Annotated in this window: 49 protein-coding genes (2 of these 49 only partly in view); 20 read left to right on the top strand and 29 right to left on the bottom strand. The window is 19.1% G+C overall.

Annotated features, from left to right (window positions below; all coding sequences use genetic code 11):
* A protein-coding gene (gene trxB, locus GJT80_RS02415; RefSeq protein ID WP_168867784.1) for a thioredoxin-disulfide reductase crosses the window boundary here: on the top strand, nt 1–582 show its 3' portion. The gene continues 384 nt to the left of window position 1, outside the view; the window shows 582 of its 966 coding nt (coding positions 385–966); the start codon falls outside the window, past its left edge; it ends in the stop codon at nt 580–582.
* A gap of 53 nt (nt 583–635) precedes the next feature.
* Here the strand turns inward: trxB and infA are convergent, their stop codons facing one another.
* The 6 genes from infA to ppa form a co-directional block, all read right to left on the bottom strand.
* On the bottom strand, nt 636–854 hold the full coding sequence (infA, locus tag GJT80_RS02410) for a translation initiation factor IF-1 (RefSeq protein ID WP_168867783.1): 219 nt from the start codon (nt 852–854) through the stop codon (nt 636–638).
* A gap of 31 nt (nt 855–885) precedes the next feature.
* Nucleotides 886–2,655, bottom strand: a complete 1,770-nt coding sequence (locus GJT80_RS02405) for an ATP-binding cassette domain-containing protein (RefSeq protein ID WP_168867782.1) — start codon at nt 2,653–2,655, stop codon at nt 886–888.
* A 52-nt stretch (nt 2,656–2,707) separates the two neighbouring features.
* The gene (locus GJT80_RS02400) at nt 2,708–4,423 is read right to left on the bottom strand and encodes an ATP-binding cassette domain-containing protein (protein ID WP_168867781.1); all 1,716 of its coding nucleotides are present in this window, start codon (nt 4,421–4,423) and stop codon (nt 2,708–2,710) included.
* Nucleotides 4,424–4,509: 86 nt separating this feature from the next.
* A complete protein-coding gene (eno, locus tag GJT80_RS02395) occupies nt 4,510–5,796 on the bottom strand; it encodes a phosphopyruvate hydratase (RefSeq protein WP_168867780.1) in 1,287 nt (428 codons plus the stop codon).
* A 24-nt stretch (nt 5,797–5,820) separates the two neighbouring features.
* Entirely contained in the window at nt 5,821–7,452 is a 1,632-nt protein-coding gene (pyrG, locus tag GJT80_RS02390) for a CTP synthase (protein ID WP_168867779.1), read from the bottom strand.
* A gap of 413 nt (nt 7,453–7,865) precedes the next feature.
* Entirely contained in the window at nt 7,866–8,399 is a 534-nt protein-coding gene (gene ppa / locus GJT80_RS02385) for an inorganic diphosphatase (RefSeq protein WP_168867778.1), read from the bottom strand.
* Between the two features lie 116 nt (nt 8,400–8,515).
* Here ppa and GJT80_RS02380 point away from each other — a divergent pair, with 116 nt between their 5' ends.
* From GJT80_RS02380 to rpoZ, 4 genes are all read left to right on the top strand, one after another.
* Complete coding sequence (locus tag GJT80_RS02380) at nt 8,516–9,283, top strand: metalloprotease PmbA/TldD family protein (RefSeq protein WP_168867777.1); 768 nt, start codon at nt 8,516–8,518, stop codon at nt 9,281–9,283.
* A gap of 89 nt (nt 9,284–9,372) precedes the next feature.
* Nucleotides 9,373–9,858 (top strand): metallopeptidase TldD-related protein, encoded by a 486-nt coding sequence (locus GJT80_RS02375; protein WP_168867821.1) that lies wholly within the window; start codon nt 9,373–9,375, stop codon nt 9,856–9,858.
* Nucleotides 9,859–9,942: 84 nt separating this feature from the next.
* The gene (gene gmk, locus GJT80_RS02370) at nt 9,943–10,569 is read left to right on the top strand and encodes a guanylate kinase (protein WP_168867776.1); all 627 of its coding nucleotides are present in this window, start codon (nt 9,943–9,945) and stop codon (nt 10,567–10,569) included.
* 44 nt (nt 10,570–10,613) lie between these two features.
* A complete protein-coding gene (gene rpoZ, locus GJT80_RS02365) occupies nt 10,614–10,874 on the top strand; it encodes a DNA-directed RNA polymerase subunit omega (RefSeq protein WP_168867775.1) in 261 nt (86 codons plus the stop codon).
* Between the two features lie 127 nt (nt 10,875–11,001).
* On the opposite strand, the gene gyrB is transcribed toward rpoZ, so the two are convergent.
* Nucleotides 11,002–13,407, bottom strand: a complete 2,406-nt coding sequence (gyrB, locus tag GJT80_RS02360; RefSeq protein ID WP_168867820.1) for a DNA topoisomerase (ATP-hydrolyzing) subunit B — start codon at nt 13,405–13,407, stop codon at nt 11,002–11,004.
* Between the two features lie 79 nt (nt 13,408–13,486).
* Nucleotides 13,487–14,605 (bottom strand): DNA polymerase III subunit beta, encoded by a 1,119-nt coding sequence (gene dnaN, locus GJT80_RS02355; protein WP_168867774.1) that lies wholly within the window; start codon nt 14,603–14,605, stop codon nt 13,487–13,489.
* 223 nt (nt 14,606–14,828) lie between these two features.
* Here dnaN and rpmH point away from each other — a divergent pair, with 223 nt between their 5' ends.
* From rpmH to mutM, 5 genes are all read left to right on the top strand, one after another.
* On the top strand, nt 14,829–14,975 hold the full coding sequence (rpmH, locus tag GJT80_RS02350) for a 50S ribosomal protein L34 (RefSeq protein WP_168867773.1): 147 nt from the start codon (nt 14,829–14,831) through the stop codon (nt 14,973–14,975).
* Nucleotides 14,976–14,989: 14 nt separating this feature from the next.
* Nucleotides 14,990–15,328, top strand: a complete 339-nt coding sequence (gene rnpA, locus GJT80_RS02345) for a ribonuclease P protein component (RefSeq protein ID WP_168867772.1) — start codon at nt 14,990–14,992, stop codon at nt 15,326–15,328.
* A 152-nt stretch (nt 15,329–15,480) separates the two neighbouring features.
* On the top strand, nt 15,481–17,076 hold the full coding sequence (gene yidC / locus GJT80_RS02340; RefSeq protein WP_168867771.1) for a membrane protein insertase YidC: 1,596 nt from the start codon (nt 15,481–15,483) through the stop codon (nt 17,074–17,076).
* 22 nt (nt 17,077–17,098) lie between these two features.
* Nucleotides 17,099–18,463: a tRNA uridine-5-carboxymethylaminomethyl(34) synthesis GTPase MnmE gene (mnmE, locus tag GJT80_RS02335; RefSeq protein ID WP_168867770.1), complete on the top strand. Its 1,365-nt coding sequence runs from the start codon at nt 17,099–17,101 to the stop codon at nt 18,461–18,463.
* An 11-nt stretch (nt 18,464–18,474) separates the two neighbouring features.
* Complete coding sequence (gene mutM / locus GJT80_RS02330; protein ID WP_168867769.1) at nt 18,475–19,287, top strand: bifunctional DNA-formamidopyrimidine glycosylase/DNA-(apurinic or apyrimidinic site) lyase; 813 nt, start codon at nt 18,475–18,477, stop codon at nt 19,285–19,287.
* A 60-nt stretch (nt 19,288–19,347) separates the two neighbouring features.
* Here mutM and potC read toward each other — a convergent pair whose 3' ends face one another.
* The 6 genes from potC to GJT80_RS02300 form a co-directional block, all read right to left on the bottom strand.
* A complete protein-coding gene (gene potC / locus GJT80_RS02325) occupies nt 19,348–20,157 on the bottom strand; it encodes a spermidine/putrescine ABC transporter permease PotC (RefSeq protein ID WP_168867768.1) in 810 nt (269 codons plus the stop codon).
* On the bottom strand, nt 20,157–21,011 hold the full coding sequence (potB, locus tag GJT80_RS02320) for a spermidine/putrescine ABC transporter permease PotB (RefSeq protein WP_168867767.1): 855 nt from the start codon (nt 21,009–21,011) through the stop codon (nt 20,157–20,159). Before potB ends, potC begins: the two co-directional genes overlap by 1 nt.
* Nucleotides 20,986–22,113 (bottom strand): spermidine/putrescine ABC transporter ATP-binding protein PotA, encoded by a 1,128-nt coding sequence (gene potA, locus GJT80_RS02315; RefSeq protein ID WP_168867766.1) that lies wholly within the window; start codon nt 22,111–22,113, stop codon nt 20,986–20,988. Before potA ends, potB begins: the two co-directional genes overlap by 26 nt.
* An 848-nt stretch (nt 22,114–22,961) precedes the next feature.
* Nucleotides 22,962–24,053: a tRNA 2-thiouridine(34) synthase MnmA gene (mnmA, locus tag GJT80_RS02310; RefSeq protein ID WP_168867765.1), complete on the bottom strand. Its 1,092-nt coding sequence runs from the start codon at nt 24,051–24,053 to the stop codon at nt 22,962–22,964.
* 60 nt (nt 24,054–24,113) lie between these two features.
* Nucleotides 24,114–25,847 (bottom strand): arginine--tRNA ligase, encoded by a 1,734-nt coding sequence (gene argS, locus GJT80_RS02305; protein ID WP_168867764.1) that lies wholly within the window; start codon nt 25,845–25,847, stop codon nt 24,114–24,116.
* A gap of 44 nt (nt 25,848–25,891) precedes the next feature.
* Entirely contained in the window at nt 25,892–27,040 is a 1,149-nt protein-coding gene (locus GJT80_RS02300; RefSeq protein ID WP_168867763.1) for a MalY/PatB family protein, read from the bottom strand.
* A gap of 313 nt (nt 27,041–27,353) precedes the next feature.
* Between GJT80_RS02300 and aspS the strand changes: the two genes are divergently transcribed.
* Both aspS and GJT80_RS02290 read left to right on the top strand, forming a co-directional pair.
* The gene (aspS, locus tag GJT80_RS02295) at nt 27,354–29,105 is read left to right on the top strand and encodes an aspartate--tRNA ligase (protein ID WP_168867762.1); all 1,752 of its coding nucleotides are present in this window, start codon (nt 27,354–27,356) and stop codon (nt 29,103–29,105) included.
* Nucleotides 29,106–29,132: 27 nt separating this feature from the next.
* Nucleotides 29,133–29,861 (top strand): YebC/PmpR family DNA-binding transcriptional regulator, encoded by a 729-nt coding sequence (locus tag GJT80_RS02290; protein ID WP_168867761.1) that lies wholly within the window; start codon nt 29,133–29,135, stop codon nt 29,859–29,861.
* Between the two features lie 423 nt (nt 29,862–30,284).
* Here GJT80_RS02290 and crr read toward each other — a convergent pair whose 3' ends face one another.
* From crr to GJT80_RS02270, 4 genes are all read right to left on the bottom strand, one after another.
* The gene (gene crr / locus GJT80_RS02285) at nt 30,285–30,803 is read right to left on the bottom strand and encodes a PTS glucose transporter subunit IIA (RefSeq protein WP_168867760.1); all 519 of its coding nucleotides are present in this window, start codon (nt 30,801–30,803) and stop codon (nt 30,285–30,287) included.
* 34 nt (nt 30,804–30,837) lie between these two features.
* Nucleotides 30,838–32,556: a phosphoenolpyruvate-protein phosphotransferase PtsI gene (ptsI, locus tag GJT80_RS02280; protein WP_168867759.1), complete on the bottom strand. Its 1,719-nt coding sequence runs from the start codon at nt 32,554–32,556 to the stop codon at nt 30,838–30,840.
* A 176-nt stretch (nt 32,557–32,732) separates the two neighbouring features.
* Nucleotides 32,733–32,987, bottom strand: coding sequence for an HPr family phosphocarrier protein (locus GJT80_RS02275; protein WP_168867758.1), 255 nt, complete (start codon nt 32,985–32,987; stop codon nt 32,733–32,735).
* Between the two features lie 256 nt (nt 32,988–33,243).
* Complete coding sequence (locus GJT80_RS02270) at nt 33,244–33,822, bottom strand: 5-formyltetrahydrofolate cyclo-ligase (protein WP_168867757.1); 579 nt, start codon at nt 33,820–33,822, stop codon at nt 33,244–33,246.
* A 224-nt stretch (nt 33,823–34,046) separates the two neighbouring features.
* On the opposite strand from GJT80_RS02270, the gene lysA reads away from it, so the two are divergent.
* Nucleotides 34,047–35,315: a diaminopimelate decarboxylase gene (lysA, locus tag GJT80_RS02265; protein ID WP_168867756.1), complete on the top strand. Its 1,269-nt coding sequence runs from the start codon at nt 34,047–34,049 to the stop codon at nt 35,313–35,315.
* A gap of 169 nt (nt 35,316–35,484) precedes the next feature.
* On the opposite strand, the gene GJT80_RS02260 is transcribed toward lysA, so the two are convergent.
* On the bottom strand, nt 35,485–36,165 hold the full coding sequence (locus GJT80_RS02260) for a MutH/Sau3AI family endonuclease (RefSeq protein WP_168867755.1): 681 nt from the start codon (nt 36,163–36,165) through the stop codon (nt 35,485–35,487).
* Nucleotides 36,166–36,221: 56 nt separating this feature from the next.
* On the opposite strand from GJT80_RS02260, the gene lgt reads away from it, so the two are divergent.
* The 5 genes from lgt to recD all read left to right on the top strand — a co-directional run bounded on the left by lgt (nt 36,222) and on the right by recD (nt 45,765).
* A complete protein-coding gene (lgt, locus tag GJT80_RS02255; RefSeq protein ID WP_168867754.1) occupies nt 36,222–37,079 on the top strand; it encodes a prolipoprotein diacylglyceryl transferase in 858 nt (285 codons plus the stop codon).
* An 80-nt stretch (nt 37,080–37,159) separates the two neighbouring features.
* On the top strand, nt 37,160–38,386 hold the full coding sequence (locus GJT80_RS02540; protein ID WP_168867753.1) for an exodeoxyribonuclease V subunit gamma: 1,227 nt from the start codon (nt 37,160–37,162) through the stop codon (nt 38,384–38,386).
* Nucleotides 38,380–40,338: an exodeoxyribonuclease V subunit gamma gene (locus tag GJT80_RS02535; RefSeq protein ID WP_168867752.1), complete on the top strand. Its 1,959-nt coding sequence runs from the start codon at nt 38,380–38,382 to the stop codon at nt 40,336–40,338. Before GJT80_RS02540 ends, GJT80_RS02535 begins: the two co-directional genes overlap by 7 nt.
* Nucleotides 40,339–40,358: 20 nt before the next feature.
* The gene (recB, locus tag GJT80_RS02240; RefSeq protein ID WP_168867751.1) at nt 40,359–43,886 is read left to right on the top strand and encodes an exodeoxyribonuclease V subunit beta; all 3,528 of its coding nucleotides are present in this window, start codon (nt 40,359–40,361) and stop codon (nt 43,884–43,886) included.
* Nucleotides 43,887–43,917: 31 nt separating this feature from the next.
* A complete protein-coding gene (gene recD / locus GJT80_RS02235; protein ID WP_168867750.1) occupies nt 43,918–45,765 on the top strand; it encodes an exodeoxyribonuclease V subunit alpha in 1,848 nt (615 codons plus the stop codon).
* A gap of 112 nt (nt 45,766–45,877) precedes the next feature.
* On the opposite strand, the gene rplS is transcribed toward recD, so the two are convergent.
* From rplS to GJT80_RS02210, 5 genes are read right to left on the bottom strand one after another with little or no spacing between them, the layout of a single operon-like run.
* Nucleotides 45,878–46,231 (bottom strand): 50S ribosomal protein L19, encoded by a 354-nt coding sequence (rplS, locus tag GJT80_RS02230; protein ID WP_281349007.1) that lies wholly within the window; start codon nt 46,229–46,231, stop codon nt 45,878–45,880.
* Nucleotides 46,232–46,253: 22 nt separating this feature from the next.
* Complete coding sequence (gene trmD / locus GJT80_RS02225; RefSeq protein ID WP_168867748.1) at nt 46,254–47,009, bottom strand: tRNA (guanosine(37)-N1)-methyltransferase TrmD; 756 nt, start codon at nt 47,007–47,009, stop codon at nt 46,254–46,256.
* 13 nt (nt 47,010–47,022) lie between these two features.
* Nucleotides 47,023–47,556 (bottom strand): ribosome maturation factor RimM, encoded by a 534-nt coding sequence (gene rimM, locus GJT80_RS02220; RefSeq protein WP_168867747.1) that lies wholly within the window; start codon nt 47,554–47,556, stop codon nt 47,023–47,025.
* Nucleotides 47,557–47,571: 15 nt separating this feature from the next.
* Nucleotides 47,572–47,811: a 30S ribosomal protein S16 gene (gene rpsP, locus GJT80_RS02215; protein WP_168867746.1), complete on the bottom strand. Its 240-nt coding sequence runs from the start codon at nt 47,809–47,811 to the stop codon at nt 47,572–47,574.
* 25 nt (nt 47,812–47,836) lie between these two features.
* The gene (locus GJT80_RS02210) at nt 47,837–49,213 is read right to left on the bottom strand and encodes a signal recognition particle protein (protein ID WP_168867745.1); all 1,377 of its coding nucleotides are present in this window, start codon (nt 49,211–49,213) and stop codon (nt 47,837–47,839) included.
* 185 nt (nt 49,214–49,398) lie between these two features.
* On the opposite strand from GJT80_RS02210, the gene GJT80_RS02205 reads away from it, so the two are divergent.
* Both GJT80_RS02205 and GJT80_RS02200 read left to right on the top strand, forming a co-directional pair.
* Nucleotides 49,399–50,142: a Nif3-like dinuclear metal center hexameric protein gene (locus tag GJT80_RS02205; RefSeq protein ID WP_168867819.1), complete on the top strand. Its 744-nt coding sequence runs from the start codon at nt 49,399–49,401 to the stop codon at nt 50,140–50,142.
* A gap of 119 nt (nt 50,143–50,261) precedes the next feature.
* On the top strand, nt 50,262–51,653 hold the full coding sequence (locus GJT80_RS02200) for a basic amino acid/polyamine antiporter (RefSeq protein ID WP_168867744.1): 1,392 nt from the start codon (nt 50,262–50,264) through the stop codon (nt 51,651–51,653).
* Between the two features lie 92 nt (nt 51,654–51,745).
* Here GJT80_RS02200 and nrdB read toward each other — a convergent pair whose 3' ends face one another.
* The 5 genes from nrdB to atpG form a co-directional block, all read right to left on the bottom strand.
* Nucleotides 51,746–52,876 (bottom strand): class Ia ribonucleoside-diphosphate reductase subunit beta, encoded by a 1,131-nt coding sequence (gene nrdB / locus GJT80_RS02195; protein WP_168867743.1) that lies wholly within the window; start codon nt 52,874–52,876, stop codon nt 51,746–51,748.
* Between the two features lie 36 nt (nt 52,877–52,912).
* Entirely contained in the window at nt 52,913–55,195 is a 2,283-nt protein-coding gene (gene nrdA / locus GJT80_RS02190; protein ID WP_168867742.1) for a class 1a ribonucleoside-diphosphate reductase subunit alpha, read from the bottom strand.
* 350 nt (nt 55,196–55,545) lie between these two features.
* The gene (gene atpC, locus GJT80_RS02185; RefSeq protein ID WP_168867741.1) at nt 55,546–55,965 is read right to left on the bottom strand and encodes an ATP synthase F1 subunit epsilon; all 420 of its coding nucleotides are present in this window, start codon (nt 55,963–55,965) and stop codon (nt 55,546–55,548) included.
* Nucleotides 55,966–55,997: 32 nt separating this feature from the next.
* Nucleotides 55,998–57,374, bottom strand: coding sequence for a F0F1 ATP synthase subunit beta (gene atpD, locus GJT80_RS02180; RefSeq protein WP_168867740.1), 1,377 nt, complete (start codon nt 57,372–57,374; stop codon nt 55,998–56,000).
* A 36-nt stretch (nt 57,375–57,410) separates the two neighbouring features.
* Nucleotides 57,411–57,671: the 3' portion of an ATP synthase F1 subunit gamma gene (gene atpG, locus GJT80_RS02175; RefSeq protein ID WP_168867739.1), read on the bottom strand. It continues 621 nt past the right edge of the window; the window shows 261 of its 882 coding nt (coding positions 622–882); its start codon lies beyond the right edge, outside the window; the stop codon is at nt 57,411–57,413.

Raw genomic sequence — 57,671 nt, 5'->3', positions numbered from 1 at the left:
ATAGGTAAAGGAATTTCCTCTTGTGCTATTTGTGATGGATCTTTTTATTATAATAAAAAAATTGCTGTAGTAGGTGGTGGTAATACTGCTATAGAAGAAGCTTTATATTTATCTAACATAGCTTCAGAAGTTCATGTAATACATAGAAAATCTTTTTTTAGTGCTGAAAAAATATTAATTAATAAATTACTTGAAAAAGTAAAAAATAATAATATTAAATTACATTATCCTTATATAGTAAAAGAAATATTAGGTAATAAATCAGGAGTAACAGGAATAAAAATTTTTTCTTTAAAAAATACAGAAAATTATAAAATAATAAATTTATATGGTATTTTTATTTCTATAGGAACTATACCAAATACTAATTTATTTAAAAATTCGTTAAAATTAGATAATGATGGATATATTATTACTAATAATATATCAAAAAATAATTTTAATTCTACACAAACTAATATTAAAGGTATTTTTGCTGCTGGTGATGTAATGGATAATGTATATAGACAAGCCATCACATCAGCTGCTACTGGTTGTATGGCTGCTTTAGATGCTCAAAATTATTTAAGGAAAAATTTTTAAATGTTTTATACACTATTTATTAAATTTAATTTAAATTTTAAATATATGTTATTTTAGCGACTGCGAAAAATAATTCTTCCTTTACTTAAATCATAAGGTGTTAATTCTACAGTAACTTTATCTCCTGTAAGAATTCTAATATAATTTTTTCTCATTTTACCTGAAATATGAGCAATTACTGTATGTCCATTTTCTAGCTTTACATGAAAAACAGTGTTAGGTAATGTATTTAAAACTATTCCTTGCATTTCTATATTATCTAATTTAGACATTAATTTATTTCCTTAATTATTTATTTAATATTTAAATATTTTTTTTATCATTCATTGTATTATTATTTATATATTTCCAATATTTTCCTTTTTTATTAACTAAATCATTGTAATGTCCTTTTTCAATAAAACAACCATTATCCATAAAATATATAAAATCCATTTTTTTCATAATATTAATATTATGAGTAATAATGACTATTGTTTTTTTTTTAAATATAGAAAATATTAATTTTAAAATATTATAAGATGTAATATTATCTAAACCTTCTGTTGGTTCATCTAATAATATTAAGTTTCCATTATGTAATATTGCTCTTGCAATAGCTAATCTTTTTAACTCTCCACCTGATAAACTTCTACCTCCTTCTCCCATCCATAATTCTAAACCTTTATTATTATCAATTAATTTATTTAATCCTACAAGATGTATAATTTTTATTAAATATTCATAATTGATATTATAATTATTTTGATTATTTAATAATAAGTTATTTTTTAATGTATCACTAAAAAGATATATACGTTGATTTATTACACTGATATTTTTTCTTAAAATAGATAGATCCCATAATTTTAAATTAATATTATTTAAGTATATAATACCTTTAATAGGATCCCAAGCTCTAGTTAATAACATTAATAATGTTGATTTTCCACAACCATTATGTCCTGTAATAGCTATTTTTTCATTAGCTTTTATAAACAAAGATAAATTTTTTAATATTAGTAAAGGTTGTTGAGGATAACTAAAAGAAATATTATCAATATTAATAATAATATTATGTTTTCTTTCTGTAAAATTTTTTTTTTGTTTAGCAAAATTTATAATTGGTTTTTGATATATAATCATAAAAATTTGTTTAGCTGATAATAATACTTCACTAATATTATGGAAAATATTACCTATAGGTAATAATAAATGAGATAGTGTAATTAAACAAAGTAAAAAAGATATAATATAAAATTTAGAATTTAGATTATGAGATAAATATAAATTACTATATATTAATAAAGTTATTATGTTAATTCCATTAATAATAATTATTATTGATTGTGATTGTGCATTATAATTATTTTTTTTATATTGTATATTTTTCCATTGTGTTTCTAAAAAATAAATTTTTTTTCTAATTATATTAATACCTTCAAATATTCTATATTCTATTTGATAATATAGATAATTACTTATATACAAATAATATTTATTTCTATAATAAATATTATTTTTACCAATAGATTTACTTAAATTATAAAAATATATTGAATGTAATAATAATGAAAAAAATAAAATTGAACAAAGTATAATAGACAGTGTTAAACTAAAAAAACTTAAATTAATTAATATGATTATAATAGTTACAAATAAACTAATAATAGGTGATAAAATTTGTATATATAAATGATCTAAAGTTTCAATATCTGAAATTAACGTATTTAATATGTCACTATTATTTAAATATTGTAAATTAGAAGGATATAAAGGAAAAATTTTACAAAATATCATAATTCTTAAATTTTTTAATACTTGTAAAGTACTATCATGTTTAATAATTTTTTCAAAATATTTAGTTACGGTTTTTATTAGTGAGATAATTCTAATTAAAGCAGAAGGAACTATATAATTATAATTAATACTATTACTTATTAATTTAAATAAAAAAGTAGAAGTTAATAACCAACCAGATATCACTGATAAAGAAATGCTCATTAAATTAGTAATTATTGTTATTAATATACCAAAACAAAGAATTTTTACATATTTTTTATAATTTTGTAAAAAATATAATAAATAAAACATTTGTTTTAACTCCTAATTTTTATGTTTAAAACTCTATATTATTTTTATCAATTTATTTAATAATTTTATTATTTATTATTTTTTTTACAATTTTTCCATTATCCATTTCCCAAACTTGATTACAAAATTTAACTTGATATAATTTATGTGTTATTATTAAAATTGTTTTCATATATTGATAATTATATAAAGAATTTATAATATCTCTTTCACTATTCATATCAATATTTGCAGTAGGCTCATCTAATAATAATAAATTATGATTTTTGATTAAAGCTCTTGCTATGATTATTCTTTGTATTTGTCCTACTGATAATCTTATATTTTGTTCTCCAATAATTGTATCTAGTCCATCAGGAAAATTTTTTAAAAAATTCTTAATTTTTGTAATTTTAATAATATTTTGTATTTTATTTATATCAATATTTTTGTCAAAAAATAAATTTTTTCTTATTGTTTTTCCAGGAAGGCTAGCATTTTGTCCTACCCAAGATATTTTTTTATACCAATCATTTAAATTTATATTTTTTAATTCAATATTATTAATTTTTAATGATCCATTGTATGGTAAAAATCCTAAAAAAACATTAAATAATGTAGTTTTTCCACAACCACTAGAACCTATTATTCCTATATGTTCACCTTGAGAAATTTTAAATGAAATAGGACCTATTAATATATTTCCTTCTATACTTTTTACTATTAATTTTCTAGCTTGAATAAAAATATTGTTTTCATTAAAAGGTAAATTATTTGTTTTCGTAAAAGATTTTGTAGGATTATTTTTTAAAAATTGTAAGATTAAATCTGCTGCACCTATAGATTTAGATTTTATATGATAAAGCAAACCTAAATTAATAAAATATTGAAAATATTCAGAAGTTAAAATTAATATAAAAAAGCTATTAAATATAGTAATACTTTTTCCATAAAAACCTAATTTGAATATATTTAAATATGAAAAACTAAAATAAATAGCAATAGAAGCTAATGCAATAGAAGAAAAAAATTCTAAAACTGCAGATGTTAAAAAAGCAATTTTTAATATTTCCATACTTTTTTTTCTAAATTTCTCAATAAAAATTGCTATTTTATTAATTTCTATTTTACTCATATCAAATAAACGTATTGTTTCTATACCTAATAATCTATCTAAAAATAAACCATTTAAAATAGATAATATTTTAAAATTTTTTTTATTTTTTTGAGCAGTTTGACTACCAATTAAAATGATAAAACATATAGTAAATATACTAATTATTATTAATAATAAACTTGCAAGCCAACTAATAGTTAATATTGTAATTAATATTATTATAGGAGATATAATAGATACTAATAATTGAGGAATATATTTATTATAAAAATCTTGTATATTTTCTGTTTGGTCTATTATTAATGATAATATACTACCTAAAGTTTTTTTTTTTATATTAATGAGATAAATTTGTTCAAATTTATCTAGAATTTTATTTCTAATAGCAATTTTTATTAATTGACTATAATTATAATTAACTCTATTTATAATAAGATTTAATAATGCTTTACATATAAAACACAAAACTAACATTATATAATAATAAAATAATTTATTTATTTTAACTTCAAAAAATAAATATTGTACTTGAATAGCTAAAATCCAATTTTGAAAAATTATTATACTTATATTTAAAATATTTAATAAAAAAGATAATTTTAATAATTTACTTGCAAAAGAACTCTGTTTATTTAACCATTTTATTAATTTTTTTTCTTGAAATTTTTTCATAGCAACAATTATTTATTATTATATTTTGTATACTATATTTGTATTATAAATATAATATAATTTATAAAATTTAAATTTTAAATTTTTTATTTAATAAAATTATGTATATTTAAAGGAGCTAAACCGTTTAATTGTTCTTCTATTCTTATTAATTGATTGTATTTAGCTGTTCGTTCTGAACGACTCATTGATCCTGTTTTAATTTGTCCAGCATTTATACCTACAGATAAATCTGCAATAAAAGTATCTTCAGTTTCTCCAGAACGATGAGATATAATCACTTTATATCCATTTTTTTTTGCCATTTTAATAGTAGATAATGTTTCAGTTAAAGAACCAATTTGATTAAGTTTTATTAAAATAGCATTAGCTATTCCAAGATTTATACCTTTTTTTAAAAGTTTTGTATTAGTAACAAATAAATCATCACCAACTAATTGAATATGATTTCCTAATATTTTTGTTTGGTAAGCAAATCCTTCCCAATCAGATTCATCTAATCCATCTTCTATAGAAACTATAGGATATTTTTTTATTAAATTACAAAAAAAATAAGTTAATTCTTTATAATTTAAACTTAATCCTTCACCTTTTAAATGATATTTATTTTTATAAAATAGTTCAGAAGCTGCACAATCAATAGCAAAAGTAATATCTTTACCTAAAGTAAATCCAGCATTTTTTATAGCCTCTGAAATAATCTCAAATGCATCACTATTTTTATTTAGATTAGGTGCAAAACCTCCTTCATCTCCTACAGAAGTAATTAATTTATAAGATTTTAATACTTTATATAAATGATGAAAAATTTCTGATCCAATTTTAACTGCTTCTTTTATATTTTTTGCACAAATAGGTTGTATCATAAATTCTTGAATATCAAGATTATTATCTGCATGTTTTCCTCCATTAATAATATTGATCATTGGTAATGGCATTGTAAACTCATTAGATGTTCCATTAATATCAGCAATATGTTGATATAATGGAATATTTTTAAATAGAGCAGCAGCTCTAGCATTTGCTAATGATACAGCTAAAATAGCATTTGCTCCAAGAATATATTTTTTTTCAGTACCATCTAAACTAATCATAAGATTATCAATATTAGACTGATCTAATGAATCTTGATTTATCAAAATTTGATTTATATTTTTGTTAATTGAATTAATAGCTTTGAGTACTCCTTTTCCTAAAAAACGATTTTTGTCATTATCACGTAACTCTATAGCTTCTTTGGAACCAGTTGAAGCTCCAGATGGTACAGAAGCTCTACCAATAGATCCATTATTTAATTGTACTTCTGCTTCAACTGTTGGATTTCCTCTAGAGTCTATTATTTCTCTACCAATAATTTTTTTTATTTTAAACATTATTTTATCCTATTTAAATTTAATTTAAGTTAATTTTTTTTTCATAGAAGCCTCAATAAAACCTATAAATAATGGATGTCCCTCATGAGGATTAGAAATAAATTCTGGATGAAATTGGCAACTAATAAACCATGGATGATTAGAAATTTCAATAATTTCAATAAACGATTGATTTTTTGATTTTCCTGCTATTAATAAACCATGCTGAATCAGTTTATTAATAAAAAAATTATTTACTTCATATCTATGACGATGTCTTTCAATAATATAATTAGTTTTATAAAGTTGATATGATAAACTTAATTTATTTAGTTTGCATATTTGATTTCCTAATCTCATTTTTCCTTGTAAGCTTTTCTTAACATTAAAATTAATATTTATATTATTTTGATTATTATTTTTATCAATTAATTTTATGATAGGATTTTTACAATTTAAATTAAATTCAGTTGAGTCTGCATCAACTATTCCAACCACATTTCGTGAAAACTCAATTAAAGCTATATGCATTCCTAAACATATTCCAAAATAAGGAATATTATTTTTTCTTGCATATTCTACCGTTTTTAATTTTCCTTTGATACCTTTAGAACCGAAACCACCAGGAATTAAAATTCCATCAAATTTATTTAAAAGATCTGTTCCTTGATCATTTACTAATTTAGAACTAATTAGTTTGATATAAACATGAACTTGATTTTTTAATCCTCCATGTTTTAAGGCTTCTATTACTGATTTATATGCATTAGGTAATTTAGTATAATTTCCTATTATACCAATAGTAACATAACCTTTAGGATTAAATTCCCTATTAAGAATTTTTTTCCATTTAATAAGTTTAGTATCTGGTAAATTAAATTTAAATTTATTACATATATAATTATCTAAACCCTGTTTTTTTAATAAAAAAGGTATTTTATATATAGAATTAACATCTTTTAAAGAAATAATAACTTTTTTTGATAAATTTAAAAATGAAGCAATTTTAATTTTTTCAAAACTAGACATTGTATAATTAGATCGACAGATTAATACATCTGGTTGAACAGTTATTGATAATAATTCTTTTATAGAATATTTTATAGGTCTAATTTTTATTTTTTTAATAGTTTTTATATATGATAATAAAGTTAAATGAATATAAATTGTTTTATCTTTTCCTACATCTATTGATATTTGGCGCATAGCTTCAAGGAAAGGTAAAGATTCTATATCTCCAACTGCACCACCTATCTCTACTAATATTATATCATATCCTTTATTTCCTAAATTAGTTATGTGTTTTTTTATACTATCAGTAATATGAGGAATAACCTGAATTTTAACTCCAAAATATTTTTTTTGTTTTTCTTTTTTTAGTATTTCAGAATATATATGACCAATAGTAAAATTATTATAACGAGACATTTTTGTATTTATAAATCTTTCATAATGTCCAAGATTTAAATTAGTTTCTGCACCATCACCAGTAACAAATATTTCTCCATGTTGATTAGGGCTCATAGTTCCTGCATTTATATTAATATATGGATCTAATTTTATTATAGTTACTTTTAAACCTCTATTTTCAAGAATTGAGGCTAATGAAGCTGTAGTTATTCCTTTACCTAAAGAAGAAGTTACACCTCCAGTAATAAAAATATAATTTACATTCATTTTTATTCCAAAAAATTTAATAATTATAAATTAATTGATATATTTATAATGTTTTACCATTAAATAAATAATAAAATATTTATTAATATATATTTATAAGAATTAATTATAATTAATATTTTTTTTATAATATTGTTTTAGATAAAATCTTATTTGTTTTTTTTTATAAAAATAAATATATTAAATACTTATCAATATTATTACATTTAATATTTATAAAATCATTTAATTTTTTATATAAAAATATATTTAAAATGTTTAAATAAACTATTTTCATTTTTATAGAATCATAAAAAATTTTACTAAAAAAACAAAAATAATATATTAAATATCTTGTATATTTAATTATTAAATTTTCTTAAAAAAAATTAATAATACGTTCCATTATATATCAAAGAATATTTTTAATAGAATTAATATTCTTTATTCATTCTACTAATAGATAATAAAATCTCTTTCTTAGCAATATCTACATTTTCCCATTTATTAATTTTAACCCATTTACCATGCTCTAAATCTTTATAATGTTTAAAAAAATGAACTATTTTATTTTTTAATAAAACAGATAAATCATCAATATTATTAATATTATTATAATCTTGAGAAATCTTCTTATGTGGAACAGCTATTATTTTAATATCTTTTCCAGATTCATCTGTCATATTTAATAGTCCAATAGGACGACATCGAATAACAGAACCTGGCAAGATAGGATATTGAGTATATACTAATACATCTAAAGGATCACCATCCAAAGATAATGTATTATTTATATAACCATAATTACAAGGATAAAACATTGTTGTAGAAATAAAACGATCAACAAATAATACTCCTAACTGTTTATTTACTTCATATTTTATTGGTGCTGAATTAGAAGATATTTCAATAATTACATTAATATCATTTGGTATTTGATTTCCAGCTGATACTTTATTTAAATTCATAATATATTATTTAAATTCTATATAATAAATATATAAAATGATATCAAATATATATTAATTATGTCAAAGAGTAATATACAATTAATTGATATAAAATAAAATAAAAAATAAAAAAAATGAAAATTTTTTCACAAATTATAGAACAACGTTCTAAATTGGAATCTAAAATATTAAATTCTGTAGTATTAGCTAAAAAAGAAACTAAAAATTTTGAAATAACAATTAAAAAAATAATTGGATTTAATATCCATATTCGTTATGGAATAACAGAGATATCAGAATTTTATAATAATGAATTATTTTCTATTAATATTTATAAAAATCATAAAAAAGGATATTCTGAAACAAATAATTTATCTATAAATAATATAAAAAATACCATATATAATGCAATTAATTTAAGTAATTATACAGTTTATGATAAATATTTAGGATTACTTAAATATAAATTATTTATTTTTAATAATATTAATTTAGATCTTTTTCATATACCTAATATAAATAAAATGAAATATATTCTTCTTCTTAAAGAAAGTGAAGAAATTGCATTAAATACAGATAAACGTATTATAAATAGTAATGGAGGAGATTTTAATAGTTTTGCAATGATTCATATATTTGCAAATAGTCTAGGAGTATTACAAAGTTATATTTCAACATATTATTCATTATATCTTTCTGTTATAGCTCAAGAAAATAACAAAATGGAATATAGTTGTTCATATTCTATATCCAGATCTCCTTCTAATTTATATTCTTCTAAAATATTAGGTGAAGATAGTGCACAAAAATCATTAAACAAATTAGGGGCACGTAAAATAAAAACTCAAAAATCTCCAATAATTTTTTATAATGAAATATCTTTTCTTTATTTAAACATTTAGCAGAGTTAATTAATGGATACTATGTTTATCAAAAATTAACATTTTTATTTAATTCATTAAATAAAATGATTTTTCCAGAATAGTTAAGTATTATAGAAAATCCTCATGTTTTACAAGGTTTAGGATCTAAACCATTTGATAATGAAGGAGTGCATATAAAAAAAATAACAATAGTAAAAAATGGAATATTACAAACATGGTTATTAAATAATTATACTTCAAAACAATTAAATATGGAAAATAATGGACATTCAGGAGGAATATATAATTGGTATATTAATAATAAAAATAATATAGATTATAATACTTTAATAAAAAAAATGAATAATAGTTTAATTATAACAGAATTAATGTCTGATGGAATTAATAATATTACAGGAGATTATTCTCGTGGTGCATCTGGTTTTTGGGTTGAGAATGGAAAAATTAAATTTCCAGTTAATGAAATAATAATATCTTCAAATTTAAAAAAAATATGGTTATCTATTTTAGATATTAGTAATGATATTGAAAAAAGAAATTCTATTCAATGCGGATCAATTCTTATATCTGAAATGATAATTTCAGGAATTTAAATATTATATAATTAATATTATTTATAATATAATATTTTATGGATAATTATAATTATTATATACTGATATTTATTTTATAAAATTATGACTACAGGACATTTATTTATTATTTCTGCTCCTAGTGGAACTGGAAAATCTTTACTTTTAAAATTATTATTAAAAAATAATAAATTTAAATTTAATATAAAATTATCAATTTCTTATACAACTAGAATCAAACGTACAGGTGAAGTAGATAATGAAGATTATTTTTTTATATCAAAAAAAAAATTTCAAACAATGATAAAAAATAACGAATTTTTAGAATATGCAAAAGTTTTTGGAAATTATTACGGCACTTCTAAAAAAAATATTAATAATATGCTACAAAATAATACAGATATTTTTTTAAATATTGATTGGCAAGGTGCAAAACAAGTTAGGAAAAAAATTCCTCAAGTTTGTAGTATATTTATATTACCTCCATCAATAGAAGAATTATACAAAAGATTAAATCTTAGAGGTAAAGATCATATAGACATAATTAATAAACGTATATTACAATCAAAAAAAGAAATATATCATTTTTATGAATATGATTATCTAATTATTAATAATAATATTAATGATGCAAAATTTGATTTACAAAATATTATTTATGCAGAACATTTAAAAATAAAAACACAATTTAATATATATAATAATTTTATTAATAAATTATTAAATGAGTAGTTTAAATTTATTTTTTTATTATAGATTTCATATATAGGTTTAATATGGCCAGATTAACTGTAGAAGATGCAATAAAAAAAATTGGGAATCGTTTTGATTTAATTCTTATAGCTGCAAAAAGAGCAAGACAAATACAAATAAGAGGTAAAAGTCCTTTATTATCTAAAAAAAATGATAAAACAACAGTTTTAGCATTAAGAGAAATTGAACAAGGATTAATAAACAAAAAAATTTTAAATGATCATGAAAACTTTGAAGATCAAGAATCTAATTCTATTAAAATTAAATCTATGAATTATTATTAACGAAAGATATTTCTTTATTAAGATAAAAAATATTATCTAAATAAATAATAATTACAAAATTTTTATATAAAAACTACTATATGGTATTAGTATATAAATAAATAATTTTAAATTATATAATTATATTTTATATATCAATATTTATTGCTTTTAAAGCATTATTTTTAATAAATAATCTTCTTGGTTCTACTTCATCTCCCATTAATGTAGAAAATAATTTATCTGCATTAATTGCATCTTGTATGGTAACTTTTAACATATTTCTGGTTAAAGGATTCATTGTTGTTTCCCATAATTGATTTGGATTCATTTCTCCTAATCCTTTATATCTTTGTATAGTAAAACTTTTTTTAGATTCTTGAAATAACCATTTCAATCCTTCTTCAAAAGAAGTTATATATTTATATTTTTCGTTACTTTTTATCAAATAAATTTTATTTATTTTTAATAAATATAATTTTTTACCTAAAAAACAAATTTTTTGATATTCATTACTATTAATAAAATTTTTATTTAAAAAATATTCACTTTTATTTCCATATTTATTTTCATAAATTATTGGTTCAAAAATATTTAATTCTGAATTTTTTATTATATAACCAGAATATGTAATATTAGTAAATTTACTATTCAAATAAAAAATAAAATTATTTAACCATAAATTAACATATTCATAAGAATCTAAATTTTGTAAAGGAGAATTATATAGTAACGAATGTAATATTTTAAATGTAAAACGATATTTTAAGTATTTTGTTAATTTTTTAAAATTATTGTATTCTTGTACTAAACTAAATAATTTATTTCCAGATAATTTTTCTTGTATTTTTTTAAAATAAAACACTGCTTTTTTTAAAGCTATATTTAATTTAAAAATTTCCATATCTTCATTATTTTTAATATAAGATTCTTTATTACCTATTTTAATTTTATATAAAGGTGGTTGTGCTATATAAATATAACCTTTTTTAATGATTTCTGGCATCTGGCGATAAAAAAAAGTTAGAAGTAAAGTTCTAATATGTGCACCATCGACGTCGGCATCTGTCATAATAATTATATTGTGATAACGTAGTTTTTCTAAATTGTAATTTTCAGAATTAATATTACATCCTAAAGCTGTAATTAAAGTAATAATTTCTTGAGAAGATATAATTTTACTAAATTTAGCTTTTTCTACATTTAAAATTTTTCCTTTTAAAGGTAAAATAGCTTGATTTTTCCTATTTCTGCCTTGTTTAGCCGATCCTCCCGCAGAATCTCCTTCAACCAAATAAATTTCAGATAATTTTGGATTATTTTCTTGACAATCTGATAATTTTCCTGGTAGCCTAGATATTTCTGTAAAATTTTGTTTACGAGTTATTTCTCTTGTTTTTCTAGCAGCATCTCTAACTTTTGCTGCATAAAGAATTTTTTCTACTATATTTTTTGCATCTGATGGATTTTCTAATAAAAAAAACATTAATTGTTCATTTATACAAGATTCTACAGCAGATTTTACTTCAGAAGAAACAAGTTTATCTTTTGTTTGAGAAGAAAATTTAGGTTCTGAAATTTTAATAGATATAATAGCTATTAATCCTTCTCTTGTATCTTCACCTATTGTATTAATTTGATTTTTTTTAATATATCTTTCTTTATCTATATATGATTTTAAAGTTCTTGTTATAGATGTTTTTAATCCTACTAAATGAGATCCACCCTCAAATTGAGGAATATTATTTGTAAAACAATATATACGTTCTTTAAAAGAACTATTCCATAACATAGCAACTTCAATATTAATATTATTTTTTTTTACATTAAAATAAAAAATTTTTTTATGAATAGCTTTTTTATTATTTAAATATTTAATAAAAGCTTTAATTCCACCTTTATAACAAAAATTATCTTGTTTATTATTATTTTCATCTTTAATAGTAATAGAAATTCCTGAATTTAAAAATGATAATTCTCTTAATCTATTAGATAAAATTATATAATCAAAATGTTTAATTTTAGTAAAAATTTTATGACTAGGCCAAAAACGAATATGAGTTCCAGTTTCTGTGCTTGTTCCTATAACATGTATTTTGGTTTGAGGTATTCCATTACAATATAATTGTTTATATAGTTTACCATTTCTTTTAATAATTAATTCTAATTTTTCAGATAATGCATTTACTACAGAAATTCCAACTCCATGTAAACCACCAGATATCTTATATGATATATTATCAAACTTCCCTCCAGAATGTAATACTGTCATAATTACTTCTGCTGCTGATGTATTCGTTTCTTTATGTATTCCAGTAGGAATACCTCTACCATCATCTTTAATAGAAATAGAATTATCATTATGTATGATAACATTAATATGTTTACAATAACCAGATAGAGATTCATCAATAGCATTATCTACTACTTCAAATACCATATGATGTAATCCAGTACCATCATCTATATCTCCAATATACATTCCAGGTCTTTTTTTTACTGCATCAAGTCCTTTTAATATTTTTATACTAGATGAATCATAATAATTATTTATCAAATTTAACTCTCATTATGTTTTGAATAATTTTATTATATTAATTATAGAATTAATAATAAAAATCATTAAGCAAGTTTTAAATTCTCATTGGCATGATCAAATAAACTTTATTATTTTCAATAATATCTTCTATTTTTATACTAGAGATAGAATCTATTAATGAAATTTTTATATATTTGTTTTTTAACGTATTTAATACATCTATTAAATATTCAATATTTAAAGATATTTCTATATTAGATTTTATATCATTAAATTCTTCTTCTATACTTAATAAATCTTCTGCTTGTTCATTATCAATATTACTTCCTAATATTTTTAAATATTTTTTATTGAATAATAATGTTACACCTTTTGTTTTTTTATTAACTAAAATAGAAATACGAATTAAGGAATTTTTAAAAAGTATTCTATTTATTTTAATAATTTTATAAAAATTTTGAGGTATAATTTTTGTATATTCTGGAAAAGAATTTTCAATAAGTTTAGATGTAAATTTTAAATTTTTTAAATTAAAACTAATATTATTATTATTTATTTTAATTTTTACTATATCATTATTATTATTTAATAAACGTAATAATTCTATTATACTTTTTTTAGGAATTATAACTGAATAATTTATTATTGCTTCATTTATTACAATACTACAAATTGATAATCTATGACCGTCAGTAGAAACCATATTTAATATATTATTTTTAATTTGAAATAAAGCTCCATTTAAATATTGTCTTATATCTTGATTTGCTATTGAAAAATAAGTGGCATCTATTAATACTTTTAATATTTTATTTGTTAAAAAAAATTCTAATTGACTTTCCCAGTATGCAATTACTGGGAAATTTATAGAAGGTAAAGTAGACATAATAAATTTACATTTTTCTGATGAAATTATTACTTGATTATTATCATTAATTGATATATTTATATTAGAATTTATAGGGAAACTTTTACATATATCATAAAATTTTTTACCGGCTATAGTAATAGAAAAATCATATTTATTTTGTAAATTTTTTAAAAAAGTGATTATTTCTATCTCTAAATTAGTACTTTTAAAGCAAATATTATTATATTTAACTTCTATTAAAATATTATTTATAATAGGTATTATTGGTCTATTATGAATAATACTTACTATTTTTTTTAATGGAATAATTAATTGTTCTCTGTTAATAATAACATATTTCATATTTATATAAATAAATAATATTTAAAATTTTAAATATTATTATATAGTTTAAAACTATTAAAATGATTTATTCTTAAATAACGTGAAACTATTATACATTAATTTAATTATATTAATCAATAATATTCATTATTAATTAAAATAATTAATTTTATTAAAATTGTATAAATATATTTTTATTTATGTAATAATAAACAATATAACTGTAATTAGGTAATATACAATGAAACGTACTTTTCAACCGTCTATAATAAAAAAAAAACGAATTCATGGATTCAGAGTTAGAATGTCAACAAAAAATGGAAGACAAATTTTAAATAGACGTCGTGCTAAAGGTCGAATGCGTTTAAGCATATCTGATAAAAAATAAATTGCAAAATTTAAATGAATAATTTAGATTTTTCTAAAAAAAAACGTTTATTATCATGTAATTTTAATTTTATTTTTAACAAACCATATAAAAAAAGTAATGAATATTACACTATTTTAAGCAAAAAAAATATATTTCAATATTCAAGATTAGGTATAATAATACCTAAAAAAATTATTAATAAATCACATATTAGAAATAAAATAAAAAGAATCATTCGTGAATATTTTCGTTTAAATCAATATAAATTACCTATTAGAGATTTTATTGTTATATTAACAAATAAAAAATTAATTAGTATTAATTATATTAATTTTAAAAAATATTTAAAAAAATTATGGAATATATATTAATATGTGATTTAGTTAATATTATTAATATTAAAAAATAAATTTATAGTTGTAAATATGTAAAATTTTTAATAAAAAATAAATTATTATGAAGATAAATTTATATAGAAATTTAATAATTACTATATTGAAAAAATAATAGAGAAAAATAAATAATGGATTCGCAACGAAATATAATTATTATTACTTTTATTTTAATTAGTTTTTTTATTTGGTATAATTGGCAAAAAATAAATAATTATATAAGTTATAATAAATATATAAAACATCAAAACACTACAAAAACTAATTTTAAACAAATTAATTTATATAACAATAGAAAAATTATAGTTAAAACTGATACATTTCTATTATCTATTGATCCTAATGGAGGTAATATTGATACAGTACAATTAATAAATTATTCAGAACAATTACATTCTAAAAAATTATTTACTTTTTTAAGTAAAAATTTAGGTTATACTTATCAAGTAAGTAGCGGTGTTTTTCAAAAAAATAAAAATAATTTTGAAAATAGTTTTGAAAATCCTTTTTTTTGGTCGAATCAAAAATTTTTTCAATTAGAAAAAAATAAAAATGTATTAAAAGTTCCTTTATTTTATTTTAAAAATAATATTTTATATGTCAAAACTTTTATTTTTAAAAGAAAAAATTATTCTATAAATATAGAACAACAATTTTTTAATAAAAGCAATAAAACTATAGAAATAGGAATATTTGGTCAAATTAAACAAACTGTTAATATACCACAAAAATATTTAAATAAAAAAAATAATATATCTGTTAAAGCCTTTAGAGGAATAGCTTATTCAACTGAAAAATATAAGTATAAAAAACATACATTTAATGATGTTTTAGAAAATAAAAATATTAATTTTAACTCTAATCAGGGATGGATTGCTATGTTACAACAATATTTTGCCACTGCTTTAATTTTACCTCAAAATAAAAATAATATAGTATATACAAAAAAAATTGATAATAATACTATAGGCATAAATTTTAAATCATCTACAACTATTATTTTGCCTAAACATAAAAAAATTTTATTATCGACTCTTTGGATTGGTCCTGAAATTCAAGCACAAATGGCAAAAGTTGCTCCTTTTTTAGATTTTACTGTTGATTATGGTATGTTATGGTTTTTATCTAAACCATTATTTAAACTACTTAATTTATTGTATAAATTAATAGGTAATTGGGGTATAGCTATAATTGCTATTACTTTAATAGTAAGAATTGTAATGTATCCTTTGTCTAGAACACAATATATTACTATTGCTAAAATGCGTATTTTACAACCAAAAATAAAAAAAATTAAAGCAAAATATTCAAATGATAAACATCTATTAAGTCAAGAAATCATAAAATTATACAAAAAAGAAAAATTAAATCCTTTAGGAGGATGTTTACCTTTTGTAATACAAATGCCAATATTTTTAGCATTATATTATATGTTAATAAATTCTGTAGAATTACGTCATGCTCCGTTTATTTTTTGGATTAAAGATTTATCATCACAAGATCCTTATTATGTATTACCTGTAATAATGAGTATTACTATGTATTTTATTCAAAAAACATCAAAAAATACATATGATGACCCTATACAAAAAAAAATTATGAATATAATACCAATTTTTTTTAGTTTGTTTTTTTTATGGTTTCCTTCTGGTCTAGTTTTATATTATATAATAAGTAATATATTAACAATAATACAACAAAAACTTATTTATTCTAAATATAAATAATTACATTTTAATTTATGATATAATGCAAAAACATATACATACAATAGTTGCTAGAGCAACTCCTTTAGGTAAGGGTAGCATAGGAATTATACGGATATCAGGAAATTGTTCTATTAATGTAATAAAAAAAATACTACATAGATCATATATGAAACCTAGATATGCATATTATTTACCCTTTTACTATAAAAATAAAATTATAGATAAAGGAATAGCATTATGGTTTCCAAAACCTAATTCTTTTACAGGAGAAGACATATTTGAATTACAATGTCATGGTGGACCTATAATATTAGATTTATTAATTAGATATATTATGACTTTCCCAGATATTAGAATAGCAAAACCTGGAGAATTTACAGAAAGAGCTTTTTTAAATAAAAAAATAGATTTGACTCAGGCAGAAGCAATTAGTGATTTAATTTTAGCTAATTCTAAAACAGCCGTTTTTTCTGCTATGAATTTATTAAATGGAAAATTTTCATTTTTATTAAATATTTTTACAAAAAATATTATTAATCTTAGAACTGATATTGAATCTTTTATTGAATTTGAAGAAAATGATATAAAATTATTTAAAATAGATGTTTCAATTAAGTTAAAAAAAATATTAAATGATTTATCAAAAATAATAAATCATGTTGATAATGGAATAAATATTAGAGAAGGAATAAAAATTATTTTTATAGGTCCACCTAATTCCGGTAAATCTAGTTTAATGAATTTACTTTCTGACAGAGATGTATCTATTATTACTGATATTCCAGGTACTACTAGAGATATCTTATATGAAAAAATTTATATTAATTCTGTTCCAATACAAATTATTGATACAGCTGGTATTAGAAATACTAAAAATAAAATTGAAAATATTGGAATCAAAAAAACTATAAATGAAATTAATAGAACGAATTATATTTTTCTAATAGTAAATGATAATATATCTAATAATAATTTATCAAAAATTATAAGTAAATATTTAAGCAATTTTAAAAAAAAAATACCAATAATTATTATTAGGAATAAAATAGATTTAACACATAATAATTCTGAAATTATAACAAATAATGAATTTATTACTATAAAGTTATCAGTTAAAACTAAAAAAGGTATATCTTTATTAATAAATTATATTAAAAAAAATATTACTAGTATCCATAATACTGAAGATATGTTTACTTCAAGAACTAGACATATTGATATATTAAAATCAGTATTTAAATATATTAAAAAAGGACAGTTAATATTTTCATCTATTGATTCTCCAATTGAATTGTTATCAGAAAATTTAAAATTAGCTCAAATAGAACTTGATAATATAACAGGAAAATTTACATCTAAAAATTTATTAGAAAATATTTTTTCTAAATTTTGTATTGGTAAATAAACTTATTTAAAATGCCTGAATTACCAGAAATAGAAGTTATTAAAAATCTTATTTATCCTTTTTTAAAAGGATATAATATTACTTATTCTATTGTACGAAATAAAAAATTAAAATATTTAATACCAAAAGAAATCATTTTTATTAATAATCAAAAAATTATAAATGTAAAGCGTCGAGGACGATATATAATATTGATATTACAAAATAATTCAATTATTATTCATTTAGGAATGACAGGAAATTTATTAATTATTAAAGATAATAAAAAAATAAATAAAAATGATCATATAGATTTGATTATTGATAATCATATTATATTACGTTATTCAGATATTAGAAAATTTGGTTTTTGGATATGGTATAATAAAAATTATAAAAATAATGTTTTTATAAAAAAATTAGGCCCTGAACCTCTTACAAAATCATTTAATAATTTATATTTATATAAAATTACTCAGAAAAAAAAAATACCTATAAAAGTTTTATTAATGATGAATGAAATAGTTGTAGGCATTGGAAATATATATTCTAATGAATCATTATTTATATCAAAAATATTACCTTACAGGAAAGCTAATACTTTAACTTTTACAGAAATAAATATTTTAGTTAAAAAAATTAAATATATTTTATATAAATCTATAAAAAACGGTGGTACTTCAATATGTAATTATATTGATCCTTATGGTAAAAAAGGAAATTTTAGCAAATTTTTATTTGTATACAAAAGAAATAACAAATTATGTAAAATATGTCAAACAAAAATTTTTAAAATGATTCATAGAAATAGAAGCACTTTTTTTTGTTCTGTATGTCAAATATAATTTTATATGTAAGTATTAAATTATTTAATTTTTTAATAGTTAATAAATTAAATAATAATTTTATTTGAAGTTTTTAATATAATTAATTTGATAATAGTTTTTATAAAATTTTTTTAAAATAATTCTACTAATTAAAAATAGTAATAAAGAAATTATAATTAATATAGTAGCTAAAGCATTTATTTCAGGAGAAACACCTATTTTAACCATAGAATAAATTTTCAAAGGTAATATTTCATAAGTTGGTCCAGTTACAAATGTTGAAATTGTTATATCATCCATAGATAAAGTAAAACTTAATAACCAGCTAGATAATATTGCAGGTAACATTAATGGTAATATAATTTTTGTTATGATAATATTATCACTAGCTCCTAAATCTTTAGCTGCTTCTATAATACGATTATCAAAATTTTTTAATCTAGAATAGATTGTGATAACAACATATGGAATACAAAAAGTAATATGAGAAAATAATAATGTCCAAAAACCTAATGTAAAATTTAGTAATATAAATAATAATAATAAAGATATAGCCATGATGATATCAGGTGATACAATAACTATAAATAATAAAATACTAATAAATGATTTGATATATAAATTACAATAATATAAAGTAATAGCAGTTAAAAAACCCATGATTGTGGCAAATGTTGCAGAAATTATAGCAATTGTTAATGAATGATATGTTGCTTCTATTAAAAAACTATTATTTATTATGTAATAATACCATTTAAAACTAAATCCTTGCCATTGATTTCCAAAATTAGACAAATTAAATGAATTTATTATAAGAATAATTATAGGAATATAAAACCAACTATATATTAAAAATATAAAAGAGTTACGTAAAAAGTATTTAAACATTAAAATTCCTTTTTATGAAAAATTTTTATTAATTTATAATATAATATTAAAAATATTCCTGTAACTAATATTACTACATTGCTTAACGCAGCTCCTAATGGCCAATCTCTTATATTAAGAAATTGATTTTTTATAATGTTTCCTATTAATAAATTTTTAGCTCCTCCCATTAAATCTGAAATATAAAACATTCCTATAGCAGGTAAAAATACTAATAAACATCCTGAAATAATTCCTGGTAATGTTAATGGTAATACTATATAAATAAAAATTTTCCATGATTTTGCTCCTAGATCTTTAGCTGCTTCTATACAAAACATATCTAGTTTTTCTAAACTAGAATATATTGGTATAATCATAAAAGGTAATAGAATATATACTAATCCTAAAATAACAGCAAAAGATGTATACATAATATGTATGGGATGATTAATTAATTTTAAATGTATAAGAATACTATTAAAATAACCATGAATACTAAAAAAATTTTTTAAAGAAAAAATTCTAATTAATGAGTTAACCCAAAAAGGTAAAAAAAAAAAAAATAACATTATAGATCTATAATAATAAGATATTTTAATTAAACACCATGAAAATAAATATCCGATTATAAAACAAATAAATGTTGTTATTAATGATATATATAAAGAATATATAAATATATTTATATATAATTTATCTAAAATTAATTTATAATTATATAAAGTTATATTAAATTTAATAAAGTTAATATCATCTTTTGTCATAAAACTAACAATTACTATTATTAAATTTGGGAGGAAAATAAATAATAATAACCAACTTATTACTATAAAAATTATTATTTTTCTAGAATGTTTTGTTATTTTTTTCATAAGGTAATACTACCTCCCATGTTTCAACCCAATTAATTACCATTTTTTGATTTATAGAATGATCAAAATTAGGATCATCTTCATTAAAAAATTCACTTACAGTAATTATTTTACCATTTTCAAGTTGTAAAGTAGATTCTAATGTCATTCCTTTATAACTTTGATTTTTAACATATCCAATTAAACCATTTATATTTTTATCATTTTTAGTATCTATTTCTTTAATTCTTAAATCTTCTGGCCTTAATAAAACATGTATTTTTTCTCCTGTAATAACAGGAAAAAGAACTCTTATATTACATAAATATCCTTCTAAGTTAGCTATTACTTGTGTATTATTTAATCTTTTTATAATAGTAGCATTAAATATATTTATATCTCCTATAAATTTAGCAATAAATAAATTTTTTGGTTCTTCATATATTTCTCTAGGAGTACCATCTTGTTCTATTTTTCCATTACGTAATACAACAATACGATCTGACATAGTTAATGCTTCTTCTTGATTATGAGTAACAAATATAAAAGTAATACCTAGTTTTCTTTGTAACATTTTTAGTTCATTTTGCATTTTTTTTCTTAGTCTATAATCTAAAGCTGATAATGATTCATCTAATAGTAAAATTTTAGGTTTATTAATTACAGCTCTAGCAATAGCTACTCTTTGTTGTTGTCCTCCAGACAATTCATATGGTTTCCTATTAGCAAAATTTTGTAATTGGACCATATTTAAAATATTTTCTACTCTAAATTTTATTTCTTTATATGTTTTTTTTTTCATTTTTAGTCCAAAAGCGATATTATCAAATACAGACATATGAGGAAATAGAGCATAACTTTGAAAAACAGTATTAATTTGTCTATTTGCTGCTGAAATATGAGTAATTTTTTTTTGATCTAATATAATAGTACCACTATCAACTTTTTCTAAACCTGCTATTAATCTTAAAATTGTTGTTTTACCACAACCTGATGGTCCTAATAAAGTAATAAATTCACCATTATTTATAGTTAAACAAAAATTAGAAATAATTTTTTTACCAAAAAAAGATTTAGTAATATTATTAAGAGTAACTAATACTTTTTGAATATTTTTTTTCATGAATAAGCTCTAACTAAAATAATTTTATAATATTATTTTATTAAACATATTAATTAATTAATTAAAAATTAAATATATATAAAATATTAAATAAAAAATTTTTTAAGTTTTTTTTATTAATTTTATATTATAATTTATGTAATTATTAGGAAAATATTTTTTCATTAAAAATTTTAAATTTATTAATAAAATTATATATTTCTTAAAAATATTTTTTTTAAAATAATTTTTTTATTTTTTTATATATGTTATATTTTTTTATAATATATTCTATTATTTTACTAATTATTTATTAATTTTCTATATTTTTTAAAATAAAATAAATTATTTTTATATAGTATTTTTTATTAAAAAATATATATTTTATTAAATTTTAATTCAAAAAATTTTAATAATATATATATATTAAATATTTTTATTAAAACTAATTAAAATATTGTTAATAAACAAAATATAATAAAATATTCTAATAATATAATTATTAATATTCTATTGAATTAAATAAGAAATTCTAAAAAATTATCAGTGATTCAATAAAATTTTTATTTAATTTGTACTTGATTAATCTATATATAGATAATAGTATCCTACTATTTATTTTATTTAAAATTATTAATTTATAGTTTAACTAGTTATTTTTTTATTAATAGTAGTTAAAATAGCAAATTTTTCATTTATACAAAATAAAATAATAATTTTTTCTATTTAAATGCTAATGTTATTATAGCAAAAATATTTTATTTATATAAATAAAATATTTTTTAATATATATAATATCATTGAAAATGATAAATTATTAATATTTTCTGATATATAAATAAAATAAATAAATGTTAAAATTAAATTAATTATATATTAATTTTTTTTTCAATTATACCACCACCTAAACAAACAGATCCAGAATAAAATACTGCTGATTGTCCAGGAGTAATACTAGATATTGGACTATTAAAATAAACTTGTATTTTATTATTATCTAATAATTTTATTTTACAATATATTTCTTTTTGTCTATATCTAGTCTTAATAGAACAAATGTTTGGTAAGTTAAATGGATAATTAATCCAACTAATATTTTTAGCTATTAATCCAATAGAAAATAAATTAGGATTATCTTTTCCCTGAGCTACAATTAAAATATTTTTTTTTATATCTTTTTTGATAACATACCATGGTTTACAATTATTATTATTTAATATTCCACCTATTCCTATTCTTTTACGTTGTCCTAATGTATAATGTATTAATCCTTTATGTTTTCCAATAATTTTACCATTTAAATCAACAATATCTCCTGATTTAGTAGATAAATATTTATTTAAAAATTCAAAGAAATTTTTTTTACCTATAAAACATATTCCTGTAGAATCCTTTTTTTTTGCATTAATAAAATTTAATTTTTTAGCAATTTTTCGAACTTCAATTTTATTTAATCCTCCAATAGGAAATAAAATTTTTTTTAATTGTTTTTCTTTTATTGTATATAAAAAATAACTTTGATCTTTATTTTTATCAATTCCTTTTAATAAATAAAATTGATGTTTAATTTTTTTGCATCGAACATAATGTCCTGTACTAATAAAATCAGCTTGTAAATTTTTTAAAGCAAAATTCATAAAATATTTAAATTTTATTATTTTATTGCATAAAATATCAGGATTTGGAGTATTACCTATTTTATATTCATAAAGAAAATTTTTAAAAACATATTCCCAGTATTCAAAAGAAAAATTTATTTTATGTAAATAAATATCTAATTGATCACAAATTTTTTCAGCATCATATAAATCTTTTTTAATACTACAATTTTTATTATCATCTTCTTCCCAGTTTTTCATAAACAATCCTTCTACTTGATAATTTTGTTTTTTTAATAACCAAGCAGAAACAGAAGAATCAACACCACCAGAAATAGCAATTATTACTTTTTTTTTTAACATTATTTTATTTATAAATTTTTTGTTCAAATTAAAATATATAAATTATTAAATTTATTTTTTTTACATTTTATTAATTGTTTTTATACCCAAAAGATTTAAACCTGTTTTTAAAAATTTAGTAGTAGTAAATACTATCTTTAATCTACTAGTTTTAATTAAATCATTTTGTATATTTAATATATTACAATTTTCATAAAAGTGAGAAAATAATGTAGTAATTTTATATAACCAATTACATAGTATATGTGGGGTACCATCTTTTATAACTTTGAAAATTATTTCTTCAAATTCTAAAAAAGTAATAGCTAAATTAATTTCATAATTATTAGAAAAATTTATTTCAAAGTTAGAAAACTTATTAAAATCAATTTTTGACTTAATTAATATTGATTTTGCTCTTACATAAGCATATTGTATATAAGGTGCTGTATTACCATTTAAAGAAAGCATATCATCCCAGTTAAAAACATAATTAGTTATTCTGTTTTTAGATAATTCAGAATATTTAATAGCTGATATACCTATTATAGCAGACAAATTTTCTAATTCATTATCTTTTATCATAGGATTTTTTTTTAAAATTACTTTTTTTGATCTAATTATAGATTCTTCTATTAAAAGACTTAATTTAATATTTTTTCCTGTACGAGTTTTAAACGGTTTATTATTATGATCTAATATCATACCAAACATATGATGTTCTAATTTTACATATAAAGGTGCATAATTAGCTTTTTTTGCTATTAAAAAGATTTGTTTTAAATATTGATTTTGTCTTGCATCTACATAATATATGATACGATCAGCTTTTAATATTTTACAACGATATTTTATACAAGCAATATCTGTAGTTGCATAAAGATATGCACCATCTTTTTTTTGTATAACAATTGCCATTGTATTATTATTTTTATTTTGTATTTTTTTAATAGGTATAACAGTAGTGCCATTACTATTAATAGCTAATCCTTTTTTTTTTAAATCTAAAATAATTTTTGGTAACATATAATTATATGTACTTTCACCAAAAGTATCTTTAGAAGATAATAAAACATCAAGTTTTTTATATAAAAAATAATTATGATTCATAGTAATTTGAACAAATTTTTTCCAAATTTTCAAACAAAATGGATCATTATTTTGTAGTTTCACAACATATTTTCTAGATTTTTCAGCAAACATTACATCATTATTATATTTAATTTGTGCTTTTTTATAAAATTGATCTAAATCAGACAAAACAATGTTTTTTTTATTTTGTTGTTTAAATTTTAAAAATGCGATTAACATACCAAATTGTGTACCCCAATCCCCTATATGATTAACTTTGATTACATTATGTCCTAAAAAAGTTAATATACGTACTATAGAATCTCCTATTATTGTCGATCTTAAATGTCCAATATGCATTTCTTTTGCAATATTAGGACCAGAATAATCTATAACAATATTTTTAATTTTTATTTTTTTTAAAATACCTAATTTTGAGGTATTTAATAATAAATTTATTTGTTTAGATATCCATTCTTCTTTAATAAAAATATTAATAAATCCTAATGTAGATATTTCTATATTTTTTATTACATTTTTTAAATTTATATTTTGTATTACTTTAATGGCTAATTTTTGAGGATTTTTGTTTAATTTTATAGCAGCAGATATAATACCGTTTACTTGATAATGACCAAATTTTATTTTTTTACATTTACGTAACATCACATTATATTCTAATGGTATTCCTGATTTAATCATTGCACTTTGAATATTTTTTGAAAGAATTTTTTTAATATTCATTAATTTTACCTAATTTAATAAATTTTTTAATAAAATTAATTTTTCTATAATTTATCAATTGCATATTCTATTCTTTTTAATGCTTTTTTCAATATATCATGAGTACAAGCAAAATTAAACCTAATAAAATTATCGTTTCCAAATTCTTTTCCTGAAGATAAACCTACACCATATTTTTCAAAATATAATACTGGATTAGAAATTTTCATTTTAGAACAATCAATCCAACCAAGATATGTAGCTTCTGGTTTTAACATACTTAAATAAGGTAATTTATTTATTTTAGAAAATAAAAAATCACGATTTATTTTTAAATATTTAATTTGTTGATTTAACCAATTATTACCATAAGTCCATGCAGATTCTGCTGCAATATATGATAATATATCTATATTAGGATTTAAACCTTTTTTAAATAAATTAAATTTATCACGTAATTTTTTATTTGGAATAATAGCAATTGCAAAATTTAATCCTGATATATTAAATGATTTAGAAGGAGACATTAAAGTTATGGTACATTCTGCAGCATCATCATTAATAGATGCAAACGGTATATGTTTTATATTTTTTTCAAAAATTAAGTCACAATGTATTTCATCAGAACAAACAATTAAATTATATTTTTTAACGAATTCTAAAATTTTTTCTAATTCATAATATTTATATACAGTTCCTACGGGATTATGTGGATTACATAACATTATTAATTTTTCATTACCATTAATATTTTTATTTAAAAAATTAAAATCTATGATTAATCTATTATTTATATTAATTAATTTTATATATTTTTTGTGTCTTTTAACTATATCAGTTGCATATATAAATGGAGGATATATAGGCGTTGGTATAATTACAGAATTTTTATTAGTAGTAAATGTTCTGACAGTCAAATTTAATCCACAAACAACTCCATTAATATATATAATCCATTCAGGATTAATTTCCCATTTAAAATTTTTCCATAATCTTTCAATAATAATATTTGATAAATTTTTTGGAATTATTCCATATCCTAAAACACCATGATTAATTCTTTGTTTTAATGCATTTAATATACATGGAGGACAAGAAAAATCACTATCAGCTATCCATAAAGGTATAATATCTTTATTATATTTATTCCATTTTAAACTATCACTTTTAGATCTATCAACAAACTTATTAAAATCAAAATTTTTTATTATCATATTAATGAATTAATTACATATATAAATATATTGATTATATCAAATGAATTTAATATGAATATATAAAAAAATTTATTTAATTTTAATATAATTAAAAATTAATAAAATAACTATTTATTATCTAATAAAATTTATTATTATAATAATATATTTCATATTTTTAAAAATTATTCTATTTTATACTCATATTTATAATATAATATTATTATAATCTTATTTATTTAAAAAAATAAAAAATTACTATCATTATTTATTTTTTAAAATTAATTAATGTTAAATAAATCTTTTAAGTTTTAAATAACAGGTATGTATTATGAATAATAGAATTTATTGTGGAGAAATTAATACAAAATATATAAATCAAAAAGTAGTTCTTTATGGATGGATAGATACTTATATAAATTTAGGAAAATTAATTTTTGTTAATTTAAGAGATCGTGAAGGAATCATACAAATTGTTTTTACTTCTGTAGATAAAAAAATTTTTAAATTAGCTAAAACATTACGTAATGATTTTTGCATTAAAGTTATTGGTAAAGTAATAAAAAGAAAAAAGAAAAATTTAAATTTATCAACAGGAGAAATAGAAATAATAGCATCAAACTTATTTATTATAAATAAATCAAAAGCATTACCTATAAATAATAATATTCTGAATAAAGAAGAAATTAGATTAAAATATAGATACATAGATCTTAGACAATTAAAAATGTTAAAAATAATAAAGAAAAGATCACTTATTACAAGTTATATTAGATTTTTTTTAGAAAAACATAAATTTTTAAATATTGAAACACCTATTTTAACTAAATCTACTCCAGAAGGATCTAGAGATTATTTAGTTCCTAGTCGTATACAAAAAAAAAATTTTTATGCATTACCACAATCACCTCAAATTTTTAAACAATTACTAATGATTGCTGGACTAGACCGTTATTATCAAATTGCTAAATGTTTTCGTGATGAAGATTTAAGATCAGATCGTCAACCAGAATTTACTCAAATTGATATAGAAGCATCTTTTGTGAATTTTAACAATTTTAAAAATTTAATAGAAACAATGATATCTTATTTATGGAAAAATATTTTAAATATTAACTTAAGAAAATTTACTATAATGACTTTTCATGATGCTATGAATAATTATGGTACAGATAAACCTAATTTAAGAAATCCATTAAAATTAGTAGATTTAACAGATATATTAGATATTAATAACCAAAAAAAAAATAATAATAATATTTTTCAGAGAAAAGTATCAATTCGTATTAAAAATAAATATATTAAAAATACAAATAATAAAATATTAGATACTTATTCAGTATATGTAAAAAAATATGGTACTAATGATCTTAATCTTTTTAAGATACAAAATAATAATTTGATTAAATTATTTAAAAAAAATAATAAATTAAATTTTTTTATGGACGATCAAATATCAAAAGATATTATATTACGTAATAAAGCTAAAGATAATGATTTAATTTTTTTAGGAACAGAAAAAATAAATGGAACATTAAGCTCTATGGGTATTTTAAGAGAAAAATTATCTATAGATTTAAATATAATAAAAAAAGATTTATGGTTTCCTTTATGGATTATTAATTTCCCTTTATTTAAAAAAGATAAGATAGGTAATCTTATTTCAATGCATCATCCATTTACAGCACCAATAGAATATAATATAAATAATTTTAAAAATAATCCAGAAAATATTCTTTCTGATTCATATGATATAGTGATTAATGGATATGAAGTTGGTAGTGGTTCAGGAAGAATATATAATAACAAAATACAAAAAATAATATTTGATATATTAAAAATAAATAAACAAATACAAACAAAAGAATTTGGATTTTTTTTAGAAGCTTTAAAGTTTGGTACACCTCCTCATAGAGGAATAGCTTTAGGATTAGATAGATTAGTTATGCTTCTTACTAATACTAATAATATTCGTGATGTAATAGCTTTTCCTAAAACTAATTCAGGTACATGTTTAATGACTCAATCTCCAAATTTAATTAGTCAAGATATTTTAAAAGAATTAGGATTATTTTATGTATAAAAAATTATTAATATAAAGGAAATTTTTATGGCCGGACATAGTAAATGGTCTAATATGCGTTATCGTAAAGCATCACAAGATATAAAAAAAGATAAAATTTTTACTAAAATTGCTAGAGAATTAAATACTGCTAGTAAATTAGGAGGAATAATTAATCCACAATATAATACTAAATTACGTTTAGCTATAGAAAAAGGTTTATTAAATAATATGAATAAATCTACAATAAAAAAAATATTATTTAAAAAATTAAATCAAAAAAAAAAAATATTATCGAATAATATAAAAAATATTTTTTATGAAGGTTTTGGTCCTGGAAACATTGCAATTCTTATCAAGTGTATTACAGATAATAGAAATAGAACAATATCTGTAATAAGAAATTCTTTTAATAAAATAGGATATCGTTTAGGAAATAGTGGTTCTGTTTATTATATGTTTAAAAAAAAAATTATAATATCATTTATTAATAATAATAATTTAGATAAAATTATAGATATTGCTGAAAATTTACAAGCTGAAGATATCATCTTTAATGATAAAATAATTGATGTTATTTTTAATAAAAAAAAATATAAGTCACTTTTATTAGAAGAAAAAAATTTTTTAATTAAACCAATAAAATTTAAATTAACTATGATACCTTTAATTAAAAAAAATATTGATTTATTAACAAAAAATAAATTTGTATTTTTCTTAAATTTATTAAAATTAAATAATGATATACAAGAAATTTATCATAACGCTAATATCTAAATATTAATATATTTGTAATTTTTTAATTATTTTATAATAAAAATATATATTTTAAACATGTATAAATTATTATTTTTAATAAATAAATAAAATTTATAATTTATTATATTTTTTATATAAATATTAAAATTATAGCAAAAAATATCTTTAAATATAAATATGAAAAAATCATATTTTATTTTTATTTATTTAAGAAATAATATAACACCTAATAAAATTATATATATTTGCAATATTAATAGCAAAAATAACACCTAATTTTATTAAATAAAACTCTATTAAAAATTTTAAATAAAATTTTTTATTTAAAATAATATTATTAATTTATTAGAATATTAAAATTTATTATTTATATTTTTAGTCCTATAATAAAACATTAAAATGATATTAAAATTAATATGTATTACATTATAACTAATTATTTTACTTAGTAATTTTCAATATTGGATCAATACCTGCAATAACTTTCCCAGAATATTTTTTTATTGATTTTATATCTTCAATATTAGAAATTACTATAGGAGTTAATACAGACTTTGCTGTTTTTATTAAATAATCTAAATCTAATTCAATAATTATTTCTCCTTTTGTAACTGTATTTTTTTCTTTAAAATTAAATATACGTTTAAATCCCTTTCCTTTTAAATTAACTGTATCAATACCAAAATGGACAAATAATTCTATTTTATTATTTGATATAATAGAAAAAGCATGATTAGTATCAAAAATTTTTCCGATAGTTCCATCTATTGGAGCAACAATAAAATTTCCTGTAGGATTAATTGCTATTCCATCTCCTATAATTTTATCTGAAAAGACAGAATCTGGAACAGTTTTTATATCAACTATTTCTCCAGAAATAGGTGCTAAAACTTTAATAGTAGTAGTTTTTTTTATTATTTTTTTTTTAATTTTTTGAAAAATATCAGTAAAAAAATTCATTTTATCTCCTAAAATATATTTTTTATAAAATATATTAGTATTGTTTATTAAATTCAAATATAAGATTATTAATATCTTTATTAGTAGATTGTAATAAGATATTATCTGCTAAAACTTTTGCTTTATTCATTTCTGTATTTCTAATAATATTTTTTATTTTAGGAATAGATGCTGAACTCATACTAAATTCATCTAATCCCATTCCTAATAAAATTGGAATAACATTTTCATCACTAGCTAATTCACCACACATACCAGTCCATTTACCTTCTGCATGTGACGCATCAATAACTTTTTTAATTAAATAAAAAATAGATGGAGATATAGGTTTATATAAATGAGAAATTAAATCATTACCACGATCTACAGCTAATGTGTATTGAGTTAAATCGTTTGTTCCTATACTAAAAAAATCAATTTCTTTTGCTAAATGGTTAGCAATAATAGCAGATGCAGGAGTTTCTACCATAATACCTACTGGTATATTTTTATTAAAATTATGTTTTTCATTTTGAAGTTGTTTTTTTAAAAAATTTAATTCTTCTTTTAAAAAATAAACTTCTTCAATAGAAATAATCATTGGAAACATAATACATATCTTTCCAAATACTGATGCTCGTAAAATAGCTCTTAATTGTGTATGTAATATTTCTGTACGATCCATAGTTATTCTAATAGCTCTCCATCCTAAAAAAGGATTATCTTCTTTAGGTAAATTCATATAAGGTATATTTTTATCTCCTCCTATATCCATAGTACGAATAATAACAAGTTTTCCATTCATACTTTTTGCTACTGTTTTATAAGCATGAAATTGTTCTTCTTCTAAAGGTAAAGAATTACGATTCATAAATAAAAATTCTGTACGATATAATCCAATTCCTTCAGCACCATTTTTTTTAGCATTATTTAAATCTTTTGATGAACTAATATTAGCACATATTTCAATTTTAAATTGATCTTTAGTTATAGCTGGTAATTTACTTAATTTTATTAATTTATTTTTTTCAAAAATAAATTTATTATGTATTAATTTAATTTTATCAATTATTACATTTTTAGGATTTATATATATATTATTATTAATACCATCTAATATTAAATAATCATCTGTTTTTACTTTACTAGTAATGTTTCCTGTACCTACAATAGCAGGTATTTCTAAAGAACGAGCTATTATTGCTGTATGAGAAGTTTGACTACCAAAATCTGTAATAAATCCTAAAATTTTTTTTAAATTTAATTGAGTTGTTTCTGATGGTGTAAGATCTTTAGCAATTAAAATTACTTTATTTTTTATTTCACTTAAATTAAAAAGATTTTTACCTAAAATATTTCTTATTAAACGATTACCAATATCTTTAATATCAATTATTCTAGATTTTAAATATTCATCATCAATATTTTCTAATGATTTTATTTGACATTTCATTACATGATTTACTGCAGCATCAGCTGATAAAAAATTATTTTTTATTAATGAAATAACTTCTTTAATCATTTCTTCATCTTGTAAAAGTACAATATGTCCTTCAAATATAAATTTTTTATCATTATTAAAATTTTTAATTGTTTTATTTTTAATTAATTCAAGTTGCTTAATTGATTTTTTTTGTCCTTCAAAAAATTTTTCAATTTCACATTCTATTTGATTATTCATAATTTTATTATGATTAATAATAATATTATCTACTTTTAATAAAAATGCTCTACCAAAAGCAATACCAGGAGAAGCTAAAATTCCTGAAATCATATTTTACCTCTATTATCATCTAATGATTTTATATTAAATATTATTAATTTCAATAATATATTATTAAAATATAAATTTTATTATTTAATAAATATTAGTAGAATTATTTTATTATAATTATTTTATTAATAATTGAGAATAATATTATCTTAAATAATTTTATTTATATACATATATTATAATTTTTCAATAATTTTTACCAAATATTCTATTGCTTTTTTCTCATCTTTTCCACAAGCTGTCAAAATAATTGAAGTTCCTTTAGTCATTCCTAATGTTTGTATTTTAAATAAACTTTTAGCATTAACTGTTTTTCCATTAGATGTAATTGTTATATCAGATATAAAATTTTTAGCTTCTTTTACAAAAAGTGCTGCTGGACGAATATGTAAACCATGAGTATTATTAATAATAATTTCTTTTTGAAACATTATTTTTTCCTAAATTTTAATTAATTTATTATTTTAAATAATTTATAGATTTAAATGATATAAAATATATATTATTAAAATAATAATTTTATATAAAATTAATAATTATAAATTAATTATTGTAAAATTTAATAAATAGCATAGATCAATGATCTTGGCTACTAATTACTATAAGTAATTAATAACTAATATAATTTTTATATAAATCATAATAAATTTAATTTTAATAATATTTAATGAATTATTTTGTTATATATTATAACCATATTTTAGATGGTGTAATAATTACTGGTAATGGAATATCCCACTTACAAATAGGAAAATTATTATTTAATTGATAATCATAAGCTATTCCTATAGGTAAAGTATTGTTATTTTTTTTTAATAATCTATCATAATATCCACCACCCATACCTAATCTATAACGATCTTCATTAAACAATACTATTGGTACTATTATTATATCTAATATATCTATTAAAAATAAAGATTCTTTTTGAATATTAGGTTCTAAAATATTATATCTATTAAATTTTAATATTGTATTAGGAGTATATTTAGAAAAAAATAATTTTCCTTCAATATTTGGATCTATAATAGGAACATAAACTATTTTATTTTGTAACCATAATTTTTTAATTAATAAATTTGTATTTATTTCTCCTAAAAAAGAAATATATAGTCCTATATTTTGACTTTTTTTAAATGAAATAAAATTTATAATTTTACTAGTAATAATATTATCTAATATATTTTTATTTATACAAGAAAAATTTTTTCTTAACTTATTATATTTATTACGTATTTTTATACGTTGAAGTATTTTTTTATACATATAAATTGTATTATGAATAATGTTTAAAAATTAAATTTTATATAATTTATTTTGTTATAATTAAAATTATATTTAAAAAATTTTATATACTAAAAATATTTTTACAATTAATTAAATTTATATAAATATATAAAACATATATTTTATATATATCAAAAAATTATTAGTTTAATAAACTATTAATTTTATTAAAAATTACTAAGATATTATAGGTTATAGTAATTATGACACAAATATTTGATTTTTATCATAATAAAAATGGTTTTTTAACAAAAACTATATTTTCTATTATAAAAAAATATAATTCTCCAATTTGGTTATATTGTGCAGAAACTATAAAAAAACGTATTTTGCAATTAAAAAAATTTGATACTATTAGATTTGCTCAAAAAGCATGTTCTAATATTAATATTTTAAAATTAATGAGAAAAGAAGGTGTAAAAGTAGACGCGGTATCATTAGGAGAAATAGAGAGAGCAATAGCAGCTGGATATAATAATAAAAATAAAGATGATATTATTTTTACAGCAGATATATTTGATATTAATACATTGAAACGTATTATAGATTTAAATATTACTGTTAATGTTGGTTCTATAGATATGTTACATCAATTAGGTAAATCATCTAGAAATCATAATATTTGGTTACGTATTAATCCTGGTTTTGGACATGGACATAGCAAAAAAACTAATACTGGTGGTGAAAATAGTAAACATGGAATTTGGTATACGGATTTAAAAAAATCAATTGCAATTATAAATAAATATAATTTAAAATTAATAGGAATGCATATTCATATAGGTTCAGGTGTTAATTATTCTCATTTAAAAAAAGTATGTAATGCTATGGTTAGTTATGTATTAGAACCTTATATTCCTCAAATTAATGTAATATCTGCAGGTGGTGGTTTATCTGTTCCATACAAATTATATGATCAAATTATTGATACAAATCATTATTATAAATTATGGAATCAAGCACGTGATATTATTAATGATCATTTACAGAAGAAAATAAAATTAGAAATTGAACCGGGAAGATTTTTAGTAGCAGAATCAGGAATATTAATATGCCAAATATGGGCTATAAAAGAAATAAAAGAAAAAAGATTTATTTTAGTAGATGTAGGTTTTAATGATTTTATGAGACCTGCAATGTATGGTAGTTATCATTATATATCAGCTATTTCTTCAAATGGAATAGATATGTCATATTTACCAAAAATTAAATCTATAGTTGCTGGTCCTTTATGTGAAGCTGGAGATGTATTTACACAGTTAGATAATGGAGAAATAACATTTTGTTTATTACCAAATGTTAATGTTGGAGACTATTTAATTTTTCATGATACTGGAGCTTATGGAGCATCTATGTCATCTTATTATAATAGTAGACCCTTAATACCAGAAATATTAATTGAAAATGGTATTCCAAGAGAAATTCGTCGTCATCAAAAAATACAGGAATTAATTGATTTAGAACTTTATTAAATTATTAAAATATTTTTTATAATTTTAATTTAATTAAATTAATTATTATAACATTTATTTTAATAATTATTATCTTTTATATAAAAAATTTTATTTATTAAGTCAGAATAACTTATTAAATTATATTTTTTTAAATAATAAATATATAAATTTTTATTTAAAACATTATTTATAAATTTATAAATAATGTTTTTGTAAATTTTTTTTTTAAATAAAAAGCTCTAGGTGTTGTTAATATAATTTCATTATTTTCATTTATAGTTTTTATTAATTTATTTTTATTAGATTTTGTCTTTACTAATAAAATAGTACCATTATAATAATTCATATATTCTATTTTACCAGAAACAAGTAATTTCATTAATTCTAACCAATCTTTATATAAGTTTTTATAATTTTCTTTTGAAGGTTTCCATAAAATAGGATTACCTATTACTCTCATTTCAAAAGGAACATTTTCATTTTTGGTTATAATAGGAATCCATAAAATTTTTGATAATTTATTATATAATTTACTTTTTTCCCAAATAATAAAATTTTTATTTTTTAAAGGTAAAGAACATATAAATGTATTATTAATAGTATTTCCTTTTTCATTAATAGGAATAGTTTTAATTTCTATACCTATTTGTGGTATATCTTGATTAAATATATTTTTTTGCTGAGATCCTAATAAATATAATTCAATTAATTTACCTATCCATCCTTTATCTTTATTTAAATTTATTGGAATATGTAAATTTAACCATTCTGCAATATTACTTAAACAATAACCTGTCATTAATGTAGCTCTCAGAAATAATATTTCTTCATTATTAATATTATTAGAAAAAATTTTATTTATACACATATAAATTGTACCTACTAGAAAAATGCTTTAAAATAATTATTTTGAATAATGATAAAATGAATATACAATATTTATCTTTTCCAAAAATTAATCCAATAGCTATTACAATATATGGTATCAATATTTATTGGTATAGTTTAATGTATTTATTTAGTTTTTTATTTGTAATAAATATGTCAAAATATAAATCACATAGTGATTTGTATTGGAATAATAAAAAAAATGAGATTTTATTATATTTATCTTTTATAGGTCTTTTATTAGGTGGTAGGTTAGGATATGTATTATTTTATAATTTACAATATTTTTTAGTTCATCCTATATTTTTATTTCGAGTAAGAGAAGGTGGTATGTCTTTTCATGGAGGATTAATTGGTGTTGTTTTTGTAATTTTTATATATTCTCTTTATCAAAAAAAAAATTTTTTACAATTAACTGATTTTATTGTCCCTTTAGTTCCTTTTGGACTAGGTATGGGTAGAATAGCAAATTTTATTAATTGTGAATTATGGGGAAGAGTTACTATTAACATTCCATGGGCAATAATATTTCCAAATTCAACTAAATCAGATTTGATGTATATTCAAAATCATCCAAATTTTATATATTTATTTATAAAATATGGTAATTTACCTAGACACCCATCACAAATTTATGAATTTCTTTTAGAAGGATTAATATTATTTATTATTTTAAATGTAAAATTTGTTAAAAAAAAAACATTAGGGTATAATACTAGTATATTTTTATTATTTTATGGTATATTTCGTATTTTTGTAGAGTTTTTTAGAGATCCTGATGTACAATTAGGTTTTTTTTATAATTATATAACTATGGGTCAAATATTATCTTTACCAATGGTTTTTATAGGATTACTAATGTTATATTTTTATCACATAAAAAAACCTGATTAATTAATCACAAAATAAATCTAAATATTTATGTATTTAGTCTAATTAATGATGTGTTTTATATAAAAAAATAATATCTATACATGTTTACAATATATCGTTCTAATGATTTGGATATTTTACTAAATTTAATAAAATATAATATTTTAGAAAATCCATTAAAGAATCCATTACGAACAGAAATTATAATTTTATCTGATTTAACATTAATTCCATATTTAAAGATTAATTTATCTAAGATAATAGGAATACATGCTAATATTAATTATATTAATCCAGAAAGATTTATTTGGGATTTATTTATAAAAATTATTCCAAAAATTTCTAAAGAAAATATTTTTAATAAAAAAATGATTATTTGGCAATTAATGAGTATTATTCCAAAAATAATTATTTTACCTGAATTTAAAAATTTTAAAAAATATTTAAATGATATTAAAAATATTAATTATTTATTTCAAATATCAATTCAAATTGCTAATTTATATGATGAATATCAAAAATATCGTCCAAAATGGTTATTTTTATGGGAAAATGATCAAAAAATATTTCTTTTCAATGATAAAGATCAGATTTGGCAAGCTAAATTATGGAAAAAATTAATTATATATAACAAAATAATATTAGGTAAACAATTATGGTATTTAAGTAAATTATATAATTATATAATTCATATTCAAAATAAAAAAACAATAAAATATTCTATATTACCAGAAAGAATATTTATTTTAGAAACACAAAATATACCTTTGATATATTTACAATTATTAGAAAAATTAACAAAATATATAGAAATTCATATTTTAATCAAAAATCCTTGTATACATTATTGGGATAATATTCAAACAAATAAAAACGATAACTTTAATAATTCATTATTATTTTCTTGGGGAAACTATGGATTAAATAATATAAATAAATTAATAAATTTACAATCAAGAATGATAGAATCATTTGTAAAAATAAAACCTACAAATTTATTAAATAATATACAAACAGATATTTTACTCTTACAAGATCATTCTTTATTAAAAAATAAAAAAAAGATTAATGTTTCAGATGATTCTATACAAATAAATACTTTTGTAGATCTTAAACAAGAAATAGAATTTTTATCAATTAATATTATTAAATTAATAAATAATAAAAATTATTTTTTGCATGATATTATTGTAGTCTCTCCTAATTTAGATATATATTTACCTTTTATTTATTCTATATTTAATAAAAAAAAATTACCTTTTAATATTTATTTAGATGTTAATAAAAATAATATTTTTAATGTACCAGATACATTTTTTTTTTGTTAAATTTATCAACAAAAAAATTTTATCCTGAAGAAATATTTTATTTATTAGGTAATAATGAAATTTCAAAAAAATTTTCTATTAATCATGAAGATGATTTAATATATTTACGTTATTGGATAAATGATATTGGTATAAAACATGGATTAAACTTTCATAATTTTAAAAATCTTTCTTTACCTAAAGATCAATATACTTGGAAATTTGGGTTATATCGTATGTTATATGGGTATGCTATAGATAATAATTCAGGGAATTGGAATGGAATAATTCCTTATAATGGTACATTTGGAGTATTAGGAGAATTATTAGGAAAATTTACTTATTTTTTATTTACATTATATAAATGGAAAAAACAATTAAAGAAAAAACAATTGATACAAAATTGGAAAAAAAAAATAATACAATTATATTCAGAATTTTTTTATTCAAATATTGATTCAAATAAATATATGAAGTATTTATTTAAAAATATTATTTTATTTATTGATAATGGAATAAATACAAATTATAAACAAAAAATATCTATTAATATTATTATAAAAGAATTTCAAATTTTATTAGAAAAGAAAAAAAAACAATTTAATTATTCTTTTAATAAAATTAATTTTTGTAATTTTGGTCAACTGAATTATATAGCTTTTAAAGCTAGTTTTGTAATAGGTATGAATAGTAAATATTATCCTAGATATTCATATCCAGTAGTTTTTAATTTAATAAAAAAATATCCTAAACAAAATGATAAAAATAATTTAGATCAAGAAAAATATTTTTTTCTTGAGTTATTAATGGCTTCTAAAAAAAAATTATATTTGAGTTATATTGATACTAATAATATAAATTATGATAGGAAATATCCTTCTATTTTAATAACTGAACTATTAGAATATATTTCTAATAATTATGAGATTAAAAAAAATAAAATATCTAATCATATTGTTAATCATATATATCATATAAATCAAAAAAAAAATATTTTTACAAATTTTGATTTTAATGATTTTAATTTTTTAAATAAACAAAATTTTTTTGATATAAAATTATCAATATTAAAAATGAAAAAAATTTTGTTAAAAAACATTATAAATTTTTGGAAAGATCCTTTAAAAGGGTTTTTTAATCAAAGGTTAGGAGTATATTTACAAGAATTAAATCAATTTCAATTTTCAGAAATAGAACCTTTCTCACTTGATTATTTAACAAAATACCAAATTAATACACAAATATTACATTCTTTAATTTTAAATAAAAATATTAATTCAATTTATTATAATTATTTAAATAAAGGAATTTTACCTTATGGTAATTATGGAAAAATATTGTGGAATAATAATAAAGAAAATATATATAAATTATTAGATAATTTAAAATTATGTAAATATGATAATATAATTAAATATATCAATTTAAATATATCAGGAATAACATTATATGGAAAAATAAATCTTATAAGTTATATTGAAGGTTTTATAAAATATGAACCAAAAATTATAGATATAAAATCTATTATATCTTTTTGGATTGAACATTTAATCTTATGTATAATAGATATTAGACAAGGAGAAAAATTCATTTCAAAAATTATAGGATTTAAAAATACTAAATATGTTTTTAATTATATTCAACCTGATATAGCAATTATTTTATTAAAAAAATATATTGATGGATATATATGTGGATTAAATAATCCAATTATGTTACCTATGCAAAATTCTTGGAAATGGTTATATTATTGTTATAATAAAAAAAATCAATGTATTAATTATGATAATTTTATACAAAAAAAAGCAAAAAATATTTTTTTTTATCTTTGGAATATAAATTCTAATTTTATTGGGAATTATAATAATATTTATTTTAATAGATTAAATTATTTTTTTAATGAAAAAAATTGGTTAAAAACTATAAAATTAATAGAAAAATGGCTCTTACCTATTATTTTTTATATGAAATAAAATATTTTATTTATATATATATGATACAAAATATACTAAAAATTAGAGAATTTGATCCTTTTGTGGATAATTTAAATCAAAAATGCTTAATAGAAGCTTCAGCTGGTACTGGAAAAACTTTTACAATAATTATTATATATTTACGTTTTTTATTAGGTTTATATAAAAATAATAGAGTTAATATTCCATTATCAGTAGAAGAAATATTAGTAGTAACATTTACTGATGTTTCAACACAAGATTTATGTAAAAGAATAAAAAATAGTATAAATATATTACGTATAGCATGTATAAAAGGTAATAGTCCATATCCTATTATTAATAATTTTCTTAAAGAAATAAAAGATTTACAAAAAGCAAGCTTAATTTTGTTAAAAGCAGAATTAAATTTTCATAATGCAACAATTTTAACTATTCATTCGTTTTGTCACAAAATATTAAATATTAAAAATTATGAAATTAACAGTTTTGTTTATAATAAAAAATTAATTAATAATGAGATTTATTTACAATATAATGCATCTATAAGCTTTTGGAGAAAATATTTATATCCTTTACCAAAAAATATTGCAAAAACTGTATTACAATATTGGTCTACACCTAATGATTTAATGAATAAATTACTCCCATTTTTATTAAAAGATGAATTACCTAAATTTTATTTAAATAATATTAATTTAATTAAACAATTTAATAAAAACATTAAATATATTAAATTTTTAAAAAAACAATGGATAAGATATAAAGATGATATTATCAATATCATTATAACATCTAATGTTAATAAACATGTTTATAATAATAAATCTATTAAACTTTGGATAGAAAATATAGATCAATGGACAACAAACAATACTGAAGATAATTTTATTCCAGAACAATTAAAAAGATTTTCTCAAAAAATTTTAATTTCAAAAACTATAAATAAAAAAAATTTTCCGAAACATATTTTATTTAAAAATATAGATATATATTTAGATAAAATAATTAGTTTAAAAATTTTGATAATAATTAAAGCTATAAAATATATAAAATCTTTAGTAAAAAAAAATAAAGAAAAAAATGAAGAAATTAGCTTTAATGATTTATTATCAATATTAAATAAATCATTAAATAAATTTAATGAGAATAAAAATTTAGCAGAAGATATCAGAAAATTATATCCTGTTGCATTAATAGATGAATTTCAAGATACAGATATTAAACAATATAATATTTTTAAAAAAATCTATATAAATAAGTCTAATTGTACATTAATATTAATAGGAGATCCTAAGCAAGCTATTTATTCTTTTAGAGGAGCTGATATTTTTACTTATATTAAAGCTTCTCTTGAAATTAAAAATCGTTATACATTAAAGAATAATTGGAGATCATCTAAAACTATGATTAATGGTGTTAATAAAATATTTTCTAATTGTCAATATCCTTTTTTTTTTAAAAATATAGTTTTTTATCCAGCGTCATATGTTAAACAAAAATTAAATTATAATTTTATTATTAATAATATTATTCAACCGGGAATCACTATTTGGTTTTTACCTAAAGAAACAAACTTAAATTTATATAGACAAATAATATCATACCAATGTGCTTATGAAATCTGTCAATGGCTTATATTAAGTCAACACCAAAAAATTTTTTTACAAAAAAATAAAAATAATAGTAATATTATTAATATTTCAGATATAATAGTATTAGTACGCAATAAATATGAAGCTAATATTATACAAAAAGAATTTATAAAATTTAATATTCCTTCTATCTATTTATCTAATTCTAATAGTGTTTTTGAAACAATAGAAGCAAAAGAATTAGTACTTTTATTAAAATCTATTTTAGAACCACATAAAATAAAACAATTAAAAAATATTTTAGCAAGTAATTTATTTAATATAGATTTATCTAATTTAGATAGTAAAAAAGAAAAATGTTTTTTAGAAAGAAGTATTATTCAATTTATCAAATATAAAAATCTATGGAATAAAAACGGAATTTTATTAATGTTAGAAAATATTTTTTTAAAAAAAAATATTTTATTCAAAAAAAATATAATTAATACTTTTCACAAAAAAAAAATACAAAATATATTACATATAGCAGAATTAATAGAAATAGAATGTATAAAAATTAAAAGTAAAAAACAAATTATTATATGGTTAATAAAACAAATTTCATTTCCGAATAATAGATCGCTTAATCAACAAATAAGAATACAAAATGATTCTAATCAAATAAAAATAATTACTATTCATAAAGCTAAAGGTTTACAATACCCATTGGTATGGGTACCTTTTATTTCTTCTAACTTTATAGATTTAGTACATAATGAAGGAATAATTTATCGTAATAGAAAAACACTAAAAACTATTATAGATTTTAATAATAATAATGATAGTATAAAATATGCATTAGAAGAAATGTTATCAGAAAATTTACGATTATTATATGTATCTCTAACTAGATCAATTTTTCATTGTAGTATTGGTATAGGAAATATTAAAAATACTAAAAAACAATATCGAAAATATTTTCCATATAGAAGTGCTGTAGAATTTTTAATAAATGATAAAGGTTTCATAGATTATAAAAATTTTCAAAATTTATTATTTAATTTAGAAAGTAAAGATATTGAAATTAAAATTATAACTAAAAAAAAACAAATACAATATAATCCTATTTATCTTATAGAAAAAAAAAATAATGATCAATATAATAAATTAAAAGTTATTAAATATAATAAAATATTAATCACAAGTTATTCTAATATTAAAAATGATTTAAATTTAAATAATAATATTTATAAATATAAATTTTTCAATTCTAAAAAAAAAAATATAGAAAAAACACCACATACATTTCCTACGGGGAAAACAATTGGAATTATTTTACATAAAATTTTTGAAAAATTAGATTTTACTAAAAAAATTCTATATTCTTTTATTAAAACAAAGTTTTTTCATAAAGAAATAAATTGTTCTTGGTATTCTATATTAATAAAATGGTTAACAAATATATTACATCATCCACTAGGAACAGATAAAATTATTTTAAATAAAATACAAAACAAAAACAAAATAACAGAATTAGAATTCTATTTAAATATAAATAATAAATTATCTATGATGAAATTATGTAATATAATATGTAAATATGATAAAATATCCAAAAAATTATCGAAATTAAATAATGATTATCAAGGAATATTAAAAGGATTTATTGATTTAATAATTTTATGGAATAATAAATATTATATAATAGATTATAAATCTAATTGGTTAGGAAAAAATTATAATAAATATACTAATAAATGTATGGAAAAAGATATTAATCTAAACAGATATGATTTACAATATCAAATATATACATTAGTTTTACATAAATATCTTTATTCTCGTATTAAAAATTATAATTATGAAAAACATTTTGGAAGTGTTTTATATTTATATATTAGGGGTATTAATAATATAAAAAATAGTTCAAATGGTATTTGGGAAATAAGGCCGTCTTATAAATTAATTAAAAAGTTAGATCAATTAATTTCTTAAGATTTTTTATAAATATAATGAAATTAATAATATGTATTATTTTTTAAAAAAATTATATAAAAATAATTTTATTCGTCTCATTGACTTACAATTTGCATATATAATGGCATCTAAAAATGAACCATACTTAATGTTTATTGTTGCTTATCTCAGTTATTTTATTAGTAAAGGAAACGTTTGTTTACCATTATTAAAATTTAATATAAAAAAAATATTGAAAAGAAAAAAAATAATTTTATCAAAAAAAGAAATAGAATTAATAGATAATTTTACACAACAAGAAAAAAAATTATTATGTTATAATATTGTCAGTGATGGTACGAAAGTCACACCATTAGTAATAGAAGATAATTGTCTTTATTTATATAGAATATGGAAAGAAGAAAATATTATTATTAAAAATTTAATAAATAATTATTTTAATTTACCAAAAAAAAAAAATATAAAAAAAATATTAAATATTTTATTTAAATCAGATGATATCTATCAAAAAATATCTGTAGCCATGGTTTTTACTCATAAAATAAGTATAATTACAGGATCTCCTGGTACAGGAAAAACAAATATTATTGCAAAATTAATTTTATTTTTTATTAAATTATATTCTATTTCATTAACTATTAATATAGCTGCTAGTACAGGGAAAGCAGCTAATCGATTAACAGAATCAATTAATAATTATTTTATAAAAAATAATTTTTTAATGACTAAGGAAGAAAAAAAAAATATTCCTTATAAAGCAACAACTATTCATCGTTTATTAAAAATTAATATTTATAATAAAGAACCTAGATATAATACTCATAATAAATTAATTACTGATATATTAATTATAGATGAAGCTTCTATGATTGATTTAAATTTAATGTCAATAATATTCAATTCTTTATCTAATAATAGTAAACTAATTTTATTAGGTGATGATAATCAATTACCTCCAATAGAAATTGGTTATATTTTTAAAGATATTTGTAATTTTAAAAAATTTAATTTTACAAAAAAATATTCAGAATGGTTATATAATATAGTTGATTATAATGTCTTAAAAAAAGAAAATAAAAATAAACATTTATTTTTACGCAATTTTATTAGTTTATTAAAACATAATTATCGTTATGAATATAATTCAGGAATAAATCAATTAGCTATTTTAGTTAGAAAAGGTAATATAAAAAAAATTAAAAATTTATTTTTAAATAAAACATTTAATAATATTAAATTTGTTAATATTAATAATGAAATAAAATATAAATTAATGATAAATCAGTTTATTATAGAATATAAAAAATATTTTGATTATATAAATGTCAAAAATAATGTTAATGAAATATTTAATATTTTTAATACATACCAAATTTTATGTGCAGTAAAATATGGAATGTTTGGTACAAAAGAAATTAACAATCAATTAGAAAATGAGTTTTTTCAAAAAAATATTTTAAATAATACTTATAGAAAAAATAGTTGGTATATAGGTAGACCTATTATTATTACCCAAAATAATAATTTTTTAAATTTATATAATGGTGATATAGGTATTACTTTTTTAGATACATCAGATAATGAATTAAAAGTTAAATTTAATTTATCTAATGGTAAATATCATAATATTCTTATTGATAATTTACCTAAATATGATATTGCTTACGCAATTACTGTACATAAATCACAAGGATCAGAATTTAATAATATATCTTTAGTATTACCTAATACATATTCATCTTTATTAACTAGAGAATTAATCTATACTGCTATTACAAGATCAAAATCTACAATATCTATTTATAGTACAAATTCAATATTATTTAAATCAATAAAATCTAAAATAATACGATTTTCTAATTTAGAAAACCGTATTATAAAAAATATTTATAAATGATTCTATCATTTGTTAATAACGTATGATTATTAATTTATTTTAGATATTATCTATATAATTAAACTTAAAAAATTAATACTTATTTAAATAATTTATTTTAAATAATTTAATATTAAATTAGACGTTCTTTTATACGTGCTGCTTTTCCTGTTAATTTACGTAAATAATATAATTTTGCTTTTTTGACATATCCATGTTTTTTTATAGTTATAGAATTAATTATTTTTGAATATAATTGAAATACACGTTCAATACCAATATTATTAGATATTTTTCTTACAGTAAAGGAAGTATTTAAACCTCTTTTTCGTATAGCAATTACAATTCCTTCAAATAATTGTAATCTTTTTTTGGAACCCTCCACAACCCAAACTTTTATTTCTAGTGTATCTCCTGGTCGAAATAAAAGAGATATTGTACTTTTTTTTATTTGTTTTTTTTCAATAGAATCAATAATATTCATTATTATTTCCTAAAATTATATTATTTTATAAATTTTTTTTAATCAATTTGTTTTTAAACTCATTAAATAATATTTTTTCTTCTTTTGTTAATTTTTTTTTTTTAAATAAATCTGGTCTTTTTAACCATGTATTACCTAGAGATTGTTGTAATCTCCATTCTTGTATTTTTTTATGATGTCCTGATAGTAAAATTTCTGGAACTTTTTCTTTATTTTTTAAAATTCTTGGTCTAGTATAATGTGGAGAATCTAATAACCCATTATTAAAAAAAGAATCTGTATCATTTGAAGATTTTGTATTTAAAACACCAGGAATTAATCTAGTTAAAATATCAATTAAAACCATAGCTGGCAATTCTCCTCCACTAAGAATATAATCTCCTATAGATATTTCTTCATCGATATAATAATTTATAATACGTTCATCTATACCTTTATACCTACCACAAAGTAATATTATGTTTTTATAAGTTAATAAATTATTTATATATGATTTATTAATTTTTTTTCCTTGAGGAGATAAATAAAACAACTTAGCAGAGTTGTTTACTTTATATTGTGCAGCATGAATAGATTTTATTAACGGTTCTGCTTTTAGTATAACCCCGCTACCTCCTCCATAAATATTACAATCTACATTATGATATTTTTTTTTTGTATAATCTCGAGGATTCCAAAAATTTAATGTTAAAAGTTTTTTTTTAATTCCTTTGTTCGTAATTCCATAATCAATAATTGCTTTAAACATTTCTGGAAATAAACTAATAATACCAATCCACATAATTTTTCTTATATTAATAAATATTAAAATTCCAATCAACTTCAATAATATTTTTTATTAAATCAATATTTTTTATTACTTGATTTTCAATAAAAGGAATTAATTGTTTTTTAATATTTTTTTTATCTTTTGACATAATAATAGATTCTATGATAAGTACATCATTAGAACCTGTTGATATAATATCTTTCACTACTCCTAAATTCTTATAATTATTTATATTAATAATTTTACATCCAATTATATCATTCCAATAATATTCATCTATATTTTTATATTTGATTAAATCATTATATAAAATATAAATTTTATTATTTACTAATTTAATTAAATCATTACGTTCATTAAAATTATTAATTTTAACAATATAACAGTTATTATTAAATATCCATTTTTTAAAAATTATTGGAAATATTTCAGATTTATTATTAATAATAAATAAATTTTTATAAATAAAAATATTTTGTTTATTAGAAGTATAAGAAAATAATTTTATATATCCTTTTATACCATATACTGAACCAAATTGACCTAGAATTATATTCATATATTTGAATAATTGTTAATTATTATGTTTAATTAAAAAATTAACTCTTTTGGAAATAATAGCTCCTTTAGATAACCAAAAATTAATTTTATCTTTATTAATTTTTATATTATTAGCTTTTTTTGAATAAAATGGATTAAAATAACCAATACGTTCAATAAAACGTCCATCTCTTGGACTTTTGCTATTAGTTACAACTATTTGATAAAAAGGCTTTTTTTTTACTCCATGACGAGATAAACGAATTTTTATCATATTATAATACCTTATATTAAATATTTTAAAAAATTTTTTTAGGAAAAAAATTTTTTATGTTACGAAACATCTTTTTTATTCCATAATTATTTTTCATTTTTTTAGATATTAATTTAAATTGACTATATTGTTTAAAAATAACATTAATTTTTTGTATAGAAATACCAGATCCCATAGATATTCTTTTTTTTCTTGAATAATTAATAATATTGATATTCAATTTTTCTATAGCAGTCATAGAATTAATAATAGTTTGTGTTTCTTTAGCTATGTTATTATTTGTATTAATAAAATTAGAAATTGGATTAATTGCATAATTTGTATTTTGTAAATTCATTGTATTTATTAATTTTGTAATATTATTATTACCTATTTTATTTATTTGTTCTATTTGATTTAAAAAATCAACAATACTAAATTGTTTTTCATCTCTAAATTTTTTTATTAATTGTTGATTTTTTATATTATTAATTTTATTTTCAATATCTTTAATAGAAGATAATTCTTCTTTCATTCCTAAAATTCTAATAGCAATATTTTCAGAAGAAAAAATTTCTATTTTATCTATTTTTTCTCCCGTACCAATAAATTTTATTGGTTTACCAGTTATATATCTAATTGATAAAGCAGCACCTCCTCTTGAATCACCATCTGCTTTTGTTAAAAACACTCCTGTTAACGGTAATATTTTATTAAAAATATTAGCACTATTTATTGCATCTTGTCCAGTCATTGAGTCTACAACAAATATAGTTTCTATAGGATTAATATGATTATGAATATTTTTTAATTCATCCATCATATCATTATCTATATGTAATCTTCCAGACGTATCTACAATTAATATATCATAAAAATTAATTTTTGCATAATTTAGTGCATTTTGAGCAATTTTTTCTGAAGAAATATTTTTATCAGAGTTATAATAATCTATTTTAACTTGTTGAGATAAAATTTTTAATTGTTCCATAGCTGCAGGTCTATAAATATCAGTAGATGCAACTATTATTTTTTTTTTATATTTTTTTCTTAAAAAATATGCTAATTTAACAACACTAGTTGTTTTACCCACACCTTGTAATCCTGCCAATAAAATTACTGCTGGTGGTCGAACAGCTAAGTTAATATTAATATTAGATTCACCCATGATTTTTATTAAATTATTTTTAATTAATTTAATTAGTTCTTGCCCTGGTGTAAAACTATCATTAATTTTTTTTCCAATAGCATCTTTTTTAAGGTTATGTATAATCTTATTAACTACTTTAAATGATACATCTGCTTCTAATAAATTATTATAGATTTTATCTAGTGTATCTTTTATATTTTTTTCTGTTAATCTACCATAATTACTTATTTTAGATAATGTTCTTGATAATTTATTACGTAAATTTTCAAACATTTATATTGTATTCCTTTATTAATAAAATATTGTTTATTTTAAATTTTGAATATTATATAATTAATATATATTTATATAACAAAAAAAGACAAATAAATATAATTAAGTATAATCTAGTAATTTAATTTATAAAAATAATATCAATTCTATTAGTATTATATATATATTTATTTTAAATGAAAATGATAAATAATATTGAATTAGAAAAAATTATTAACAAAAAATTAAATTCTATTAATATAAATGACTATGTTCCTAATGGATTACAAATAGAGGGTAAAAGTAATATTACAAATATTATTACAGGAGTTAGTGCATGCCAAAATTTATTAAATATAGCTGTTATTAAAAAAGCTGATGCAATTATAGTACATCATGGATATTTTTGGAAAAACGAATCATTAATTATTAAAGGATTAAAACGACATCGTTTAAAAACATTATTATCTAATGATATAAATTTATATAGTTGGCATATTCCATTAGATATTAATAATAATTTAAGTAATAATATTTTTTTAGCAAATTTATTAAATATTAATTTTATAAAAAAAATAAATCCTTTTGTTTTTTATGGTAATTTTAATCCTCCTTTACATATAAAAGATTTAATAAATATTATTAAATATAAATTAAATCGTATTCCTTTACATTTTGGACAAAATGCTCCCAAAATTATAAATAATATTGCTTGGTGTAGTGGAGCAGGACAAAAATTTTTTGAAGAAATAGTAAATTTTAATATTGAAGTTTTTCTTACAGGTGAAGTATCAGAACAAACTATACATATTGCTACAGAATATGGTATAAATTTTATATCAGCAGGACATCATGCTACTGAAAAAGGTGGTATAATTATGTTAAGTAAGTGGTTACAAAATAATTATGATTTAAAAATTAATTTTATTGACATAAATAATCCTGTTTAATTATATAATAAAAAATTTTTTATAAAAATATTATTTATTTTTAATAATTAAATATTTAAAATATTTTTTGTTTAAATTTAAATAATTTTAATAAATTTTATATATTTAAAGGAATTATTTTGGATAAAAAATTAGATTTTAAATCATTAACAGCATTAGTTATTAGTTCTATGTTAGGTGCCGGTGTTTTTAGTTTACCACAAAATATGGCAGCAGTTGCTAGTCCTGCTGCGCTAATTATAGGATGGATTATTACTGGTATAGGAATCACTTTTTTAGCTGTTTCAATGTTATTACTTCATAAATTAAAACCTGATCTTGATGGTGGAATTTTTTCATATGCTAAAGATGGATTTGGAGAGCTTATTGGATTTTGTTCTGCTTGGGGTTATTGGCTTTGTGCAGTTATAGCAAATGTTTCTTATTTGGTTATTGTTTTTTCTGCAATTAGTTTTTTTACTGATCATTCAAATCATATAATATTTGGTAGTGGTAATACATGGATATCTTTATTAGCAGCTTCTATTTTACTTTGGGCTATACATTTTTTATTATTAAATGGTACTCAAACTGCTGCAATTATTAATATAATTGCTACTTTTGGAAAATTACTTCCATTAATTATATTTATAATTTTATCTATATTAGCTTTTAATTTTAAAAAATTCAATATTGATTTTACTGGAATAAAATCTGGTATTCCAATATGGGAACAAGTAAAACATACAATGTTAATTACTTTATGGGTGTTTATTGGAGTAGAAGGAGCAGTTATTTTATCTTCTAAAGCTAAAAATAAAAAAGATATAAGCAAAGCTACATTATTAGCGGTTTTTATTGCTTTATGTGTATATTTATTAGTTACATTATTATCATTAGGAATTATTGATAGAATAGATCTAGCTAATATGAGAAATCCATCTATGGCAGGTTTAATGACGATACTAATCGGTAATTGGGGTAATATTGTTATAGCTTTAGGATTAATTATATCAGTTTGTGGAGCTTATTTAAGTTGGGCAATTATGGCAGCTGAAGTTCCCTTTATAGCTTCAAAACATGGAATATTTCCTAAATGTTTTTCTAAACAAAATTTTAATAAAGCACCTTCATTTTCACTTTGGTTTACAAGTAGTAGTATGCAATTATGTTTAATTTTGATCTGTTTAACAAAATTAAATTATAACAATTTATTGATTTTATCATCTGAAATGATATTAATTCCTTATTTTTTAGTTGGAGCTTATTTATTAAAAATATCTTTCTATAATAAAAATATATTACATATATTTATAGGGATGGGATCTTGTATATATGGTATATGGTTATTATATGCTTCAGGACTTTTACATTTATTATTATCATTAATTTTATATGCTCCAGGATTAATATTTTTAATAATTTTTAAAAGATATAATCCAAAATTTTTATTTTTAAATAATAAAGAAAAATTCATTTTATTTTTTTTATTATTAGGATCAATTTTTTCTTTATTTTATTTAATAAAGTAAAAATTTATTGTTATATATATAAATATATTAATTAATATGATTAATATAATTATATGACTGTTATAATATAATGTATAACAGTCATAGTGAAATTATAATTTGAAATTACTAAAATCTTTAATATTTACTGTAGAATCAACTTGTCCAACTAAATAAGAACTTACTTCTACTTCTTGAGGTGCCATTTGTACATTATCTGAAATTAACCAGGAATTAATCCAAGGTATTGGATTTTTTTTAATTTTAAAAGGTAAAAGTAATCCAATATTTTTCATTCTTACATTAGTAATATATTTAATATATTGACATAAGATTTTTTTATTTAATCCTATTATAGTACCATTAGAAAATAAATATTCAGCCCATTTTTGTTCTTGCGTAGCAGCATTTAAAAATAATTGATAACATTCAGAACGACATTCAATAGCAATTTTTGCCATATCTATATCTTCATCACCATGACGCATTACGTTCAATATATATTGTGTTCCTATCAAATGTAAATATTCATCACGTGCTATAAAACGAATAATTTTTGCGTTACCTTCCATTAGTTCTCTTTCAGCAAAAGCAAAAGAACATGCAAAACTAACATAAAATCTTATTGATTCTAGTATATTAATATTCATTAAACATAAATAAAGTTTTTTTTTTAATTCATATAAACTAACAACAATTTTTGACCCATTAATTAAATGAACACCTTCTCCAAATAAATGCCAATAATTTGTCATTTTAATAAGTTCATCATAATAATTAACAATATCTTTAGATCTTAAAATAATGTTTTCATTTGTAACAATATCATCAAAAACTAATGAAGGTTCATTGACAATATTTCTAATAATATAAGTATAAGAACGAGAATGTATTGTTTCAAAAAAAGACCATGTTTCAACCCAAGTTTCTAATTCAGGAATAGAAATTAATGGTAATAATGCTATATTTGGACTTCTCCCTTGAATAGAATCTAATAAAGTTTGATATTTTAAATTACTAATAAATATATGTTTTTCATGTTTAGGTAAATTTTGATAATGAATACGATCACACGATATATCTATCTCTTCAGGTCTCCAGAAAAAACTTAATTGTTTTTCAATCAATTTTTCAAAAATATTATGTTTTTGTTGATCATAACGAGCAATATTTACAGATTGTCCCAAAAACATGGGTTCTTTTAATTGATTATTTTTTTTATAAGAAAAAGTAGTATAACTCATTTTATAATTATCCAAAATACTAACTAATAAATTATATTAAATCACACAAGATCCATAATGACAGACATCTGATTCTATGAAGTTTAAATCACTTTGTCTATCTTTAGCACCATCTCTAGTATTTTGATAGTATAAAGTTTTTATACCTAATTGATAAGCTTTTAATAAATCTTGTAATAATTGTTGCATTGGTATTTTACCATTAATAAATTTTTTAGGATCATAATTGATATTTGATGAAATTGATTGATCAATAAATTTTTGCATCAAACTAATCAAATTTAAATATCCATTATTATTAGGAATATTCCACAATAATTCATATTTTTCTTTTAATGTTTCATATTCTGGTATTACCTGTTTTAAAACTCCATTTTTAGATGTTTTTATACTTATATATCCTCTAGGAGGTTCAATACCATTAGTTGCATTAGATATTTGAGATGAAGTTTCTGATGGCATTAAAGCAGATAGAGTTGAATTACGTAAACCATATTTTTTAATTTTATTTCTTAATTTTTCCCAATTAAAATGTAAAGGTTCATTTGTGATATTATCAATTGATTTTTTATATGTATCAATAGGTAAAATTCCTTGTGAATAAGTAGTATCTTTAAATAGAGGACAAGCTCCTTCTTCTTTAGCTAAATTATTAGAAGCTTTTAAAAGGTAATATTGAATAGCTTCAAAAGTTTTATGTGTTAAATTATTTGCACTATTATCAGAATAACGAACATTATTTTTTGCTAAATAATAAGCAAAATTAATTACTCCTATACCTAAAGATCTTCTTCCTAAAGCAGCATTTTTTGCTGCTGGAATCAAATATTCTTGATAATCTAACAGACAATTTAATGCTCTAACTATTAAGTCAGATAATGTTTTTAATTCATTTAAATTATTAATTATTCCTAAATTAAAAGCTGATAAAGTACATAGTCCAATTTCTCCATTAACATCATTAATATCATTTAATGGTTTTGTTGGAAGAGTAATTTCTAAACATAAATTAGATTGTCTAATTGGAGCTATATTAGGTATAAAAGCAGAATGTGTATTGCAATGATCAACATTTTGAATATATATTCTTCCTGTAGAAGTACGTTCTTGCATCATTAATGAAAATAAATTGATAGCAGCAAGCTTTTTTTTACGTATATGAATATTTTGTTCATATTTTTTATAAAGAAACTTAAATTTTTTTTGATCTGAAAAAAAAGATTCATATAAATCTGGTACATCTGAAGGACTAAATAATGTAATAATTTTACCCTTAATTAAACGTTTATATAATAATTTATTTAATTGTACTGCATAATCTACATGACGAACTCTATTATCTTCTGTTCCTCTATTATTTTTTAATACTAATAAATTAGTAATTTCTAAATGCCATAATGGAAAAAATAGTGTTCCTGCACCACCTCTAACTCCTCCTTGAGAACAAGATTTTATTGCAGTTTGGAAATGTTTATAAAATGGAATACATCCTGTATGAAATGCTTCACCATTTCTAATGGGACTACCTTCAGCACGAATACGTCCTGCATTAATACCAATTCCAGCTCTATGAGAAATATATTTAATAATGGCACTAGTTGTAGCATTAATAGAATTAATATTATCATCACATTCAATTAAAATACATGAACTAAATTGTTTATTAGGAGTACGAACACCAGACATAATAGGAGTAGGTAAGGAAATTTTAAATGTAGAAATAGCATTATAAAATTTTTTTATATAAGACATCCTTTTTGAATTATGATATTTAGCGAACAAACATGCAGATATTAAAATATACAAGAATTGAGCACTTTCATAAATTTTTCCTGTGACTCTATTTTTAATTAAATATTTTCCTTCTAATTGTTTAACAGCAGCATAAGAAAATTTCATATCTCGATTATGATCAATAAAACTATCCATAATATTAAATTCTTTTTTTGTATAAACTTCTAAAAGAAATTTATCATATTTTTTTTGTTCAATCATAAATTGAACATGATAATATAATTTAGGTGGTTTAAATTGACCATAAGCTTTTTTTCTTAAATGAAAAATTACTAATCTTGCAGCCATAAATTGATAATTAGGATTTTTTTCTGAAATGAGATCTGCTGTAGTTTTTATAATTATATCATGAATATTAGAAGTAGTAATATTTTTATAAAATTGTGAATAAGATATGGATTCTACTTTTGATATAGATATGTTTTTTAATCCTTTAGCAGCCCTTTTAAGCATTATACAAATTTTATTTAGATTTATAGATTGAATTTCCCCATTTCTTTTTGTTACAAATAAATTATTATTCATATATTATTACCTATTAAAAATATCATTTTCTTAAAAATAGATAATTATCTATTGATAGATATGTATATATATTATATAAAATAAAGATTTAAAAAAATAATATTTTTAAAAAAAATAATTATTATTTTAATATAATTTTTTTATTATAGTAGTAAAACTATATAGTTTCAGTTAAATAATATTTTAATTATTTAAATTTCAAAATTAATAATCATTTATAATATATTATATTAATATTAAAATTTAGTTTTATTATATATTATTAATATAAGTAAAGTATAAATTATAATAATTTTATTAATTTATTAAAAATAATATTTTTATTATAACTAATTATACAATAATTTAAATTATGTATTATTTTTTTTGGTTAATTGTACTGTTTTCAGTTGAGCTAAAATTTTATATAATTCTTTTATATTTATTAAATAATTTTTATTAAAAATATTATTTTTAATTTTTTTTTCTATTTTAGATTTATTTGATAAAATTATATTTTCGTTTAAATCAGTACCTTTTATAACAATATCTGCCAAAATATTAACTTGATTTTTTTTAATTTCTAATATTCCTCCAGATATATAAAAATATTCATTATTTTTTTTTTTTGTTATATATATAACTCCTGGTTTTATTAAAGTTAGTAAAGGTATATGACCAGGATGTATGCTTAAATAACCTTCTATTACTGATATTTTTATTTTTTTTACTAAATTAGAAAATATTTTTTTTTCTATACTAATTATATTTAAAAAATATTCTTTATGCATAAATATTATTCCAATTATATATAATATATTCATTATTTTTTTGATTTATTTATTACTTCTTTTATTGAACCTACCATATAAAAATTTTGTTCTGGTAAATGATCGAAATCGCCATTAATTATACCTTTAAATCCTTTTATAGTATCTTTTAAGCTAACATATTTCCCTTTGATTCCTGTAAATATTTCAGCTACAAAAAATGGTTGAGATAAAAATTTTTGAATTTTTCTAGCTCGAGAAATAATAAGCTTATCTTCATCAGATAATTCATCTATTCCTAAAATAGCAATTACATCTTTTAATTCTTGATAACGTTGTAATATAGATTTTACATTTTGTGCTATATTATAATGATCTTTTCCAACAATCAATGGATCTAAGTAATTACTAGTAGAATTTAGTGGATCTATTGCTGGATAAATACCTAAAGATGCAATCTGTCTATTAAGAACTATAGTAGCATCTAAATGAGAAAATATTGTAGCTGGAGATGGATCAGTTAAATCATCTGCTGGAACATAAATAGCTTGTATAGAAGTTATAGAACCATTCTTAGTAGATGTAATTCTTTCTTGTAAAGTACCTATTTCTTCTGAAAGAGTAGGTTGATAACCTACTGCAGATGGAATTCTTCCTAACAAAGCAGATACTTCACTACCAGCTAAAGTATATCTATAAATATTATCAATAAATAATAATACATTATTTCCATCATCTCTCAATTTTTCTGATATAGTTAATCCTGTTAAAGAAACTCTTAATCTATTTCCTGGAGGTTCATTCATTTGACCATATATTAAAGAAACTTTATCTATTATTTGAGATCCTAACATTTCTAAATAAAAATCATTCCCTTCTCTAGTTCTTTCACCTACTCCTACAAAAACAGAATATCCGGAATGTTCAATTGCAATATTACGAATTAATTCCATTATATTTACTGTTTTACCCACACCAGCACCACCAAATAAACCTACTTTACTTCCTTTAGAAAAAGGACAAATTAAATCAATAATTTTTATACCAGTTTCTAAAAATTCTAATGAATGAGATATATCAGTATACAAAGGTGGGTTTTGATGTATTTCTCTTCTTTCTACAGACAAAGGTATTTCACCTTTCATATCTATTGGTTCTCCTAAAACATTTAACATTCTTCCTAAAACATATTTACCAACAGGCACTTTAATACCATGATTTAAATCAATAACTTTTAATCCTCTTTTTAATCCTTCTGATGAGCTCATTGATAATGTACGAACTATTCCATCTCCTAATTGTTGTTGTACTTCTAATATAATATTGGTATTTTGGATTTGTAAAGCATTATATATTTTAGGTATTTTATCATTAGGAAAACTCACATCAATTACAGGACCGATAATTTGAATAATTTTTCCAAATATCATTTTTTATTCCTTTATTAAGTAAATATTAAATAATTATTATTGCATAGCTGATGCACCAGTAATAATTTCATTTAATTCTTGAGTGATATTTGATTGTCTAACTTTATTATATAATAATTGTAAATCTTTAATAAAAAAATCAGCATTATCAGTAGCTATTTTCATAGCTATAATTCTAGATGCATATTCTCCAACTAAATTTTCTAAAAAAAAATTATATATTTGTAATTGAATATATTTATTTAAAACATGATTTATAATTGTAGAAAAATTTGGTTCATAAAGATAATTATTTTT

The sequence above is a fragment of the Enterobacteriaceae endosymbiont of Plateumaris braccata genome (genome assembly GCF_012563325.1).
Classification (GTDB): domain Bacteria; phylum Pseudomonadota; class Gammaproteobacteria; order Enterobacterales; family Enterobacteriaceae.
Note: the sequence above shows the minus strand (reverse complement) of the source record. Positions and strands in the feature narration are given on the sequence as shown.

Bases quoted from the DNA above. Each gene is read 5' to 3' on its own strand.
- dnaN (WP_168867774.1), bottom strand. From the start codon at position 14,605: ATGAAATATGTTATTATTAACAGAGAACAATTAATTATTCCATTAAAA.
- potC (WP_168867768.1), bottom strand. From the start codon at position 20,157: ATGTTTAAATACTTTTTACGTAACTCTTTTATATTTTTAATATATAGT.
- atpC (WP_168867741.1), bottom strand. From the start codon at position 55,965: ATGCATAAAGAATATTTTTTAAATATAATTAGTATAGAAAAAAAAATA.
- GJT80_RS02300 (WP_168867763.1), bottom strand. From the start codon at position 27,040: ATGATAATAAAAAATTTTGATTTTAATAAGTTTGTTGATAGATCTAAA.
- eno (WP_168867780.1), bottom strand. From the start codon at position 5,796: ATGTTTAAAATAAAAAAAATTATTGGTAGAGAAATAATAGACTCTAGA.
- rpsP (WP_168867746.1), bottom strand. From the start codon at position 47,811: ATGATAAAAATTCGTTTATCTCGTCATGGAGTAAAAAAAAAGCCTTTT.
- GJT80_RS02275 (WP_168867758.1), bottom strand. From the start codon at position 32,987: ATGTTTCAAAAAGAAATTATTATTAATAATACTCATGGTTTACATATT.
- nrdB (WP_168867743.1), bottom strand. From the start codon at position 52,876: ATGAGTTATACTACTTTTTCTTATAAAAAAAATAATCAATTAAAAGAA.
- gmk (WP_168867776.1), top strand. From the start codon at position 9,943: ATGACTACAGGACATTTATTTATTATTTCTGCTCCTAGTGGAACTGGA.
- recD (WP_168867750.1), top strand. From the start codon at position 43,918: ATGTATTATTTTTTAAAAAAATTATATAAAAATAATTTTATTCGTCTC.
- crr (WP_168867760.1), bottom strand. From the start codon at position 30,803: ATGAATTTTTTTACTGATATTTTTCAAAAAATTAAAAAAAAAATAATA.
- recB (WP_168867751.1), top strand. From the start codon at position 40,359: ATGATACAAAATATACTAAAAATTAGAGAATTTGATCCTTTTGTGGAT.
- rpmH (WP_168867773.1), top strand. From the start codon at position 14,829: ATGAAACGTACTTTTCAACCGTCTATAATAAAAAAAAAACGAATTCAT.
- rpoZ (WP_168867775.1), top strand. From the start codon at position 10,614: ATGGCCAGATTAACTGTAGAAGATGCAATAAAAAAAATTGGGAATCGT.
- mnmA (WP_168867765.1), bottom strand. From the start codon at position 24,053: ATGTTAAAAAAAAAAGTAATAATTGCTATTTCTGGTGGTGTTGATTCT.
- nrdA (WP_168867742.1), bottom strand. From the start codon at position 55,195: ATGAATAATAATTTATTTGTAACAAAAAGAAATGGGGAAATTCAATCT.
- lysA (WP_168867756.1), top strand. From the start codon at position 34,047: ATGACACAAATATTTGATTTTTATCATAATAAAAATGGTTTTTTAACA.
- mnmE (WP_168867770.1), top strand. From the start codon at position 17,099: ATGCAAAAACATATACATACAATAGTTGCTAGAGCAACTCCTTTAGGT.
- GJT80_RS02290 (WP_168867761.1), top strand. From the start codon at position 29,133: ATGGCCGGACATAGTAAATGGTCTAATATGCGTTATCGTAAAGCATCA.
- potB (WP_168867767.1), bottom strand. From the start codon at position 21,011: ATGAAAAAAATAACAAAACATTCTAGAAAAATAATAATTTTTATAGTA.
- GJT80_RS02405 (WP_168867782.1), bottom strand. From the start codon at position 2,655: ATGTTTTATTTATTATATTTTTTACAAAATTATAAAAAATATGTAAAA.
- ppa (WP_168867778.1), bottom strand. From the start codon at position 8,399: ATGAATTTAAATAAAGTATCAGCTGGAAATCAAATACCAAATGATATT.
- rimM (WP_168867747.1), bottom strand. From the start codon at position 47,556: ATGAATATAATTCTAGGTCAATTTGGTTCAGTATATGGTATAAAAGGA.
- mutM (WP_168867769.1), top strand. From the start codon at position 18,475: ATGCCTGAATTACCAGAAATAGAAGTTATTAAAAATCTTATTTATCCT.
- rnpA (WP_168867772.1), top strand. From the start codon at position 14,990: ATGAATAATTTAGATTTTTCTAAAAAAAAACGTTTATTATCATGTAAT.
- GJT80_RS02210 (WP_168867745.1), bottom strand. From the start codon at position 49,213: ATGTTTGAAAATTTACGTAATAAATTATCAAGAACATTATCTAAAATA.
- ptsI (WP_168867759.1), bottom strand. From the start codon at position 32,556: ATGATTTCAGGAATTTTAGCTTCTCCTGGTATTGCTTTTGGTAGAGCA.
- GJT80_RS02540 (WP_168867753.1), top strand. From the start codon at position 37,160: ATGTTTACAATATATCGTTCTAATGATTTGGATATTTTACTAAATTTA.
- infA (WP_168867783.1), bottom strand. From the start codon at position 854: ATGTCTAAATTAGATAATATAGAAATGCAAGGAATAGTTTTAAATACA.
- GJT80_RS02400 (WP_168867781.1), bottom strand. From the start codon at position 4,423: ATGAAAAAATTTCAAGAAAAAAAATTAATAAAATGGTTAAATAAACAG.
- GJT80_RS02260 (WP_168867755.1), bottom strand. From the start codon at position 36,165: ATGTGTATAAATAAAATTTTTTCTAATAATATTAATAATGAAGAAATA.
- lgt (WP_168867754.1), top strand. From the start codon at position 36,222: ATGAATATACAATATTTATCTTTTCCAAAAATTAATCCAATAGCTATT.
- potA (WP_168867766.1), bottom strand. From the start codon at position 22,113: ATGAAAAAAAATATTCAAAAAGTATTAGTTACTCTTAATAATATTACT.
- argS (WP_168867764.1), bottom strand. From the start codon at position 25,847: ATGAATATTAAAAAAATTCTTTCAAAAAATATTCAAAGTGCAATGATT.
- yidC (WP_168867771.1), top strand. From the start codon at position 15,481: ATGGATTCGCAACGAAATATAATTATTATTACTTTTATTTTAATTAGT.
- GJT80_RS02380 (WP_168867777.1), top strand. From the start codon at position 8,516: ATGAAAATTTTTTCACAAATTATAGAACAACGTTCTAAATTGGAATCT.
- aspS (WP_168867762.1), top strand. From the start codon at position 27,354: ATGAATAATAGAATTTATTGTGGAGAAATTAATACAAAATATATAAAT.
- pyrG (WP_168867779.1), bottom strand. From the start codon at position 7,452: ATGAATGTAAATTATATTTTTATTACTGGAGGTGTAACTTCTTCTTTA.
- trmD (WP_168867748.1), bottom strand. From the start codon at position 47,009: ATGTGGATTGGTATTATTAGTTTATTTCCAGAAATGTTTAAAGCAATT.
- atpD (WP_168867740.1), bottom strand. From the start codon at position 57,374: ATGATATTTGGAAAAATTATTCAAATTATCGGTCCTGTAATTGATGTG.
- GJT80_RS02270 (WP_168867757.1), bottom strand. From the start codon at position 33,822: ATGTATAAAAAAATACTTCAACGTATAAAAATACGTAATAAATATAAT.